Here is a 57,671-nt window from a genome sequence, read left to right as displayed (position 1 = left end):
GGCAGAGGCGCAAAAACGTCCTGCTGCGGGAAGTGCTGGCACAACGAACTTTGATCTGTTAAAGCGTATCTCCAATTTGGAGAAGCATGTGTTTGGCAGCAAGCTTTTTGATCAGGAATAAAATATGTTGTAAATATAACAAAAGTATTGTATACTAAACTTATCATAGTGTGATTTAGGTAATCGCTGCAACGCCTAAGTTGTAGAGGAAAGTCCATGCTCACACGGTTCTGAGATGACCGTAGTGTTCGTGCTCGGCGAAAAAATAAGCCGGGGCTTCACGCATTGCGTGTTGACGGCGGGAATAAATCCTAAGTCTTCGGATATGGATGAGGTTCCCTGAACAGTGCCACAGTGACGTAGCTGATTCGGAAACGGATCAGATGGAACGCGGTAAACCCCACGAGTGAGAAACCCAAATTATGGTAGGGGCACTCTTCTGAAGGAAATGAACGGATGAAGGGACAGACAGCTGTCTGTAGATAGATGATTACCACCCTAAGTACGAGGCGTAAGCCGCTTGAGTACGCGGGAACAAAACATGGCTTATCGAATTTCCTATGGTATTATTGTTACATCGAATGCTCTCCTTTATAATATGGAGAGCTTTTCTTTTTGATTTTAGATGACAGAAGTGAATAGAATATTTTTATTGTGTATGATATTGAAATAGTTGATGGAATAGGATTGGAGTTGGGTATACATGAGTGAATTTAAATTAGTGGCTACGTCTGCTATGGGGTTAGAATCGATTGTTGCAGATGAAGTGAAAGCACTTGGTTTTGAAACGACTTCAGAAAATGGCAAGATTTATTTCCAAGGGGATGCGTTAGCCATTGCGAAAACGAATATGTGGCTGCGTGTAGCAGACCGTGTGCGCATTGTAGCAGGCGAGTTCCATGCAACGACGTTTGATGACTTATTCGAACAGACAAAAGCGATTCCATGGGAGCGTTTTTTACCCGTAGATGCGGCGTTTCCGGTTGCGGGGAAATCAGTAAAATCGACGTTATACAGCGTACCTGATTGCCAGGCAATCGTAAAAAAAGCGATTGTTGAACGTTTGAAAATTGCTTATAAACGAATCGGTTTCTTGGACGAATCAGGTCCTTTATTCAAATTGGAAGTGTCTATTTTGAAGGATAAAGTGACACTAACGATTGATTCGAGTGGAACAGGGCTACATAAGCGTGGTTACCGTGTGGGGCAAGGGGATGCGCCGTTGAAAGAAACGATGGCGGCAGCACTTGTTAAATTGACACGCTGGAATCCAGACCGTCCTTTCGTCGATCCATTTTGCGGGTCAGGCACCATTGCAATTGAAGCAGCTATGATTGCGCAAAATATTGCTCCAGGCTATAATCGTGATTTCTCAGCTGAACAATGGCCATGGGTCAACAAAAGCATTTGGCACCAGGTTCGTGAAGAGGCAGAAGATATCGCTAAGTACGATCAGCCGATTGATATTACAGGATCAGACTATGATCCACGCATGATCAAGGTGGCCCAGGAAAACGCGGCGGAAGCCGGTTTTATGGATATGATCAATTTCAGACACTGTGATGTAAGAGATTTAACTGTCGATGGTTTGAATGGTGTAATGGTTGGCAATCCTCCATATGGTGAGCGACTTGGTGAAGTAGAAGAAGCTGAAGATATTACGCGTGAACTCGGCCGAATAATGAACGACTATCCGTCATGGTCCGTTTATATGCTATCTTCATTGGAAAACTTTGAAACAATGTATGGTAAAAGGGCGACGAAGAAGAGAAAATTATTCAATGGCTTTATCCGTACTGATTTGTATCAGTTCTGGGGACAACGTCAATAAATTAACAACAGATAAAAGGAAGAGGACAATTCCTCTTCCTTTTGCATGTATATTAGGAAGGGGTTTCATGTTATGAAAAGTAAGATGCCATTCCTTTTATCCAAAGAAAAATCATTTTATGAGTCATTGAATGATTGGATAGGGGACACGTTATACGATGACTTGACGGAAAAGGGATTTGAATGCCGCGATGAACAGATTTATATGGCTTTTCAAATTGAACAAGCGTTAAAAGAAAAGAAAGTATTGTTTGCGGAAGCGGGTGTAGGAACGGGCAAGACGATTGCTTATTTACTACCTGCGATTGCCTATGCGCGCTATACAGGGAAACCAGCGATTATTTCATGTGCGGATGAAACGCTCATTGACCAGCTTGTCAAAGAAGATGGCGATATTCGCAAAGTCGGGGAAGCTCTTGGACTGAATATCGATGTACGCCTCGCTAAATCACGTGACCAATATTTGTGCTTGAAACGGTTGGAGGAGACAGGTAATACATCAACAGAAGAATATATTGAGTGGATTGAAGATAGTATTCCAGAGTTTGTCCATGGCACTGCTTCTTTGCAGTCCATTCATCCTTACGGGGAACGTTCTGACTACCCAGCATTAAGCGATGAACAGTGGAAAACAGTGAATTTCCATCCCATTCAACAATGTGCTGCGTGTGACATCCGTAACCGCTGTGGGCAAACGATTCATCGCAACCATTACCGTGAAGCGGTTGAACTGGTCATTTGTTCGCATGATTTCTACATGGAGCATATTTGGACGAAAGAATCCCGTAAACGTCAAGGACAATTGCCGTTACTTCCTGAACCTTCTATGATTGTTTTTGATGAAGGACATCTTCTCGAATATTCAGCGCAGCGTGCATTAACCTATGAAGTGCAAAATAGCACATTGTTGAACCTGCTTGAACGGATTATGGTTGATGGTATTCGAGAGAAAACGCTGCAGCTCATGGAACGCCTCATTGATACACATGAAGCATTTTTCAAGTTGCTTGATGAGTCGGCAGATGACACAGACAATGAGCGTAAAGCGATTGATAAAACAGCTGAACTTATGGCGATAGGCAAAGAGTCTGTTCAGATTTCAACGGCACTTCTTGAGGAATTTGTTTTTGATGGCGAATTGTTCATTATTCCAGAATACGATTTAAAAATGGTTGAGGAATATTTGGATCAATACATTTATTCTATGGAACTGTTTACGTCTCAAAATGATGCGGTCGATTGGTTGGAAGAACGTGAGGGTGAATCGACGCTTGTCATCATGCCACGCCTTGTGACAGATATTTTAAGAGAAAAACTGTTTTCATCTAAAACACCGATTGTCTTTTCATCTGCTACATTGTCAGTTGGAGAACAGTTTACCTATTTGGCAGACGGCCTAGGTATCCAAGACTTCTTATCATTTTCAGTGGAATCACCATTTGATTATGATGAAGTGATGGAAGTTTTTGCGACGGATGTTGAGGCGGGCGGAAAAGCAGGGCACGCGCTTGAGCTATTAGAAGATGGCGAGCAGACGCTTATCCTATTCAAATCAGAACGGGCGATGAACCGATTCAAAGAGCAAGTACCTGCGGAGTGGCAAGAGCGCATTGCTTTTGAAGGGGAACGAGAATTATCTTCCATCGTTCGTGAATTCCAGCAGAAGCAAGTACCAGTTCTCTGCTCATACCATTTATGGGAAGGCTTAGACATTCCGCAAGATGCATTGACACGCGTCATTATTTATGATTTGCCGTTACCGCCTTCGGACCCATTGTTCGATGCAAGACGTCAGCATGCCAAGGATCCTTTCCGTGAAGTGGACTTACCGTTCATGCTACTCAGATTGCGACAAGGCGCAGGTCGACTTATCCGGACATCTGCAGATTCTGGAACCGTTCATTTGCTACTTGAAGGCGAAGAGCAGAACATGAAGGCTGAAATTGAAGGGATATTCCCGGTTCAAATGAAGATGACGAACTAACTTGCTAAAGCAAGTTATCCTCCGGAGGATGTCACAAATTTTGAATTGCGCTTGCGCAATTCAAAATTTGGACGCAATTACGCCAAGGCGTAATTGATTAATAGATGTAAGGCTCTCCTAATGATGGAGAGTTTTTTTAATACCCCAAACTATAAGACAGTACAGAATTATGCTAAAATAAAAACCTATATATGGTATAAGGGGGAATTATTTTGACGACTGAAGATAACTTTTTAGCAATGCTGAAAAAAATGAGTGCTTATTCTGAGGCGCTGAATATTATGTACTGGGATATGCGAACCGGGGCACCGAAAAAGGGGATTTCAACGCGTTCTGAGGCGGTTGGTACATTATCAGCGGAGCTGTTTAAAATGAGTGTGTCCAAAGAAATGGGCGGTTATCTCGATGAGCTTGGGAAAAATATCGATTTACTCGATCCGATTGTAGCCAAAACCGTTGAAGTAGTGAAAGAAGAGTATGATCGAAGTGAAAAAATTCCGGCAGATGAATACCGGGAATATGTTGTGTTAGCTTCACAAGCAGAATCTATATGGGAAGAAGCAAAGGAACAAGCTGATTTCGAAAAGTTTTTGCCTTATCTCGAAAGAATTGTTGAAACAAAGAAAAAATTCATTGGCTATTGGGGTGTGAAGGACGGCAATCCTTACAACACATTACTCGACCAATATGAGCCGGGTATGACAACCGATATAATTGATGCGGTGTTCGGTCAATTGAAAGAAACGATTGTGCCGCTAGTTAAGAAAATTGCGGAATCTGATAATCAGCCGGACACATCCTTCTTATTCAAGCAGTTCCCAAAAGATAGTCAAAAAACTTTCAGTCTTGAAATTTTACAACAGCTTGGCTATGACTTTGAAGCAGGTCGTTTGGACGAAACTGTGCATCCCTTTGAAATGGGCATCAATCTTGGTGACGTACGTATTACAACAAAATATGATGAGCATGATTTCCGCTCTGCCATATTTGGCACAATTCATGAGTGTGGTCACGCGCTTTACGATCAGCATATCGACAAAGCACTTGAAGGACTACCGATTGCACAAGGAACGTCTATGGGCATTCACGAATCACAATCCTTGTTTTATGAACAATTTATCGGCCACAATGAAAAATTTTGGACGTACAATTTTGATTTATTGACAAGTCGATCGCCTGAACAATTCGAAGGTGTATCTCTGGAGGACTTTTTACGTGCCATCAACTATTCTAAGCCATCCTTAATTCGAATTGAAGCAGATGAACTGACGTACCCCCTTCACATCATGATTCGCTATGAAATTGAAAAAGGTATATTTAACGGCGATTATGAAATAAAAGACTTGCCGCAAATTTGGAATGATAAGTACGAGGAGTATCTCGGAGTTCGTCCGGAAAATGACGGTGAGGGTGTATTGCAAGACGTTCACTGGGCGGGCGGAGATTTTGGCTATTTCCCGTCCTATGCGCTAGGTTATATGTATGCAGCTCAATTAAAGGCTGTGATGTTGAAAGACATTCCGAACTTCGATGAGCTATGTGGACAAGGGGAGTTTAGTTCGATTTTGGCGTGGCTGACAGAACATGTTCATCAATACGGAAAAATGAAGAAGCCACTTGAAATTATTCAAGATACGACAGGTGAAGGATTAAACGCCAACTACTTAGCTGACTATCTGTCCGAGAAATATACGAAATTATATAGTTTATAAATAAAAAGCGCTGTTTCATCTATCAGAAAAAGTCTGATGAATGGAATAGCGCTTGTTGTTTGAACAGATGACAGGTGTTAAATTTACTCTGGAGCTTCATCGATTGTCAGTAGTACGTTTAGCATAGAGCCGTTTTCAAGTCGAACGGGCAACTTGAATGCTTGTTTGAAGCCGAAAAACTTGATTGTTCCTGTCATAACTGTTGGAGGAGAAATATCTAGGATAAGCCCCTCTTTTTCAAGCAATGTACATAAGTTTCCGGCTACCATATTGCCGAGCTCTCCCGTAAATGACTCAATCATCTCACCTTCAATAGCCATGCCAAACATGGATTGTCCAATCTGTCCAATAACATCGGCGGAAGTTTCAAGAATTAAACGACCTTTTATACCACCGACCAGTCCAATTAATACACTTAATTCTTTTTGTTCATAGGGCTGTACGGTCATTGTTGGAGATAAAACGTCTAATTTAGCAGGAATCACAGATGTTAGGGAGGCAATAGTACCATTCAATATCAATTGTACGTGTTTAGAGGTGCTCATTTAGATTACCACCTTTTATTTTTGTTAATAGTGCGATTATACCATACCATTTCAGCAGAAAAGCATTATTCGACAGATTTCTTCAATTTATTTTTTTCCATTAGTTCGGTAAAGAAAAATGGTATGATAGGAACAGCAATTGATAAAGGGGTAGTGTGAATCATGCAAGAAATAGATCAGTTAATTAAACAAGCCGCTACATATGGTCAGATTTTCAAAAGCAATGATGATGAAGAACGCTTTAAGAAAACGGAACTTTTTGCAGCAAAACTAATCGACAAAGAGTATACAATCGGATTTGCGGGCCATTTTTCCGCAGGAAAATCTTCAATGATTAACGCTTTGACGGGAGATGACTTGTTGCCATCTAGTCCAATCCCGACAAGTGCCAACATCGTCAAAGTACGAAAAACAGACACAGATTATGCAGTCATTTATCGAACGGATGGAACAGCAGTGAAATATGGCGGCCATGGCTTCCCCGCAGCCGTCAAATCATTTAGTAAAGATGGTGCGGCCGTTTCACTTGTTGAAATTGGTCACACAGGATCTCATTTACCAGAAGGAATAACGGTTATGGATACGCCAGGTGTCGATTCAACAGACGATGCCCACCGCATGTCAACAGAATCTGCACTCCATCTTGCAGATCTCGTTTTCTATACAATGGATTATAACCATGTACAATCAGAATTAAATTTCCGCTTTACGAAAGAATTGATGCGTTATAACGACAACGTTTATTTAATTATTAATCAGATAGACAAGCACCGTGACAGTGAATTGTCATTTGCAGATTTCAAACAATCCGTTGAAGATTCATTTAAAATGTGGGGAGTTGTGCCAAAAGGCATCTTCTATACGTCATTGAAAGATGTAGCACATCCACAGAATGATTTTAGCGCTGTCAAAGCGATTGTCGATGGCTCCATGGAAAACTGGCAGCAGCGATTCATTGATAATGCCAAGCAAACACTTGTCAAACTGAAAGATGAGCATAGCCAATTTTTAGCCGATGAAATCATAGATCGAAAAAATACATTCTCGGCGGTCGTTTCGGAGGATGAATGGCATAGACAAGCAGAACTGCAAAAAGAGGCTAGTGAATCCAAAAAAATGTTATCTCTTCTATCTGGAGACGAGTTTTCTGCTACATTTGAAAACGAACGTAACAGTCTCATGCAAAGTGCGGCCATCACACCTTATGAAACACGAGAGTTGTTAAAGGTGTATTTGGAGTCACTGTCATCTCGTTTCAAAGTCGGTATACTATTTGGTGCAAAAAAGACGGCTGAAGAGAGAGAACGTCGCAAACAGGCATTAGCTGATAATATGGGTGCACTCGTCCATGCGCAAATCGAAGTGCATTTGAAAACGCTTATGAAAAATTCCTTGAAAGAGGCGGGCATTTTGACGGACGACAGATCACTTGCGATAGACGCCATCGATTTGTCCGTGCCGTTTGCTGATATCGAAAAAGAATTCACCGTGTCAGATGTCATCACAGGTGATACAGTGTTGAACTATTCTGAACGAATGAAAACAGCTATCCATGCAGCATTCCGCCGAATGACGGATGAATGGAAGCATGATATGGCATTGATTGCATCTACAGCGGGTGATGATAATACCGGGATGCTTGAGCAAAAAGTTCGCCGTTTGGATGAGAAATTGCAAGCGATTAGGCAAGTAGAAGAAGTGGAAGTCCAATTGGCGAATCTTGAGCAAAGTATAGAAAGTCCTTCGACTTCGATGCTAGCAGGTCGCGACATTCTCCTTCAAAAGTGGGAAACGCGTGAAGAACTTCAAACGATCGAATTTAGTGAAGAACAAGCGACAATTATGCCAGAAGTGAACGAGCAACCGAACGAAGAAAGCGAACAGCCAGAGACGGTAACATTTACTGCTGATTCGGATACGGTCATTGCGCAAGCGGTTCATGTTGCCCAGTCGGTAGAAAGCATTCCAGGTTTTCTGGAAACTGCTGATTATTTACGCAAAAAGGCGGACCGATTAGATGGACAAGAATTTACAATTGCCTTATTTGGAGCGTTTAGCGCAGGCAAATCTTCATTTTCCAATGCGTTAATCGGTGAGAAAGTATTGCCAGTTTCGCCAAATCCGACAACGGCGGCCATCAACCGAATTCGTCCTGTTGGGGCGGGCAAAGATAACGGCACAGCAGATGTTTTGTTGAAAACGGCAGAACGTATGATAGAGGATGTCAGCCGCTCATTTGAAGCGCTTGGTGTAGCAGTCACCTCATTGAATGAAGCCTATCAAAAGGCAGATGAGGCACTCCATACAGAATTGACAGATGAAAATCTTCACATCCATAAAGCATTTATTACAGCATTCAAAAAAGGATATTCGGTTTATCAAAATGAACTGGGTTCCGTTATCAAGGTAGAACGTGATGAATTCGTTAAATTTGTAGCGGAAGAAGACCGTAGCTGTTTTGTTGAATCCATCGATTTCTATTATGACTGTGAATTGACTCGAAAAGGGATTACACTTGTCGATACCCCTGGAGCCGATTCTATAAACGCGCGACATACAGATGTCGCCTTCGAATATATCCGAAATGCCGATGCGATTCTTTTCGTGACGTATTATAATCATGCATTTGCCAGAGCAGACAGGGAGTTTCTTGTCCAATTAGGAAGGGTAAAAGATGCATTTGAACTTGATAAAATGTTTTTCATCGTCAATGCGATTGACCTTGCAGCGAATGAAGAAGAAGCAGAAGCGGTTAAAACATTTGTTGGAGATGAACTGCAAAAGTTTGGCATCCGTAATCCTAGAGTGCATGGTATTTCTAGCTTGCAGGCACTGGAAGCTAAAGTGAATCATCGACTGGATCCGTTTATGTCACCGTTTGAAGAGCAATTTCATTATTTCCTTGAACATGACCTTAAAGGACTTGCAGTGCAGGCATTGGAAGAAGAGACGGTCAAAACCATTGAACGATTGTCATCACTCATTACGCGTACGGAAACGAATAGGTCACGCAAGGCGGAAAGGCTAGAAGAGCTGAATAAAATTGAAGGACAAGTACGTCAACATTTCACTTATAATTTTGCCGATGTATTAAGAAAATCCGCAAACAATGAGTTGAGCGAACTAGTCTATTATATTTTGCAACGCGTATTTTTACGTTATGGCGATTTTTTCAAAGAAGCCTACAATCCATCGATTTTCGTCAATCATTCAGCAGACCACGCGTTGAAAGCCGCACTTGCTGAAACAGTGCAGATGATTGGCTTTGATTTGACTCAAGAGTTGAAGGTGACCAATTTACGTATGCTCAACTTCATGAAAAAGCAGTTGAATGAACGCCAACGTATCGAAGTAGCTCATTTGCATGAAACGGATAGCTCGATGGCTCCTTCCCCGTATGAAGCGCAAGATGCGGATATGCTGTCATTCGGGGCCCCTTTTACTGACCCGAACGTCTATGGTCGTGTCAATAAACTGTTCAAAAATCAGAAGGCGTTCTTTGAAAAAGGAGAACGGGACCTCTTGAAAGACCAGTTGGAGGAATTGCTCAAGCAGGATGCGTCTATTTATTTGGGACGTGAAAAAGAACTGCTTGAAAAGTGGACGGATGGTTGGATTGACATTGAAGCAGAAGGATTGAGACAGCACTTACTGAAAGAGAGTCTAACGCAGATTGCATCAGAACGAACATTGCTTCAAGGAACAGAACAGCTTAGCGAATGGCGCGCAGTGTATGAAAAACTACAAGCGGAGGAGCGGGTTTAAATGACAAACGTATTTATTTCGGTAAGAGATGTGGATTACGCTACAACGAAATGGATTGATACACGTTTTTCTTTGCAAGATGTGCAGGAAGGTCAGCGGAAATATGCGGACAGTCATGTAAAGGGAGCGGTCTACTGGGATCTTGAACGCGACATGTCTGATATGACGAAAACAGCGGGACGTCATCCGATGCCAGAGAAGGACGCATTAACGATACTTTTCCGTGCAAGTGGTCTGTCAATCGGCGACCACATTGTGATATACGATGATGGTGGCAGTCCATTTGCAGCTCGTGCATGGTGGTTGTTGCAATATGCAGGATTCAAAAATGCTGTGATCGCACTTGAAGGCTTTGAAGCGATTACGCAGGCTGGCATTCCGATAGATAGAATAACATCAGTGCCTGTTGCAACTTCGGTTTCCCCCGTGTGGGATGAAGATATTTATGCCTCCCGCCAATTTGTGGAGCTAACAGTTGCCGGCGAAACGTCGACTATCTTAGTCGATGCTCGGTCGGCAGAACGCTATCGAGGCGAAAAAGAACCTATCGACCCGATTGCGGGACGAATTCCAGGTGCATTGAACTTTGATTGGGAACAGTTGAAGAAAGACGGTGTCTATAACTTGGATGAGGTTGTCAAAGCACAGTTATCTCAGATTGTGGACCCTGCACAACAACTAACCGTTTATTGCGGTAGCGGCGTGACGGCGGCTCCATTATACGCCATGCTCAAGCATAATGGCTTTGCCAATGTTCGCCTGTATGTCGGCAGTTATAGTGACTGGATTTCACAGGAAAATGCCAAAGTCGAGAAAGGTTGAGGGGGATTAAGTAAAATGCGCTATGCATTACTTGGGGACATTCATTCATCCAAAAATGATTTGGAAAAAGTGCTCGCTGACATTTTGGATAAAGCCCCAGAAGCGGAGCTAGTTGGAACGGGCGATTTGTTTGAATGTGTCATTAGCAAAAAGAATATTACGGATAAAAAATTTAACAAGCTCGAAGAGGTTATGCTTATTCCAGAGGGATTTCCCGAGTTATTGACGTTTCCTTCGGTAAGTGGTAATCAAGAAGACCGTATTTTATTGATTACAGAAACAGATGATTCACTACGAGCACAATTAGCGGCATTGCCGGAAACGATTGAAATCGGTCATGCTCAAGTGATACACGGTCATCAGTGGCAGTGGGGCGGACAACCGTGGTCATTAGATTATAAAAGTGTTGAGCAATCATTTGTTTTCTATGGTCATAGTCACCAATCGTCCTTGTCTCGCAATGACGTTCGTCAAGAAATCGAATTTGGCATTCCCTATAGCATTGAGGGAGAGAAAGTGCTCATCAATGTTGGGGCGGTTGTTGGTGATCTGGAATGGGTTTTGTATGATACGGAGAATAAAACGGTGACGTTTATGCAAGTGAATTATAAATAGAATATACGAAGAAACGGGTCTGATCTAAAAATCAGCCCCGTTTTTTGTTGAAATTTGATTTTATGAAAGCGCTCATGATAACTATTTTTCCGGAGACAATAACTACAATTAAGAAAGGAAAATGGAGGTGAATTTTTTGAAGAAAAGTTTTTGCGTGATTCTAAGTGTTATCTTCCTTGTTAATTGCTCTACTGCCTTTGCAATTCCAACTAAACCTGACAGGGAATTCATTAATAAGTATTACTTTGATTTGCCTTTAGGGATGGAAACAGCAAATATGTATACATTCGGGGACTTTCCTTTTCATAATGATAAGGGCGTTATGTCGCCATTAGGGGAAGCTGTTTTATCTGTCCTTACATCAGATGTACACCAATGGGTAATCGAACCAAGAATTTATGTGAAGGATGATTTTGCATACATTCATGCAGTGAAGTTAGATGGATTAAATATCTTTTATACATTAAAAAGGGATAAGAATAAATGGAAAGTAGTCAACAAAGAAGAAAAAAAGCTTCCTTCAATTGGAAGTGAAGCGATTCTGGAAAAAGCCTTTTTAAGGGCGATTGGTCAACACATTCTTGATGCGACAGCCTCTCACTATGGTGAAAGTCGTCTCTTTTTTAATGAGAGGATTACGGACATCGCTTGGAATGAAAATGAGGACCAGTACGATGTAACCGTACAAATCGTTACGTACAAGGGGCCGATTAATCCACCATATGGTTTTGATACAATTACATTTCGAATTCCTAACTTTAAAGTCATTAAATATGACCATGTAGATGTATCGGATATTGATGGTATTATGCTGGATAAAAACTAATTGTTGATTAAATATGTGAAAATCCTACTGTCAATCAGTCCTTTTTATGAATTGCCTCTCGCGCTAGGGCATCCGCTGCACGATTTTCTGCATCGGGAATCCATTTGATGAAAAAGAAATCAAGTGTTTTAGCAATGGCAAGGATCTGGGCCAGTATGGGTTTATGCGCTTCCTTTTTGACGAACTCTTTCTCAACAGCCATGACAACAATTTGGGAATCTGAACGGACAGATACGATACCGGTCGTTAGTTTTGCCGCTTCTTCCATGCCGCGTAATAGGGCTTGGAATTCAGCTGTGTGGTTATCGGTCGGTTCGATCGGTTCGGAAATTTTTAGTTGATGGCCTTCGCCTTTGATGTAAATCCCGATGCCACTTTTCCCAGGGTTTCCAGCGCTGGCACCATCCACGTAAACTTCAAGCATATAGATCACCTCGATAAATGTATTCAGATGAATAGTTGCGCCTTCATGCTGTGCGTATTAAGATAGAAGAATCCTGTCTGATGGAGGGAATTATGAACAAAACGATGATCATGAGTGAAATCGATGAAATTCTTACTACTTATTGTGAGGGCTGTTTTCTAAAAACGCAACTGTCCAAAGAGAAAGGAAAGACAGGCGCGCACCGATTTTGTATTAAAACCTGTACAATCGGCGAGCAGCTTCAATTTTTGGGGCAGGAGATGAATAAAATCGATAAATAAATATCCCGCCGGGGCTTGCATCAGCGGGATTTTGTGTTCGATCATTCATCGCCAGATTTTAAGACATTCGCCGCCTGAGGACCTCGATTTCCTTCGATAATTTCGAAAGATACGGATTGCCCTTCATCAAGCGTTTTAAAGCCCTCTGATACAATACCGGTAAAGTGGACGAACACATCTTCCCCGTCATCCGCTTCGATGAAACCATAGCCTTTTTCATTGCTGAACCATTTCACTTTTCCCTGGTACATGTAGACTCCTCCTCGGCGTTTCAATGTCCCATCCATCCTATACATGGATGAATTAACTATACATTAATCGACAATTTGCGTCAACGATATGCCTGAACTTTCTGAATGAGTTGTTCAATATTTTATTAAGAATTGGAGTGATTTTATGGAAGCGATGTTACATAAATGTCGGCAAATTGTTGAAGAGATATACAATCAATTTGATGCGAGTCATGATTTTGCGCATATTGAACGCGTATTGAAAAATGCGGAAGAGATTTTACAACAAGAATCAGCTGCAGATAGCGGAGTCGTTCGTTTGGCAGTTTTGTTACACGATATTGATGATGCTAAATATCAAACGGTAGGTCAGCGAACGGCTTCTGATATTTTACAGATAATTGGTGCGTCTAATACATTGGCACAGCAAGTATTGGCATGCATTGAAAGTGTGTCATTTAGCGGTGGCAATGCTAAGGAATTAACTTCGATTGAAGGCGCTATCGTTCGTGACGCGGATCGCCTCGATGCGATTGGAGCGATTGGTATTGCCCGAACGTTTGCATTTGGCGGTGCAAGGGGAAGAAAGCTGTATGACATGAGTGAAACGGCGCGTGCAACTATGTCTGAGTCAGATTATCGAGGAAAAGAAACTGCATCGGTTACGCATTTTTATGAAAAACTGTTGCTGCTGAAAGAATTGATGGTGACAGCGGAAGGCAAGCGTCTAGCAGAGCAGCGTCATGATTATATGGTTGGCTTTTTGAAGCAGTTGGAGCGGGAAATTGGAGTGGAATAGTGAGTGTAACCCCTTGTTTTGTAAAATGACAAGGGGTTTTGCATTCATCAAATGTGGTTGTTATTCAACCTCATAGGGTATCATAGAGTAAAAGACAGATTACTGTAAATGGGGGAGCTTATGTTCACAATGCGCAAAGCGCAGCTAGTCCAAATCATTAAGATTTTATTTCCGCTCCTGTTATTGGTAGTCGCCGTTTATGAAATTCAACAGGTTGCTAGCGGAGTGGATGTTAATTTGCTGCGCAATGAAGTAAGTCAGTTGCAACTATGGGAACTTGTACTTATTCTACTTGTATCGTTGTGCGCCATCACACCGATGTTTTGCTATGACATTTTGTTGATGAAGGTGCTTAACATTCAACTGAAGGCAAGGGAATTGATCCGCCATTCTTTTATAGCCAATTCATTTTCAAATTTGATAGGATTTGGTGGTCTCGTCGGTTTCTTTCTGCGTAATTATTTCTATTCAAAATATAAAGAAGAAAAGGAAGGCATGTTGAAAAACATTGCTTCCGTAACACTGTTCTATTTAACGGGAATTTCCTTGTTAGCGTGGATGATACCATTATTTTTCCGAGATTTCTCTTTGTTATCTGAAGAGAAATGGCTGTTTCTGGCGGTCATTGCCGTTAGTTTATATGCACCGATTTTTATTATCATTTATACCATTCAAAATAGAAAATCGGCTACGTCTTCATTCAGCCATACAGTAGCTGTTCAGCTTATCATTACATCGATTGTTGAATGGCTTGCCGTTTTCGCAGTCATTTGGTTTTTAACGTTTGTGTTAATGATTCCAATTGGACTTTCGTCTTTAATTCCCATCTTTTTAATCGCTTCATGTGCAGGAATTGCCAGTATGATTCCTGGCGGTCTTGGTTCATTTGACCTCGTCTTTTTATGGGGGACACAAAGTGTCGGGATTGCAGATGAGAAAGTACTCGTTTTACTTGTGTTATATCGACTGGGTTACTTTGTGCTCCCATTTTTATTTGCAGCCTTGCTATTCGTCAAAGAGTATTGGGAACGTTGGAATCAATCATGGGGCAATGTTCCAAATGTACTATTCCAAAAGGGCAGTCATACTTTGCTGACCATATTAGTGTTTATTTCTGGCGTTATTTTGCTTCTGTCAGCAGCTGTGCCGGGGATTTTGAGTCGTTTAAAGATTACTCAAGAATTTTTATCCTTACCAATTATGCACGTCTCTCATCAATTGACCGTAGCGGCTGGGTTTATTTTACTTGGGCTTTGCAGAGGAATTGAATATAAAGTAAAAGGGGCCTTTCGCCTTGCGCTTATCGTCTTAACGAGTGCGGCGCTTTTTTCAGTTTTTAAAGGATTTGATTATGAAGAAGCCATCTTTTTGCTCATTGTTATGGCGCTTCTAATTGCAGCTAAAAAACAGTTTTACCGTGAAAGCTATGTATTGACCTGGGGGAAAGTGGTAGTCGATGCAATCGTCGTTATCTTTATTACGACGATGTATGTGGCCATTGGCTATGCAAATTTACCGTCTGCCAAGTTCCGTGTTCCAGCAAGCTTGCAAAGCTACTTCATTACGGATTATCGGGATCTATTTTACAGTGCAGTTATTGGAATTGTTATTGCTATTGTTATTCTAGTCGTCGGTTATCTAATTCGTCGACCGAAGAAAATGGAAATGGTATCGTCTATTCATCAAGAAGAAAAAATAAGGGCGCATCTCGAGCGTTATAGGGGCACTGAATTTTCCCACCTCATTTTTTTGCATGATAAATATATGTATTGGAATAAAGATCAGACAGTGCTGTTTTCGTATCAAACGTATGCCGATAAAATCGTAGTACTAGGCAATCCGGTTGGAGAACAAGCAAATTTTTCCTCGGCAATTGAAGAGTTTTTGGGAACTGCGGACCTCTATGGGTTTACACCAGTCTTTTATGAAATTAATAATAAAATTCTCTCTTCTTTACATGAACATGGGTTTAATTTCTTTAAACTGGGTGAGGAAGCGCATGTCGACTTAGATGCATTCACATTGTCAGGCAAGAAAATGAAAGGTTATCGTGCGGTCAAAAATAAATTTGAGAAAGAGAACTTTTCGGTAGAACTCCTCAATCCTCCTTATGCGTCCGAAATCATAAGTGAATTAGAGGAAGTATCAACGAAATGGCTACAAGGCAGGGCGGAGAAAGGTTTTTCACTTGGCTTTTTTAATGAGGGGTATTTAAATACATCACCCATTGCGGTTTTGCGAGATAGTAAGGGGATTATTGGCTTCGCAAGTTTAATGCCTATGTATGATAATCATGAGTGTATTTCGGTAGATCTTATGCGTTTCAAGCCTGATGCGCCGTCTGGAACGATGGACTTCATCTTTCTTTCCTTGTTTGAGTGGGCAAAAGGGGAAGGCTATCGCGTATTTAATATCGGTATGTCTCCGCTATCGAATGTTGGTAAATCTAAATACTCTTTTGTCAGTGAAAAAATTGCAGCTCAAATTTTTTTGCATGGACATTACTTCTATCATTTTCAGGGGTTAAAAAATTTTAAAGATAAATATGCGGATTTTTGGGAATCAAAATATGTTGCCTATCGCAAGAAAACAAATTTATCGTTCACGATGGCACAAATTACGTTGATGATTGCTAAGAAAAGACCTGAGTAGTAGGAAAGATTTTAACAAGACACGCACTACAACGATTGGATTCGTTGTGGCGCTTGTTGTCAAGTACACAATATGAAATTATTACCTTGTACATGTCGTTTAAATGCTGACGGTAAACTTGTAATTCGATATTTTTGTAGACGGGGGTAGAGGAAGTGAAAAAGAAGAGGCTGTTTATCGAAACGGAACGTCTTATAATACGTCCATTTGAAAATGAAGATTATGAACAGTGGAATGACGGATTTAATAACCGATTGCCTTCGCAATACAAGTATGATGAAGGTTACAGCAGTAACTCATCTACTTATACAAAAGAATGGTTTGTTGAGTGGATTCAAGGGTTTAGCACTGCAGCAGAAAACGATGATATGTACATCCTCGGGGTTTTCAGAAAAGAAGACGGTGCCAATGTTGGAAAGGTAGAGCTGATTACGATTCTTCGAAGGGATTATGATTGGGCGATGATGGGCTATTCCATACATAATCAATATTTTCGGCAAGGCTATGGAAAAGAGAGCGTAACGGCGGCAAGTGAGGCGTTTTTCAATGAGCTGAATTTTCATAGAATTGAATTGCATATTAATGTAGATAATGAGCCGTCTAAAAAGTTTGCGGAGAGTGTAGGCTTTCGTTACGAATGTACGCGGGAAGAATTTTCGTATGAAGATGATCAATGGACGGATTTCCTGATATATTATAAAAACCGTAAATAAAGTAACAACAGCCCCATTCCTAATGCGCTACATAGGAAGTGGGGCTGTTGTTTTCATTGCAGTTTAGTCATTCAGCACGCGTTTATATTCAAGATAGCGTGTGCCTTGGAATGTCAGCATGCCCAAATCGCCTTCAGCAAGCATCCCGTATTGAGAGCCCGTTACTGGGAATTCGATTCGGTCGCCACTTTCAACTTGAAAGGTTGTGTAGTACCGTGTACTGGCTGATGAATCACCTGATCCGCCAGACGTCTCTGAACGTTTGGTAATCACTTCAGCAGGCACGGTTAGTTTGGGTGAGTTATTATTTTTATTCCACTCGCCAATACTGCTAATGATTGCAACTAAAATAATACCGATAAAAATAATAAAAAAGATGACCATGAAAATTGGGCCGAATGAAAACATGAAATCACCAACTGGGTCAAATCCCATTTACAACACTCCCTTTAAAGTAAGCATACATCTTATACGTTTCCTTCATTAAATAGTTTCATAAGCACCTTTGATATATTTACTATACTTCTCTATAATAATACAAATAGTCTTCTAACGTGAAGATGGGGGAGGGGATTTTGATGAAATACGTGAAAATTAGTTCGCAAGTTCTATTATTATATGGCTTTGTGTTAGCAGGTGGCTGGCTTAAAAGCTTTTTCCTTATCCCTCTTCCAGGTAGTATTATAGGGTTATTATTGTTATGGGCAGCTTTATCATTGAAAGTTTTTCGACTGCAATGGATTGAATCTGGCTCTTATTTTTTATTATCTTTTATTCCATTGTTCCTCTTACCTGCGACAGTCGGGGGCATGGATTACGGGCATATTTTCACTGGAAAAGGCTTTTTATTAATTCCAATTACGATGATTAGTACTTTTTTGACGATGTGGATTTCGGGTTATACGAGTCAATTCATTGCACAGAAATCGGCTAAAAAGGAGCAGGAAGTGCCATGCGAATAATGATGCTTACCGTCTTTTTTTTCGTCATGACCATCGCGGTTTATGTTGTGATGAACTTTTTCTATGTAAAATATCGCAGGTCTTTTTTAATTCCGATCTTAACATCAACAGTTACTATGATTGTCATCCTTCTGTTATTCAAAGTCCCTTATGCAACGTATATGATTGGCGGCAAGTGGTTGGATATATTGTTGGGGCCAGCCATTGTTGCGTTGGCCATTCCGTTATTTAAACAGCAGGATATGCTCAAAAAAAATGTACTGTCGATTATTGGTGGCGTGTTGATGGGTGTAGTTGTGGGAATGACGAGTGGCGTGCTGTTTGCTAAGTTATTTGGTTTCTCGCAAGATATTATTTTGTCTCTATTACCAAAATCCATTACAACGCCTATTGCGATTCAAATTACAGCGGCAGTAGGAGGTATTTCTTCATTAGCTACTGTATTTGTCATGATTGCAGGCTTTACAGGTGTCATTTTTGGTCCGATGTTTTTTAAATGGACACGAATGGACAAGGCAATGGGGCGCGGAATTGGATTAGGCGCTGCGGCGCATGCGCTCGGTACGTCGAAAGCGCTAGAACTTGGAGAGCAGGAAGCCTCGATGAGCTCAGTTGCCATGACGTTATGTGCCATCATAGGATCGATTGTAGGTCCAGTGATAGTATGGATTTTTTATTAATAAAATATTGAAGCGGGTATCTAGTCATTCGACCAAGATACCCGCTTTTCTCAATGCGTCTTGTGCATTGCTTATCTGTCCTTCATTGTCTGCCTGTATCGTATGAAGATGAATGCCTTCTTCCGCTAACTTCGATAAGTAAACTGCTTTTGCCTCATTAATTTTTTTCATAAATTCCTGTACCTCGTTCCGATTCGAAACCATGATGGAAGCACTTAAATCACCATAGACAGGATGTTCAATTTTTACATCTTTGACAGTTACCCCGTTATCGACAAGAATATTGAGTTCTTCTTCGGTTTGTTCAGGTCGATGTTGGCAGACGATTACTCTTTCAATTTTTCCGGGTGTTAGTTGTGCGTGCATATAGATGTAACCTTGGCTTGTTGCGATGATGGGTTCATTTTTTGCTTTAAGCAATGTAATATCGCCAACAATCACCTGTCGACTAACATTCGTTAGTTCCCCTAGCTCTTTCCCCGTCATCGGTTGGGTAGCTGTTTGTAAAGTGTCAACAAGGAGTTGACGGCGTTCGCTACCAGGTATTTTTTCATTTTCACTCATGCTTATCCCTCCAGCATTATTAGTTTACCACAATTGGCGACTTTACTTTCAAGGCGATTTGAATAAGCTTGTCCGCCAATGCCTGTACGTTAGCCATTGTTGTGCTAGCACCGAATGAAATTCGAATAAATTCCTTTGCATGCTGTTCGTCTATTTGCAATGCCATCATCGCTTTGGAGGCATGTTGCTGACCTACTTGGCACGCGCTACCGGTTGATATGGCAAAGCCGAGTCGATTCAATTCTAGCATGATAAGTTGACCTTCGACATTTTTTACACTAAGCCCAATAATCTGGGGAAGTTGTTGTGCACGATTGCTCGTTTGATAAATCGTGAATAGTTCTGGATAGGTCATCACTTTATCGAGAAATGCCTGCCGAAATGTTTGATAATCATGCTCATAGTTGTTTACATGACTTGCCGCTGTGATAAATGCGGCAATACCAGGAACGTTGACAGTGCCACCTCTGAATCCTGATTCGTGGACGAGTCCTGGGAAGACTGGGACAAGTCGATGCCGAGGATGGATGTAGGCGACACCAACACCTTTTGGACCGTACACTTTATGACTTGAAATGGTTAAACTGTCGACAATACGTGCAATTGGTTTTACATCGATTTTGCCAAATGATTGCACACAATCACTATGAAGAAGAATAGAACGTTCTTTGACGATTGCCGCAATCTTTTCAAGCGGTTGTATTGTGCCGATTTCAGGATTGATATGTTGGATACTGACTAGAATCGTTTCGCTTGTGAGTGCTTTTTCAAATAAATGAAGATCCACAAAACCCTCTTCAGTAAATGGAATTGTCGTTATGGTAAAACCCTCTTCCTGCAAATAGGCCAAGGCAGAGTCGATGGAAGGATGCTCCCCCACTGTAGTGACAATATGTTTTCCTTTATGCCGATTTGCCTTTGCTAATGAAATAATGGACAGCAGATTGCTTTCTGTACCCCCACCAGTGAAGTACAAACCAGCTGCAGGCACGCCAAGCATTGCCGCAAGCTCCTCTCGACAAAATGCTAGCATGTTTTGTGCTTCAGTTCCGACCTCATGTAAACTACTCGTATTTCCATAGCAAGCTTGCGCGAGCTTGCCGTAAACATGTGCCGCCTCCGGATGCAATGGCGTCGTTGCAGCATAATCAAAATAATGCACAGGTCATTCCTCCAACTTCATAATAACTTCATCTTGTCATAGTTCGACTTTTATGTAAAGATAGATGTCAAGACACTAGTTGAATCGGAGAGGACAACATGAAAACATACACTTGTATCATTGTCGGTAGCGGAATTGCCGCCATGCAATTAGCTCATCATCTAAATAGTCAATGTAGCGTGCTTGTCATCACAAAATCTCTAAAACAAGCAAGCAATTCTTATCGGGCACAAGGGGGGATTGCCGCAGCAGTTGGTAACGGTGACAAACCAGCTTTTCATTATGAAGATACGATTCGGGCAGGTTGTGATTTTCATAACCATCAAGAAGTGCGTCTTCTTGTTGAAAAAGGTCCCGAACTCATTCAACAATTGACAGTAAGTGGCCTTGATTTTGATCAAGATGACACCGGACAAATTGCTTTAGGTATGGAAGGTGCACATGGTCGAAAACGGATTGTCCACTGCGGTGGTGATGCAACGGGTAAGCACATCATGGACCATTTGCTGTCTTCACTGACTAGCAATATTGAAGTTGTAGAAAATCGTTTTGTCTATGAATTAATTGTGCATCCTGTTTCGAAAAAATGTATAGGCATTAAGGCGAAGGACGCGGACGGTAACAATGAAATATATTTTGCTGATCATGTTGTTTTGGCAATGGGGGGAGTGGGTGGATTATTTTCTTTTTCATCAAACGATCCTTCAGTCACAGGGGACGGCGTTGCGCTAGCCTATCGAGCGGGCGCTGAGCTGATGGATATGGAGTTCATTCAATTTCATCCGACGTTACTCTATTTAAATGGGAAAACGGCTGGGCTGGTTTCGGAGGCTGTCAGAGGGGAAGGTGGTCGATTAGTTGACGAAACAGGTCGGTCTGTAATGGCTGGAAAACACCTTTTGGAAGATTTGGCCCCCCGACATATTGTAGCCAAGGAACTTTTCCAACAGCGCATGGCTGGTAAGGATGTCTATTTAGACATTTCTATGATTGACCATTTTGAAGATAAATTCCCGACCATTACTGCATTATGCCAAGCAAATGGCTTGTCATTGGAAAAACAGAGGATTCCAGTGGCCCCCGGTTGCCATTTCTTAATGGGGGGCATTGTTGTGGATGCAGTCGGTCAAACCTCAATAGAAGGCTTATATGCCATCGGTGAAACGGCATCGACAGGCGTCCATGGTGCCAATCGACTTGCGAGTAACTCGTTGTTGGAGGGACTCTATTATGGGCAGCAATTAGCCAGTCATTTGAATGAACGGTTGGTTGCGAATGAAATAAAGTGTGATATGGACTTTGCACCAACAACGCCATGGGTGACAGTACCTTCATTACCCGATAAGCAAGAGCTGCGGGAAAAAATGATGACCTATGCGGGCATTATTAGAACAAGTTCGGACCTTGAACAGCTGGCGAATTGGTTACATCAATACAACCAATGGGAAATGCCATTGGATGAATGGGACACAGATACGATTCAGCGATTGTTTATGCTACAAACGGCAAAGCTTATTACAACTGCTGCACAGCTCAGAACGGAAAGTCGGGGAGCACATAATCGAGAAGACTTTCCCGAGGAGAACCAACGATGGGGACACATCCATATCGTCCAATCGAAAAAAGGAATCGAAATGAGGGAGCGACAACATGAATACCATCAAATTGAGATCTATGCTTGAGCAATTTTATCTAGAAGATATTGGCGATGGTGATCTCTCCAGTGAATTATTATTTCCGGAAACGGTCGTTGGTGAACTGACGATACTTGCCAAAGTGGGTGGCATTTTTTGTGGGTCAAAAGTTATTGAGGAAGGCATGCATGTGGTTGATCGACAGACCGTTGTGAATTGTTTCGTAGAAGATGGTAGTCCAATTGAAAAAGGCGATGTCATTGCGACGGCAAAAGGCTCGGTGCAAAGTTTGTTGAAAAGCGAACGTGTCATTTTAAATTTGATTCAACGAATGAGTGCCATTGCCACGGAAACACGTCGTGTTGTGGAAATGATTGAGGGAACGGGAACAAAAGTATGTGATACGCGTAAAACAATGCCTGGCTTGCGTATGTTGGATAAATACGCGGTTCGTATGGGTGGCGGATTCAATCATCGTAACGGCTTATTTGACGCAGTCATGCTGAAAGATAATCACCTGGCATTTGCGGGCTCCCTGACGCAAGCTGTTGAAACGGTAAAAGTGAAACTTGGGCATACCGTCAAAATTGAAGTCGAAATCGAATCGGTTGAGCAATTACAAGAAGCCGTTGCGGCAAAAGTGGATATCATTATGTTCGATAATTGTACGCCTGACATGATTGCAAGTTGGAAGGGCATTGTACCAGACACTATCATAACCGAAGCATCTGGCATGATTACCCAAGACACCATTCGTGCCTACGCGGAATCAGGTGTGGATTACATTTCACTCGGGTATTTAACGCACTCTGTCAAAGCGTTGGATATGAGTGCAATCGTTGCGATAAATAAATAATTGGAGGAATCGCTATGTCTATTTTGCAATACTTCGAAGAACAAAAAAGTGGAACACTACCAGAAAGCTACCGGGAACTTACGCGTGAGCAAATGGAACAACGTATTGTGGCGATTAAACAACAGCTTGGGAATAAGCTGTTCATCCCTGGGCATCATTACCAAAAAGATGAAGTCATTCAATTTGCGGATGCATCAGGGGACTCTCTGCAACTCGCACAGCTTTGTGCGGCGAATGAACAGGCGGAGCATATCGTATTTTGCGGTGTACATTTCATGGCGGAAACGGCTGATATTTTGACGAATGATCATCAGAAAGTCTATTTACCTGATATGCGTGCAGGTTGTTCGATGGCGGATATGGCTAATATTTTTCAAACGGACCGTGCGTGGCAAGCACTGACGGAGCTATTTGGTGAATCGATTGTACCGCTGACCTATGTCAATTCGACTGCTGCTATTAAAGCGTTTGTCGGTAAAAATGGCGGTGCAAGTGTCACTTCTTCAAACGCAGAGTCGATGGTGAAATGGGCGTTCACACAAAAAGAGCGAATTTTATTTTTGCCAGACCAGCATTTGGGGAGAAATACAGCGTATAAGATTGGTGTCCCTCTTGAGCAAATGGCGATATGGAATCCGATTGACGACAAGCTAGAATATGAGGGTAACGTTGAAGATATCAAAGTGATTTTGTGGAAAGGGCATTGCTCTGTTCATGAAAACTTTACCGTCAAAAATATCAATGATTTCCGACAAAATGAGCCAGATAGACGAATTATCGTTCATCCAGAGTGTGCGCATGAGGTCGTTGCACTTGCGGATGATAACGGTTCGACGAAATATATCATTGATGCAATAGAGGGAGCGGAGCCTGGTAGTAAGTGGGCGATAGGGACAGAGATGAACCTTGTCAACCGACTCATTCAAAACCATCCCGACAAACAGATCATGTCACTGAATCCAAGTATGTGTCCTTGTTTAACGATGAATCGAATTGACTTAGCGCACCTACTTTGGAGTTTGGACAGTATTGTCAATGGAGAAACAGTCAATATCGTTCAGGTCGATAAAGAGACGGCTAAAGATGCTGTTGCGGCATTGGAACGGATGTTGGCAAGAGCATAGAGGAAAGAACAGGCACCTTGTCGCAATGGACGGGGTGTCTTTTATTATGTCTGATTCTAAACGGTTGAAACTTAACAATAGAAGAGAGAAGATGGAATGACTAGCCAAAAAGGAGAATTCCGATGATTATTAAAGAAATATCAATCCGTAAAATGAAAATGATGATGAAAACACCATTCTCGACAAGTTTTGGAACACTTCAGGAAAAGGATTTCCTTGTGCTTGAGGTGACAGATGAGTTTGGTAATACAGGTTGGGGAGAGTCTGTCGCATTTCGCGCGCCATGGTACACAGAAGAAACGCTTGAAACTAATCTACATATGATCAAGGATTTTTTAATCCCCTTAGTGATAGGCATAGAAATCGAGCATCCCGATGAAGTAAGCACGTTATTCGCTCCCATTCGTAGAAATAATATGGCGAAGGCAGCTGTGGAAGGCGCGATTTGGGATCTCTACGCCAAGCGCAACAAGCTGACATTGGCACAAGCACTAGGTGGCGAGCAAGAGCGAATTGAAGTGGGCATCAGTATTGGTATCCATGACAATCATGCGGACTTGGTAACGACGGTTCGTGGATTTATTGACAAAGGCTATAAACGCATCAAGGTGAAAATCAAACCAGGCCATGATATCGAAGTCATCCGTGAGCTACGCAAACACTTCCCAGACGTGCCGCTCATGGCAGATGCCAACTCGGCGTATACGCTCGAGGACGTGGAACTGCTCAAACAGCTAGACGCATTCGATTTGATGATGATTGAGCAGCCACTTGCTTATGACGATATTATTGACCATGCGGTGTTACAAAGGCAGTTAACAACGCCCATTTGTTTAGATGAAAGCATTTTGTCCTTAGAAGATGCACGAAAAGCGATTGAACTGGGGAGTACCAAAATTATTAATGTGAAAATTGGGCGTGTTGGTGGTTTGACAGAAGCGAAGAAAATTCATGATTACTGCATGGAACAAGGTATTCCCGTTTGGTGTGGAGGCATGCTGGAGGCGGGGATTGGACGTGCGCATAATATCGCACTGACAACACTACCAAACTTCATTCTACCAGGTGATACAGCGGGATCATCTCATTACTGGAAACAAGATATTATAACACCGGAAGTAGTGGTGGAGGATGGCTATATTACAGTACCAACTGCGTATGGCATTGGCTACGAACCAGATTTTGGGGCTATGGATCAGTTTACGGTGGATAAAATGTATTTTAAGGGCTCATGCAAATAAAATAGGACTATTCTTATTTGGATAAACATAGGATAGATAGGATTGTCTACCAATACATTTGTTTGAAAATGGTAGAAAATGCTGTATAATTAAAATGATGTTAATTTAGGGAGGTTTTTGGGGTGAGTTTAAAGAAAATGGGTGTTCTAGTAAGCTCTTCAGTGTTATCTTTGGGCATGTTTTCTTCTGTTGCCAATGCTTCAAGCACAGTGGGTGAACAACCAGAAAAAGTACGAATCGAAGTTGCTTCCACAGAGCTAGTCGTCACAAAAAATGATTTAATCAAGAAGTTTAAGGAATTGTTTCCTAATCAGTTTGACTTCTTAACAGCCAGTGATTTTCATATGAGTAATGGTCACTTTTATCCCGAAGACGGAGATGACACAGTGCGTCATGAATTATCGGCCTTTAAAACAGTGAACGGCAAGCAATTGTATGCGAGTGTAGGATTTGTTGGAGAAAATTTAGACATTGACAATTTTCATTACCAACCGCTCAATGAGAAAGATGCTCTATTTCCTGCAAAGGTTTCTAAAGACGGGGCCCAGAAAATAGCGGCTGATTTTGTGAAGCAATTTTCTGATGGCAAAGACTATCAATTACAGTCCAATCCTTTCGACTTTTACTTTCCACAACTTCTATCAGAACCCATTCGTTACTCATTTTCTTTCGCACGAATGGAAAAACAAGTACCAATTGCCGATCAAACAATAGAAGTATCTGTTCTTGGCAATGGAGAAATCGTTAGTTTTTACCGCAATTCTACGAAAACGAGTAAATCCACTTTTGAGGATAAACAACGACTCAAAGAAAAAAATGACTTAGTAGCAAAATTTGAAGACAATCTTACTGCTAATTTGCACTACCAAATTGGGTTTGATTATCAAACGAGCGAGCGTACTGTTCAACTTGTCTATCAACCAACTCTTGGTTTACAAGGTATTCACGCAACTTCTGGTAAGTGGTTAACTGCAAACGGCTACTCGGCAGACTTTCCGAAGGCTACAAAAACAGAACTGATTGCAGCTAGTCCGTTACCGGCAAAACGTAAAGGTGTTACTTTGGAAGAAGCTAAGAAAATAGCTCAAAATCTTCTTGCAAGCAAATCGGATAAAGTGAAGCTCAGTATTGAGTCAATTGAAGAAACGGAAAGAGAAGACGGACAGGCTATTATTCGTATTCACTATATGTATCATTATGCAAATGGTGGAACGGGAACAGGTTTGGAAATCAATAAAGCAACAGGTGAGATTACACAATACAGTGATATATCAAGCGAAATGCTTGGTCAACTTGATGAAAAAACTAAAAAGGAAGATGCTATTTCACAGCAGGCAGCAGTCACTAAAGCACTTTCTTATTTAAAGGAATGGGTTCCTTCTTACTTGCACAACTATGCAATGCCGATAACAGAGCCTTATTTTGATAAGAATCGTGGTATGTATAGTATTTCGTTCCCGAGAGTTGTCAATGGTATTGCTGTGATGGGGGATGACATTACGGTTGGTATAACTGCCGATGGTTCATTGAACAGCCTATATGTCAATTATCAAGAGGTAGAAGAATGGCCAGCGCCTGATAAAGTGATTTCGAAAGAGGCTGCCAAAGTGATCTTGAAAGATGCACTTAATCTAAAACTGACGTATACGAAGCCAGTGCAAGACGCAGACAAACATCATTATGATCTTGTCTATATACCTGAATTTAATGAACAGGCATTTAGTTTCTTAGACGCTAGTACGGGTGAATGGCACAGCATGTGGAATAGAAAAAATTCAACCGTCATCTCACATCCATGGGCACAAGAAGAACTAAATTATCTGATTCAAACTAACATTTTAGACGTTAAAGATAGTGAAAAATTTAACGGCGATGCCCCTGTTTCAAAAGGCGAAGCACTAAAAGTAATCATGAATTCACTTAGTTATTTCTATGCAGGCAGGTATTACTATGCTGAAGAAAACACGAAACAAACTTTTACAAATATCGACACTAAGCACCCGTATTATCAAGTAGTTGAACGTGCAGTGGAATCGGGCATTATATACCCAGTCAATCAAAGCTTGGATGTGGATAGTCCAATCACAAGAGAAGAACTAGCTGCTTTGTATATACGCGTCCTAGGACTTGAGCAAGCCGCTAAAGACGGAAGTATTTATAAACTGAACTTTGCAGATGCTGATAAGGTAAGCAAGGAGTATAGCGGTTACGTCGCTTTGGCAAATTCACTAGGAGTGCTAAAGGCGGATGACAATAAGTTTAATCCGGTTCAACAAGTGTCCTATGCGGAATTGGCTGTCACAACGATTCGTCTAGCTCATAAAATGGCTGAGAGTGGCAAGAGATTGGGTTACTAAAATAGTCACTTTCTAGTAGTGGAAATAAAGAAGACATCTTATTTGAAGTGATAAGGTGTCTTTTTTCACTTGACAATTACTTTTTATATTGTATGATTACTTAAAATATTGAAAAACGAACGGCGATGAAGGAATAGTATGTGTGAACTTGTTGTGCCAGAGAGCGAAGTTTAGTAGCTGGGAGACTTCGTCACAAACAAACCACAGAACCTGCCTTTGGAGTCCTATGTAAAATATAGGCGCGAACCTCAGCGTTATGAGGAAAGCGGGATGCGTCCAAACGCATCCAATTTTGGTGGTACCGCGGAAGCAAAGTTCTTTCGTCCTTAATATGAGGATGATTGGGCTTTTTTTATTTGATTTTGTGGAGAGTTATTCATATTAAAGCCTACAGCGTATTTGATTGTTTAGACATAGGGGGATATTGACATGAAAAAACAACGAATTGTAGTTAAAATCGGGAGCAGTTCTTTGACGAATGATAAGGGAGAAATTGATCAGGAGAAGTTCGACGATCATGTTGAGGCACTTGCAGCTCTTCGCACAGCGGGTCATGAAGTCATCGTTGTCTCATCTGGTGCAGTGGCGGCGGGGTTTACAGGATTAGGCTACCCTTCAAGACCGCTTACCATTAAAGGCAAACAAGCGGCGGCGGCAGTCGGGCAAGGTTTATTAATACAATCTTATCTTGAAAAATTTAGTAAGCATCGCATCGTTCCTGCGCAAATTTTATTGACACGAAGTGATTTTTCCAACCGTGAACGATACAGAAATGCATTTGCGACGCTGACGGAGCTGCTGGAACGGGGTGTTTTACCGATTATCAACGAAAATGATACCGTCTCTGTTGATGAATTGACCTTTGGGGATAATGATATGCTGTCTGCGCTTGTAAGCGGCTTTCTTCATGCGGATCGGCTTATTATTTTGACAGATATTAATGGGCTATATGATGCCAATCCGCATAGTAATCCTGCGGCGAATCGTTTTGATTATTTGGAAGAAATCACCGATAGCCTTTTGGCTGGTGCGGAAGATACGGGGTCAAAAGTCGGAACAGGTGGTATGAAGTCAAAGTTATTGGCGGCCAAAACAGCTCACTCGCTTGGGGTCTCGGTCTTTATTGGCACCGGAAAAGGTTCGGATAAGTTGCTTGAAATTTTAGAGGGGGCGGGGGACGGCACGTATATTGCCAATCCTGATTGTACAAAAATCAACACAAGTAGGCAATGGATTGTCTTGCATTCCGAATCGACGGGTAAATTATATGTCGATCAAGGTGCGGAAGAAGCGATTTTATATAATGGGAAAAGTTTATTGCCAGCTGGCGTGGTAAAAATGTCGGGGACTTTTGATAAAGGGGACGTCGTGGAAGTGTTTGGGGCAAATGGTTTGTTGGGCAGGGGCGAAGTCAGTTATTCATCAGATGAACTGGACGGCACGCTTGAAAAAAGACATAAGGAAAAGCTGTCATCGACATCGGAAGTGATTCATCGGGATCGTTGGGTGCAACTATAACTTGAATCAGCGAAAGTTCCTTCTGATTCAAGTTATAGTTGGGCCTCCGACGTACAGGATGTACTAGTGCCGACGTCGCCACAGGACGTGGCGCCTTTAGTCGGCCGGCGGATGTCACAAATTTTGTAGGGAGCGGGAAGGCAACCTAAGTTCGCCGCGTCCTGCGGCAATGGTTGCATAGCCACTTCCTGTGGGCACGGGAGCGCAATTCAAAATTCGGACGCAATTACGCCAAGGCGTAATTGATTATATGAGGGGGAAATTAAATGAGTGAGGTAACCACAAAAGGGCAATTGGCAAAGCAAGCGAGTTATTCATTGGTCAATGTGACCACGGAGCAAAAAAATGAGGCATTGGCCCTGATTGCTGAACAATTACTGCTTGATCAATCGATGATTCTTGCAGAAAATCACAAGGATTTGGAGGAAGGGCGAGCAAATGGGCTGACGGATGCTGTGCTTGACCGCATTATGTTGACGGACAAACGCATGCAGGATATGGCGCACGCGATTAGGTTGCTAATTGACTTAGCGGATCCAATCGGGGAAACGTTGGAAACGATTGGCAAGGAAAATGGTTTGCATATTGAAGTGAGGCGTGTGCCACTTGGCGTGATTGGCATGATTTATGAAGCGCGGCCAAATGTGACAATTGACGCGGCAACGTTAGCTATCAAAACGGGCAATGCTGTTATTTTGCGGGGAAGTTCTTCTGCAAAATATTCGAATAGCGTGTTGGTAAAATCGATTCATACGGCGCTTGACAAGAGTGCTATCCCGAAAGATTCGATTCAGTTCATTGAAGATACGAGCAGGGAAACTGCAAAGGAGCTATTTCGATTAAATGATTATTTAGATGTTCTCATCCCACGGGGCGGTAAAACGCTGATTGATACAGTGATTCGCGAGGCGACGGTTCCTGTCATTCAAACAGGAGCGGGGAATTGTCATCTATTTATCGATGAAACGGCGGACCGGGAAATGGCTGAAGAGATCGCCTTAAACGCGAAAATTCAACGGCCGTCTGTTTGCAATGCCATTGAAACGATTTTGATCCATGAAAAGTGGTTTGGGCAATATGGTAAAGGGCTGATTGAAAATCTTCAGCGCAGTGATGTGGAGATTTTTGGAGATGAAATCGTCGTTCGCATGTGTCCTGGCGTGCAGGAGGCATCCGAATCGGATTGGTCCACGGAATACCTTGGGTTAACCGTTAGCGTCAAGCTTGTAGGGGATCTTGATGAAGCCATTGCGCATATCAATCGATACGGAACGCAGCATTCGGAAGCCATTATTACTCAAGAAGAGCAGCACGCGGCTCTCTTTTTGACTCGTGTCGATGCAGCCGCGGTCTACCATAATGCCTCTACTCGATTTACAGACGGCTTTGAATTCGGCTATGGCGCAGAGATTGGCATCAGCACACAGAAATTGCATGCCAGAGGGCCGATGGGATTAAAAGCATTGACGACGAGTAAGTTTATGATTCGCGGGAATGGGCAAGTGCGTGTGTAAAGTCGCCAGTAACTACACGAACTTGCTGGTAACTCCCAAAATCTCATCCATAATAATAAAAAAACGCGGGAATGACACTCCCGCGGTTCAATCCATTTCATTACAACTCCAAATGCTGTTTCAGCGTACCTGCTACTTCCTGTAATTCCACTTCATCCATCAGGTAATACCAAACACCGCCATTCATACGCTTGCCTGTCCCTTTTTCAAAATGCAGTTGTTCAACTTGATCGGCCGCATCTCGGTATTTTTTTTGAACGTCTACCATTTCATCGAATGTCATATTGGTTTTGATGTTGTCGCCGATTGCGTTGAAGACACTGCGGTAATTGAGTAAATTCGTAATTGATTTGCCTTCCTGTAAAACGCCTTGAATGACTTGGCGTTGTCGATCTTGGCGACCCCAGTCACCGCTTGGATCCCCTTTGCGCATTCGCACATAGGATAATGCTTCTTTGCCAGTCAATTTAATTTCACCAGCTGGGAAATGAAAAGAGTCCTGTGTGAAATCCATTGTATTCGTAACGGTTATCCCGCCGACTGCATCCACTACATCTTGAAAACCTTCCATATTCACTTCCGCAACATAATCGATGGGCATATCTAGTAAATTTTCAACCGAATCTAGTGACATCTGAATCCCGCCAAAAGCGAATGCGTGATTAAGTTTATCCTGCGTGCCGTGCCCGATAATTTCAGTATACGTATCTCGCGGAATGCTGACCATTTTCGTTGATTTTAAAGTTGGATTGACTGTCATAACAATCATAGTATCCGATCGTCCTTTATCACCTTCGCGCTCATCAACGCCTAATACAAGGACGGAAAATGGGTCCTTTTTACCGAACATGATGCTTTCCTCTCGTTTATCGGATAGTTCACGATCGATTGGTTTATACATGCCCTTTAATGTTGACGTTACATCTAAATAGACAGTTAATGCTAAACCGCCTATCACAAGACCCAAAATCGCAATAATCCAGGGCCATTTTTTACGTTTCTTTTTATGTGCTCGTTTCATTATAATCCTCCATTACATGTAATCTAAAAAAGTATACCTTAATATAGACGAATGTTTGAGTCTAAAGTTTCTTTATTAAATAAAGTGCCAATATTACCCGGCGGCTATTATATTCTCTTTAGGTACAATGAACTTGAAGATTAAGGCTTTAGACTACCCGATGAATGAAAAAAATGGTATAGTTATAAATTGGAATTATTTAATGAAAGGGGTGTTGATATGTTTTTTAAACCACCATCAGAGGATTTGATAGAGTTGCAAGGCGAGTACTTTTTTCCGATTATTGGACTTTCTATTTTGATAGCCTGCGTTGCATCTTATACAGCATTAGCAATGAATGAGCGTGCACAAAAAAATAGCTTTTTTCATCAAAAATTTTGGCTTGTTCTTGCGTCTATTGCGATGGGCTTTGGTATATGGTCAATGCATTTTGTAGGCATGAGTGCCTTTTCTTTACCCATTGGAATGCATTATGATCGTTTTTTAACAATAGCTTCAATTTTACCGGCAATGATAGCATCATTTCTTGCCTTTTACATAGCCAATCGACCACATAAAGTATTTTGGCTCTATCTAGTTGCTGGAGTTGTGATGGGGCTCGGTATTTCGGTGATGCATTATGTTGGAATGGCCGCTATGAAAATGGATGCGATTTTTGTTTATGATAGCTGGCTGTTCATAGCGTCCGTCATTATCGCCATCATCGTTTCTTTTGTCGCATTATTCATATTTTCAGCATTACAGCGTTACATGGAAAATCGTTTTATTAAACTGATGACTGCGATTATTATGGGGCTAGCTGTGTCGAGTATGCATTACACAGGTATGATGGCGATTTCTTTTTATGTTTCTCCCGATCATGCTTATACTTCAACGACTGCTCATGAGGTGAAACTATCATTTCTCATTATTAGTGTGACAGTTGGGATGGCAATATTGCTTAGCGTCTTGCTATTATCCACTTTAGTGGATCGTTATGTGAAATTTCGCACCAATTATTACGATACGTTGACGGGATTACCAAATCGGCGTCAGTTTGAAAAACAACTAACAAATGTAGCGGGTCGGCAAACGTTGGCGATTTGGCATCTCCATGACATGGAAAAAGTCAATCGAGAGAATGGCTACCATTTCGGGGATGAAGTGCTACAACATATCGCGGAATTAATGAATGGTTCAAAACCAGTACAAGCTGACCTATTTAGGATCGAAGGGAATCGTTTTGCTTTTTTAGCAAAAGGAGCGGAGCATGAAGTTTCTTTTCATACAGCAATGGAAAAGATTGCACAAACACTGCGTCAGCCGTTTGTGAGTCAGGATAAGGAAATTATTCTCCCGGCTGTCTGCGCTTGGTTGCCGGCTAGCCAACAAAACGAAACATCAAATATCTATTCAAATGTGCTTGCTGTCTTAAACTCACCATCGCTACAATACAAATTTGATATTATTCTTTATGATCCTGCCATCCATACATATACATTTGAACGGGAAATTGCCAGTGATATAGAACGCGCAATGATGGAGGATGAGCTGTATCTTGTTTACCAGCCAAAAGTAAATGGAAAAACCTATGAAGTGATGGGTGTTGAAACCTTACTGCGCTGGCAACATCCCGTCTATGGCATGCTGTCACCTGCTGTATTTATCCCTATTTTAGAACAAAATAATCGCATGTTGGATGTGACGGATTGGATCATTGAGCGAACTTGCCGCCAGCTTGCGGAATGGGGCAATGAAGGGCAAACTGTTGGACAAGTAGCCATTAATATTCCAGGACAGTATATTACTTCATCCCGGCTATTGAAAGTGTTAAAGCGAGCAGTCGCAGATTATAAACTTGAGCCACAGCAATTAGAGCTTGAAATAACGGAAACGAGTTTTGTGAAAACGATTGAAGAGGCGATACGTGCCGTTGGTGTATTCCGTCAAGAAGGCTTCTCTGTCGCATTGGATGACTTTGGAACAGGTGTATCATCGCTATCTTATTTAAAACGAATCCCGATTTCAACGTTAAAAATTGACAAGTCTTTTGTCGATGAAGTACCGGCATCTGCAAAGGATTCATCGATTATACAAGCCATCATTGCACTCGGTAGTTCATTGGATTTGTCGATAGTCTTTGAAGGAGTCGAAACAGAGGAGCAATCACAGTTTTTGGCATCAACATGCAAGCAACCGATTATTCAAGGCTATTACTTTGCAAAACCGATGATAGCATCGGAACTGATAGAATGGGGTCAACGTTTTAAACAGCGATAGACCCACTATGTTTTAGTTCTACTTTCCTCTTTCTATTCTTACAGTGTAACAACACCAAGAAAAGGGAGAGGTTTAACTATGTTAATAGATGGGGTGTTTTCAGGGGGAGGTTTGAAAGGATTTGCGTTAGTCGGGGCCTATCAGGTATTGGAAGAACAAGGATACCGTTTTCGGCGTGTAGCGGGAACGAGTGCGGGTGCGATCATTGCCTGCTTTATAGCTGCCGGCTACACGGCTAAGGAAATTGAAGAAATGTTAGAAGAATTGGATATGACTTCCTTGCTGGATCCGCGTCGAACAATTCTACCATTTCCGTTTATGAAGTGGCTCGGCTTGTATTGGCGACTGGGTTTATATCAAGGGAAAGCGTTGGAAAATTGGTTTTTAGAAAAACTGGCTGCGAAGGATGTCTATACATTTGCAGACGTTGTACCTGGATCTTTGAAACTTATTGCCTCGGATTTAACAAATGGAAAAATGCTCGTTCTTCCTGATGATTTAGCCGATTATGGTATCGTAGCTAATAATTTTCCAATCGCGCGCGCATTACGCATGAGTTGTGGAATTCCCTTTTTCTTTGAACCTGTCAAATTGAGAGTAGGATCAGGGGATACGATTGTCGTTGATGGCGGCGTGTTAAGCAATTTTCCGTTGTGGCTATTCGACAAAAAAGAGCGCCCAGTTCTAGGCTTGCAGCTTACCCGTAGTCAGGAAAAACAGTCAGGCTATCCAATCAACAATGCCTTGCAATTATTCGAAGCCTTATTTTCAACGATGAAAAATGCCCATGATGAAAGATATATTTCTCGCAAACATGAAAAGGATATTATTTTCATCCCAGTAGATGGCTTCAGTGCAACTGAATTTGATCTTGATGAACAGGGAAAAGAAACGCTGATGGAAATAGGGCGTAATCGCACAACGCAATTTTTGAAAACATGGTGAATCGTGGCCCTGAATCTTATTCAGGGCCTTTTGATATGGAGAGGAATAGGTAGTCGAGTTTCGCCCCAGGGTAGTCCAGTTTACAAAATAGGTAGCCGAGTTCCGGTACGGTATAGGGATCTTCTGAAATTTAATTAGCCTTCACTGGGTATTTATGGCGTGGATTCCTTTAATTCGCCTACCAAAATAGTTGGTTTGTCATTTATACTAGACGTATCCCCTAGAAGGAGTTGAGAAGGCTTGAAGTTAGCAACAAAGATTGTCACTCTAGTCCTCTTAGTCGTAGGAATAACAGCATGTATTGGTTGGTACGCCTTTAATTCGAATAAAGGGACGGCCATTTCATTTGCTGAACTGGAAAAAACAATTCAGGCTGCACAAGGTCAAATCTCTTTGAAAGAAACATCTAGTGGTTCACTATACTTACAAACAACAGACGCGCTGTACGTCACACAAGTTCGTCCGCAAAGTCAGTTAGTGGAACAATTAGTTGAAAAATATAATCTAAACTACCAATATGCCAATCAAAATCAATTCGACGGTTTACTGATTGGTGGATTACTCATAGTATCACTTGTCACATTGTTCGTCCTGCACAAAAAAGGAAAAATTGGCATTGGCGCTTCTGCGATGAAAAACAGTGCATCCAAAGCAACACCTTTACCAGACATTACGCTACAAGATATCGGTGGACTTCCCGTTGAAATGAAAGAGGAAATTCACCAAACTTTATCGATCATAAAAAATCCGAAACAATCGGCGCAGTTAGGCATCACACCACCGAAAGGTCTTCTATTATACGGGCCGCCTGGTACAGGGAAAACCTTGCTGGCACAAGCGATTGCCCGTGAAATTGGTGCGACTTTTTATTCATCAAGCGGTGCAGCTTTTACTGAGTTATTTGTGGGTGTGGGTGCTTCCCGTGTACGCACGCTGTTTGAAAACGCACGAAAGCACAAACCGGCTGTTATTTTTATTGATGAAGTCGATGCACTTGCAGGAAAACGAAAAACACATGGTGGGGAAGAAACGGAAAAAACGCTAACGGAATTACTTGTCCAGTTAGATGGAGGCAATAATAACGACGGTGTGTTATTTATTGCGGCGACGAACCGTAAGGATATGCTTGACGAGGCTTTCCTGCGCCCAGGACGAATCGATTACTCTTTCCAAGTTCCATTGCCAGATACGACGGGCAGAAGAGAGATTATTGATATTCATACGAAAGGCAAGCTGCTAGCGGATAACGTTGCCGCTTCCTTGGATGGCTTGGCTGACAGTACTGCAGGTTTTTCGGGTGCTGAGTTGAGTTCGCTGTTTGAAACGGCGAGTAGAAGGGCGATGCGTGATGGACGCCAACAAATTGATAAGAATGATTTAGACTTTGCCATTGACCGTACGATTTTGGGTAGCACTTCACGCACGTTGAATGATCAAGAGACAAAGCGCAGGGTAGCGATTCATGAAACGGGTCATGCGCTTATTGCGGCGATTACGAAGCCAGGTTCAGTGCGAAAAGCGACGATTATTCCGCGTGGACAAGCGCTTGGTTATGTTGCCCCATTTCAAAAAGAGCTTCATTTATCGACGTATAGCGAATTGCTCAACCAAGTGAGTATGATTTTGGCCGGTGGAGTTGCAGAGCGTATGTACCTTGGCGAGCATAGTATCGGCGTTGGTGGCGATGTCCAGCAAGCCAAGGAAATCATTGGAAGAATGGTTGATACAGGCTTGTTGCAAGACGGCTTTACCCTAACGTTTAATGAAGGTCAAAAAGAACTGAAGATGCAAGCGATTTTTGACAAGGCACTTCATCAGACAGAAAGCTTGATTCAACAATACGCTGCTGAATTTGATCAGTTAGTGGATCTGTTAATGAAAAAAGAGACGCTAGATGGTACGGAGATTCAGGAGATAGTAGGTTTATAACGGTAAGTCGCCACGGCCATTAAGGTTGTGGTGTTTTTGTGGTTCAGATACCTATTTACTAGAGATTAGTGCTAAAATGAAAGTTAATAATAGATACAGGGGATAGATGGATGGAAAATTACTTAATTCACAAAGCATTGAATAATAATGTGCTCATTGCGACGAATAGCAGTGAGCATGAAGTGATTTTAATTGGGCGGGGTATCGGCTTTGGTGCCAAGGCTGGGGAGTCGATTCAGCAAGAAAAAATCGAGAAATTATTTGTTTTAAATGATCCAGACGAGCAAGAGCAATATAAGCAACTTCTTTCGAGCATAGATGAAGACACGCTAAAAGTGCTTATTGCTGCAGTGGAAATGATTCAACAACGAGCCAATCAGCCGTTGAATGAGCATATCCATGTGGCGCTGACAGACCATTTAGTGTTTGCGGTTAGTCGAATGAGGCGGGGCTTGGCGATTCGCAATCCTTTTTTACTGGAAACGAAAGCACTTTATCCGGAGGAATATGACATTGCGACTGAGGTCACAGCCATGGTCAATAAACAGCTGACAGTCGCGCTACCAGAAGGAGAAATTGGTTTCATCACCCTACATATTCACAGTGCCCTTGTGAATAAAAATGTGCGTGATGTGACAAGGCATTCGGAACTCATTGTGCAATTGGTGAACATGATTGAACAGCAATTTAGTATAGAAATCGATAAAGGTAGTATCGATTATATGCGTTTGATTCGCCATCTTCGTTTTGCGATTGAACGAGTTGTACGTGGTGAACGCGTTGCGGAACCGAAAAAGATTACACTGTTATTAAAAGCAGAGTATCCTGTTTGTTACAACTTAGCTTGGAAGCTCATAAAGGTGATGCAACAGGCATTACAAAAGGAAGTGTACGAAGCGGAAGCTGTTTACCTAAGCCTTCATTTGCAAAGAATTCAAGCAAAAGTCGAACAATAATCAGATTGTGTTTGTCAAATGAGAAGTTCTATGCTACGATTCTTTTATAAAGTCATTGAATTTGAAAGAAGCACTAAATTGAATAACTTATTATCTGCATACGTGTTACTGATACGATCAGGCATGAGTAAGAAGATGATTGATGACGGCTACAAGAGGAGATTCTTGTAGGCTCGTTTCAATTGTTTTTTTCTCATGCCTTTTTTGTGCATTAAAATCTAGTGACTTTATAAATAAAACAAGGAGGTACGATTATGTTAAAAAAAGTATTTGGAGTATTACAGAAGATTGGTAAGGCGCTGATGCTGCCAGTTGCTATTTTGCCTGCGGCAGGTCTATTACTTGCGTTTGGTAATGCGCTACAAAATCCAGTACTCACGAATATTGCGCCATTTCTTGAGGCAGGCTGGGTGGAAAGAATTGCCTCTATCATGGAAGAGTCCGGGTCAATTATTTTTGGCAACTTGCCCATTTTGTTTGCGGTAGGGGTTGCTCTTGGCTTAGCGGGTGGTGAAGGGGTTGCTGCCCTTGCCGCGCTTGTGGGGTATTTAATTATGAATGCTACTATGGGAACGGCGTTAGGTCTTTCTGCTAAGGGAGTGCTGGAAGCTGGCGATCCAGCTTATGCTTTGTTGTTGGGTGTTCCATCCCTTCAATCAGGTGTATTCGGAGGTATTATTGTAGGGGTGCTCGCGGCGGCGATGTACAATCGTTTTTTCAATATTGAACTTCCGTCTTATCTCGGATTCTTTGCTGGAAAACGCTTTGTACCAATCGCAACAGCTGCGTCGGCAGTCGTGCTTGGATTGCTTATGGTGTTTATATGGCCGCCAATCCAAGAGGGCATGAATGCCTTCTCTAATTTTGTCCTAAATTGGAATACAGCATTGTCAGCATTTGTTTTTGGTGTCATTGAACGTTCGCTCATTCCATTCGGACTACATCATATTTTCTATACACCGTTTTGGTTCGAATTTGGCTCTTATGTCAATCTAGCAGGTGAAGTGATTCGAGGAGATAATCCAATCTTCCAGGCACAAATCAAGGATGGTTTGCAAGAGCTAACGGCTGGGACGTTTATGACGGGGAAATATCCGTTTATGATGTTTGGTCTACCGGCAGCAGCACTTGCGATTTATCATGAAGCAGATCCTAGACGGAAGAAGATTGTGGCAGGTATTATGGGTTCTGCAGCGTTAACGTCATTTTTAACTGGTATTACAGAGCCGATTGAATTTTCGTTCTTGTTTGTCGCACCTGTATTATTTGGAATTCATGCACTGTTTGCAGGTCTGTCATTTATGACGATGCACTTATTAGACGTTAAAATCGGTATGACTTTTTCGGGCGGATTGATTGACTACCTTCTGTTCGGAGCTATTAATCCGCAAACGAATGCGTGGTTAGTCATTCCAGTAGGACTCGTCTTCGCGGTCATTTATTACTTCGGGTTCCGTTTTGCGATTCGCAAGTTTAACCTCATGACGCCGGGACGAGAAAAAGATGAAGATATTGAAGAGCTAGAGATGGATTCGAAAGATGCTAGTGCTTTGGCATCGAATATTTTAGAAGCAATGGGTGGTCAACAAAACATTGTTGATTTGGACGCTTGTATTACAAGACTTCGCGTATCTGTCAAAGACAGCGGCCAGGTCGATAAAAAAGAATTGAAAAAATTGGGTGCAGCTGGTGTACTTGAAGTAGGAAATAATATTCAAGCGATTTTCGGTCCACGTTCTGAAATTATTAAAGGGCAAATGCAAGATGTTATGAGTGGTAAACGACCGCGTGCTGAGGAAGTTCAGCAGCCAGTTGAAGTAGTAACCGCGACTGGACAAGCAGACGATTTTGTATCACCAATAGCAGGTGACATGAAGCCACTGTCAGAAGTTCCAGACCCAGTGTTTGCAGGAAAAATGATGGGAGACGGTTTTGCAATCGTTCCTTCAGAAGGACTTGTTGTGTCGCCAGTTGACGGAACAATCGTCACGTTATTCCCAACAAAACATGCATTAGGCATTCAATCTGATTCAGGAAGAGAAATTTTGATTCATGTCGGGATTGACACTGTTAAATTAGCAGGTGAAGGCTTTGAAGCATTGGTTGCACAAGGCGATCGTGTAGAAAAAGGACAACCGTTATTGAAAGTCGATATCGATTATATTCAAGAGCATGCGACTTCCATTATCACGCCAATCATCTTTACTAATCTATTTGAAGGTGAAACCGTTGTGTTGAATAAATCAGGTCATATTGAATTACAAGAAGAAAAAATAATTACGATTGAAAAATAAAAAATCAGGGGCCAAATAAAACTGGCTCCTGATTTTTTTTATATCATTAATTTTTTGCCCATTCAGTATGGAAATGGCCTTCTTTATCTAGACGTTCATAAGTATGTGCACCGAAATAATCCCGCTGCGCTTGGACAAGATTGGCTGGCAACGTTGCTGTTCGATAACTATCATAGTAAGCTAACGCGCTTGACAATGCAGGAACCGGAATACCTTGTTGCATGGCCACTGCTAATACTTCGCGAAGTGCGTTCTGATAGTCACCTACAATCTCTTGGAAGTATGGATCAACTAAGAGGTTCGGTAAGTCGCTATTACGGTCAAACGCTTCTTTGATATTTTGTAAGAATTGGGCACGAATGATACAACCACCGCGGAAAATCATCGCGACATCTCCGTAAGGGATGTTCCAACCATACTCCTCAGATGCTGCACGCATTTGCGCAAATCCTTGTGCATAAGAACAAATTTTACTCATATACAACGCTTGACGAATCGCTTCAATCAATTCGTTAGGATCGCCTGTATACTTTTTCAATTCAGGTCCTTTCAGAAGGGTACTTGCTGCAACTCGCTCTTCTTTAACAGAAGAAATAAATCGAGCAAATACGGATTCTGTAACAATCGGAAGCGAAACACCTAAGTCGAGTGCGTTTTGGCTTGTCCATTTTCCTGTTCCTTTTTGCCCGGCAACGTCTAAAATCTGGTCAATCAGTGGTTTCCCAGTTTCCTCATCAATCTTTGTAAAAATGTCGGCCGTGACTTCAATGAGATAGCTATCAAGCTCACCTTTGTTCCATTCAGAGAAAACTTCATGTAAATCCTGTGCCTCAAGACCAAGGGCATGTTTCATGATGAAATAAGCTTCGGAAATGAGTTGCATATCGCCATATTCAATGCCGTTATGAACCATTTTTACATAATGACCTGCGCCATCAGGACCCATGTGGGCGCTACAAGGAGTACCATCGACTTTTGCCGAAATCGCATCAAGGATAGGCTTCACCTGTTCGTAAGCTTCTTTTGCCCCACCAGGCATGAGTGACGGGCCGTTACGCGCGCCTTCTTCTCCACCAGAAACACCTGCACCTATGAAATGTAGACCAGTTTCTTTTAAGGCGGCTGCACGTCTATTCGTATCTTCAAAGAATGTATTTCCGCCATCAATGAGAATGTCGCCTTGTTGAAGATGTGGGACTAGCGATTGAATGACCGCATCTGTTGTTTCCCCAGCCTTCACCATTAATAAAATCTTGCGTGGAACTTCTAACGAAGCGACAAATTCTTCAATGCTTTTGGCACCAACAATATTTTTATCTTTCGCTTCATTGCTGGAAAACGCATTTGTGCGATCTGTCCAGTAATCATAGACAGCTACAGAGTAGCCCTTACTTTCAATGTTTAGCGCTAGGTTCATCCCCATCACGCCTAAACCGATAACGCCCATCTGCTGTGTACTCATGGTGATTCCTCATTCCTTCATGTTAGTAAGTTTCTCTATCTGGTTGGTCAAATGCTACTTACCACCAATTGAATTGATCTTCTTGCAGTAGCTGATTGGCAGCATCCGGGCCTGTTGAGCCGGCCGGATAAGTGTGTAAAGGTAATGCGTTTTCCTCAAATGCTTCTACTATCGGTTGGATCCACTTCCACGATAATTCTACTTCTTGCCAGTGGGCAAAAAATGTTGCATTCCCAGTCATTGCATCGAACAGTAATAGTTCATAGGCTTCTGGCTGTTCTTCTTGTGTAGTTGAGAAGTTAATGGCAGTTGGGATAAAACGATTCGTAGAAGGATCTTTCATATTGACCCTTAACGATATATTTTCGTTTGGACTAATTTCCACGATTAATAAATTCGGGGCAATTCCTTCAGGTGACAGCTTATTGTTATCGTTGACCTTACTTTTAAATTCAATGACAATACGTGTAGATTTTTTATCGGTCCTTTTCCCAGTGCGAATGTAAAAAGGAATGCCACTCCAATCCTGATTATCAATGTGTAAACGTGCCGCAAAATACGTATCAGTCATGGAAGCCGCATTCACGCCTGGCTCTTCTTTATAGCCAGCAACAGGTGTATTGAGAACCTCGCCAGCTGTGTACTGACCGCGAACGATATCCCGATAGGCGGTTTCTTTTTCAATAGGGCGAAGAGACGTTATCACTTCTTTTTTCTTAATCTCAATTTCTTTGGCCGTTAATTCCTCAGGAAGATTTAATGCAGTCATCATCACTAACTGAAGAAGATGATTCTGAACCATATCACGAATCGCACCTGCATGCTCATAATAACTAGCTCGAGATTCTACTCCAACGGTTTCACTTGCAGTGATTTGAACATTAGCGATTTTTGAGTGATCTAATAATAACCCCAGTGCAGGGTTGGCAAAGACTAACGATTCAAGATTTTGGACCATTGGCTTTCCAAGATAATGGTCAATTCGGTAGATTTCTTCCTCACTGAAAGCTGTGCTCAAACGTTCATTTAATTGCTGAGCGGATTTCAGGTCACTGCCAAACGGTTTTTCAACAATGAGTCGCTTCCAACCTTTTGTTTGGCTTATACCACTAGAGTGTAGATTAGACGCAATCACATCCACCAGTTGAGGTGCAACAGATAGATAGAACAGTCGGTTTTCAGGTATATCTAACGCACTCTCTCTGTACTGAATGAGTTCGTGTAAGTTTTGATAAGATTCATCGCTTGTCGCATCAAATGTACAGTACTGAAAGTGGTTTAGAAAGTCTTGCAAACCTGCTGTTTGAACAGGTCTTCTACTATAATCTCGAAGTGCTTGTTCCACTTTAGATTGAAACTCATCGTTTGGATAAGGGGTTCTGCCTAAGCCAATAATCGAGACAGCGGTCGGCATTTTTCCATCGAGAAATAAATTATATAAAGCAGGAAATAATTTCCGTTTCGCTAAATCTCCCGTTGCCCCAAATAAAACAAAGGTCATATTGGGCATGATGGATGTCTCTTGGGACCCAAGTAGACTGTCTTTCATTTCTAATCCTTGTAAAGGATTTTCATAATTCATAATCAATTCTCTCCTACTTGTTTTATGCGTATATTTTTATGCACTGAATGATAATTACAACAGTAACCAGTATACCAACTGCATTGAATTAATGTAAGTGTGAACTTTTATTAATAATGTATGTCATTTTCTATGTATGAATTATGCATTCAAAGTAAATTCACTAGACAGCAATCCAAATAACATGCGATGATGGTTTTATAGCTAGATACTAAATAAAAAGGCGGTTGTTAACATGAAGATGTATGATGTGACGGGAACAATTTATGAAGGTATGACTGTTTACAAAGATAAAGCAGAAAAGCAACCTAAGTTTAATCGAGTGACAAATGGATATGTGACAGAAACGCGTATGGAGTTGGATGTACATACGGGAACGCATATTGATGCGCCGCTACATATGGTTGTAGATGGCGATACATTTGAAACAATCCCGATGGAAAGTCTTGTGGGCCAGTGTAAAGTACTCGATTTAACAGATGTAGAAGACGGTATTTCGAAAGCTGACTTGGAGAAGTTCGAGATTGAGAAAAATGATTTCGTATTCTTTAAAACGAAAAATTCTTTCGAGGAAGCATTTAATTTCGACTTTATTTATCTTGCACAAGATGGAGCAGAGTATCTTTCCGAGATTGGTGTTAGAGGAACTGGAATCGATACGCTTGGCATCGAAAGAAGTCAAGAAGGACATCCAACTCATAAAACATTGTTTGCAAATAATATTATTATTATAGAAGGACTTCGTTTGAAAGAAGTTGAACAAGGTGACTACTTCATGGTTGCGGCACCGCTCAAGTTAACAGGTACGGATGCTGCACCTGCAAGAGTACTGTTATTTGAAGGATTACAATAAGCATCGTTTGGACATGCATGAACAACGCATGAAGAAAAGGTCTACACTTGTATTATAGTAGTGGATTTGGAAGTGAGAAAAATAGTTGTTGCATTCATCTTATTTGTAGTTGCTGGATTAGCTGAAATAGGCGGTGGTTACCTAATTTGGCTATGGTTGCGAGAAGGAAAGCCTCTCTATTGGGGGTTAATGGGTGGAGTAACACTAGCGTTATATGGAGTGATCGCTACTTTTCAAGCATTTCCTTCATTTGGCAGGGTATATGCAGCCTACGGCGGAGTTTTCATTGTCCTAGCAGTGTTGTGGGGATGGGGAATCGATAAAAAAGCACCTGATGTATATGATTGGCTAGGTGCCGCCATTTGTCTAGTAGGCGTGTCTGTTATTCTTTTTGCACCACGGCACTAATAAGTTATTTGTAATGAAAAAGGCATCCCGTCAATCAGGATGCCTTTCATTATGATTATTTCGCTTCTACTCTCCAAGTGGTTAGCAGGTTCATTGACTTCAATCGATTTCGAACAGCAATGCCAGCCCACGACGCCATCAAGGCTTTCAGGATGCCGCCGATTAAAAACGGTGTAAATCCACCTGCAAATGCCGCAAGCCATGAAATATCGGCAACTACTTTTAGCCAAACTGTACCCAAAATTAACGCAACAAACATTCCTATGATATTTGCGATAATGGCATTTTTAAGTGTAAAGCTTGTCTTCTCAAGAAAATAGCCAATGATAAAGGCAGTTGGGATGAACCCGATTAAATAGCCGCCTGTAGGCCCCATTAGAATTCCCAATCCAGCCTTCATCTGTGCGAATACCGGTACACCAATGGCCCCCAAACATAAATAAACGAGGACAGATAAAGTCCCGTATCGTGCACCTAATATCGTCGCGGCAAGTCCAATCGCCAATGTTTGTCCAGTAATCGGCACAAGAGGTAATGGAATGGTAACTTGTGCCAATACCCCAATTATGGCTGCGAAAAGTGCGGATGTAATCATCATTCGTAATTTGAAACGTGATTCTAGCATTGTGTGAAATCCCCTTTCATTTGGTTAACTATTAAATTCTTATAGTTTACTCATTTATTGTAGTACAACTGAATAATATACGTCAACCTATTATTTAATTGTGTTGACGTAAAACTTTTGTATATTCAATATTCGACCGATTTGTCGGCAATCACATTTGTTTATTGCTATATTGCATGTTAAAAATATATTCAATTGAATAGAGCTATTATCCTGTCTATAATGAAGATAATAGGTATTTTTTCATTCGGGAAGGATGAATGTATATGACCCAGGAAGCTATTCGACGTAGAAATAATGTTCGGATTTTTGGAAAAGGGACGAAAACAATTATATTTGCACACGGATTTGGCTGTGATCAGCAAGTTTGGCATAAGATCACGCCGGCATTTGAAGAGGAGTTTCAAATAGTCGTATTTGACTATGTAGGATCAGGCCATTCCGATAAAAGTGCCTATAATAGTGAGCGGTATGGTACTCCAGAGGGGTACGCAGCAGATATAGTAGACATTTGTATAGCATTTAATTTGAAAGATATTATTTTTGTAGGCCATTCCATCAGTGGAGTTATCGGATTATTGGCGTCTATTACCAATGCAGCGTTATTTGACAAACTCTGTCTGATAGGACCTTCTCCTTGTTATATTAATCAACCAGGCTATGCAGGGGGATTTGACAAGGCGGATATTGATGAACTCTTGGAGATGATGGAAAGAAACTATAAAGAATGGGTGAAGTATTTAGCGCCGATTGCTTCAAAAAATAGTGGTCGTCCAGCGTTAACTGAGGAATTTGAAGAAATTTTAATGGCAAACGACCAGCACATTGTGAGACAGTTTTGTGAGATGACGTTTAATATCGATGTCCGGGATGACTTGGAGAAGGTGAAGATACCTTCTGTCATTTTACAAGCAAAAGAGGATTCCATTGTACCACTTGAAATTGCGCATTATTTGCATACTCATTTACATAATAGCAAACTTATTTTAATGGAAGCCACTGGCCATAATCCGCATTTAAGTTATCCTGAAGAAACGATTTATCATATAAAGAACTTTATCGGAGGCCAGTGATAGTTGGAGGTTGAGAAATGTTTGATCAATTAAACTTTGCGCCATGTGGCTACCTAGTCATTGACCAGCATGGGAAGATTCTTCAATTGACCAGCATGGGAAGATTCTTCAAATGAATGATACCCTTAAAAAAATGCTAGGAAAATCGCAAGAAGACCTAAACCAACACCATATTCATAAGATATTGACAACCGCTTCACATATTTATTATCAAACGTATTTTCTACCCTTACTTGATATTAATGGGCAAGTGAATGAAATCTATCTGACCTTGCAAAGTGCAACAGACAAGATTCCGGTGTTGATGAATGCGGTTGAGCGCGAAGTAGACGGTACAAAACGCATTGAATGTGTGCTGATGGAAACGAGAGTTCGAGATGAGTATGAAAATGAGTTGATCCAGGACAAGCGAAATGCTGAACGCATTCTGCAAGAGACAGATGAGGCAAACTTGGAATTGCAGCAGTTGCTCAAGGAAGTAGAAGGGAAGAAAAGCGAACTAGAACAACTTAACTTACAGCTTCAGCAGTTCGCTTTGACGGATTTCCTTACAGGTCTCTCCAACAGGAGATACTTTGAAGAACAGATGACAATCTTTTTAGTTGAAAATAGGGATTACTACAAACCATTTGTCCTATTACTCATAGATATAGACTATTTTAAGCTCATCAATGACAAGTTTGGGCATCTGGTAGGTGATATTGTCCTACAGGAACTGTCCTCGAAGCTACAAAATGCCGCTAGAACGGATGATGTAGTAGCGCGGATAGGCGGCGAAGAATTTGCGATCCTGTTGCCTAACACCGATGAGGCAACAAGCTATAAGTTAGCAGAAGAGCTAAGAAGGTCGATTGAACAAAGTTATTGGTCTTGTGAGCCTGTAACCATCAGTATTGGTATTGCCGTTGTTAAACAAGGGGATACCAGTATGACGATCTTGGAGAGGGCCGATCAAGCGCTGTATACTTCTAAAAATTTAGGTAGAAATCGTGTGTCGATTGGGTAAGGTTGTGAAATATTCCGCTTACCTTGTGTGGAAAGAAGGCTAAATTGTCCCGTCGATTGTTTGAAATAGAATATAGAACAAAATCCCTTACTCATTCAAGTAAGGGATTTTGTTTACAGTCGCTTAAAACTATGAAATTTTGACTTCCAATAGCTGTTGTTTAGGCTTGTTACTTGTGATTTCTTGCCTCCAGCATGGACGAACTTATTGTTGCCAATGTAAATACCGACGTGCGAAATGCCTTTACGGTATGTATTTTCGAAAAAGACCAAATCACCTGGCTTAGGAGAAGTTACTTTCTTCGATTGTGCAAATTGGCTAAGCGTGGTTCGTGAGACATTTTTTCCTGATTTTTTGAATGCATATTGAATAAATCCACTACAGTCAAATCCATTTATTGTAGTCCCGCCAAATACGTAAGGGATACCCGTTAGCTTCATTGCTTGTTCAACAACTTTTACGGAAGCAACGGATGATTTTGAAGCCGTTTTGCTGTCACTTGCCGACTCGTTTTTCTTACCTGATATTTGTAAGACTTGATCTGGAAAGAGCTCGTCTGATGTCAAGTCATTCCATTTCATGAGATCGGATATGGACACATTGTTTGAATTTGAAATGATCCATAATGATTCTCCGGTTTTGACCGTATGTGTACTTGCTTCTGCATTAGTTGTTGTGATCCCGAAAGCTAAAGAGCCTGCCAAGATTAGTGAACATGTTAGTTTTTTCATTATGTATGTCAGCCACCTTTTCTATGAATCATTGAATGGTCAATGACTATATATCAATAGTAGGCGACAATGCATTCGGGTTCAACAGCAGTTCGGTTACAGATTCATTACACATTCGTAAAATTAACGGGATATTTTGGAGTCATATCCAATGTTAAGGGGAAAAGGGGTGGAATTTGATGAATAGGCGATAAGCAGATTCGATTATGTAACAATAAACAAGGAAATTTAATAGTATACAACTAGCGAAGTAGGCAGAGTTCACCTCTAAACCAACTGTTAGGAGTGTCTAATATGGCAGCAATTACAGGTAATGACTATATCAATCGCATTGATGAGCTACACACAAATGTCTGGGTAGATGGGCAACCTGTGACAGGTAAAATTTCTGAGCATCCCGCTTTCAAAGGGATTATGAAAAGCCAAGCGGCCTTATATGATCTACAGCATAATGGCGTTAGCATGACGTATCCTTCTCCAGCAACCGGGCAACCCGTGGGTATGTCCTATTTACAACCGACGACTGTAGAAGATTTAGTGAAAAGGCGGGCGATGGTCCAGCAGTGGGCGCTGTCCAACAATGGCATGATGGGTAGAAGTCCCGATTATATGAATACCGTAGTGATGGCGCTGGCATCTTCTGTGGATTTATTGAAGGGAAAAGAGAACTGCTTTCCTGAAAACGTTCTGTCATTTTATGAGTATGCGCGTGACAACGATCTATCGATGACCCATTCGTTCATTGACCCGCAAGTCAATCGGGCACAATTCCATTTCGAGGAGGAAGGCGAGCCGATTGCCGCCAAAGTGGTGGAACGTAATGAGGAGGGCATCGTCGTCAAGGGGGCACGATTACTGGCAACTCAGGGCGGCATTACGGATGAAATTGTTGTCATTGCAACAGGTGGTGTGAAGGACGCGGCCAATGGATTCGCCTTCGTAATTCCTAGTAACAGTGAAGGTCTCAAGTTCGTCTGCAGAGAATCATTTGCTGGAGGCGATTCGACATTTAACTCTCCATTGAGCGCGCGCTATGAGGAAATGGATTCGATTGTTGTGTTTGACAATGTACTAGTCCCGTGGGAGCGTGTTTTTTACTATGATAACATCGCAGTCGCCAACAGTTTCATAGCTTGTAGCTCATTCCAGCCGTTCACCTTACATCAAGTAGTTTCCCGACAAATTGTAAAAATTGAATTTGTGTTGGGCGTTGTCCAATCCATCATAGACACCATCAATATCGGCGATTACCAGCATGTGCAAGAGAAAGTGACTGAAATCATCGTTGCACTGGAAACGATGAAGGCGCTGGTCATCAAATCGGAAGTGGAGGCCGAGCTAGACGAATGGGGATGGATGCGGCCAAATCGAACAACTCTCCAAATTGCCATCAACTACTTTCCAAGGGTCTACCCACGCTTCACAGAAATCATTCAGCAGCTAGGTGCCAGCGGACTGATGTCCATTCCGACAGAAAATGCCTTTCAGTCTAGTATTCGCAAAGATTTAAATCAGTATTTGCAATCGAAAGCAAATAACGCAGAGGAACGGGTCAAAATTTTCCGTTTAGCATGGGATTTGACGATGAGTGCGTTTGGTACGCGCGAGACGTTGTATGAACGGTTTTTCTTTGGGGACCCTGTGAGGTTGGCAGGGCAGTTGTATCATGATTATGATCGGGAGCTGTTTGTTGGGCGGGTGATGGGGGTTTTGGGGATTGATTCGACTGAATAATAAAACCTCCTTTCTTGGCAGATAGTTGCTAGGGAAGGAGGTTATTTGAGTCGTACGGAAGTGGTGTTCTGAATTTTTGCCAGTGGTAACTGATGGAATTAATTTAAATTGTCATTGGCACTTTTTTTTGAAACGAGAAAGAATATAATCTTCCTAATAACTCTTATCAAAAACCAAGCAACAAACTTGAAGGTCAAAATAGATCAGTGTATACTACAATCAAAGGTTAAATATAGTCAAAGTCAGAACGCGAGATAAGAAGGAGGAAACAAACATGAAATGTAAACATTGTGGTAAAAACGAAGCAACGATGAATTTGAGATTTCAAGTGAATCATCAAGGAATGCAAATCAACCTGTGTCACAGGTGTTTTCAAGAGATCCAAGGTCAATTGGCGTTAGGAAAAATGCCGTCATTTAACAAAGATGCACAGCATTTTTCCAAAGCAAATGGCGGCCATCAGGCACGCACACAAACAAGACAAACACAAGAAAGTCAAGGCACTGGTTTGTTAGACCAACTAGGTAGAAACCTTTCAAACGATGCCAAGGATGGACAGATTGATCCCGTTATCGGACGTGACCAAGAAGTAAAGCGCGTCATTGAGACGTTAAATCGGAGAAATAAAAATAACCCGGTGTTAATCGGAGAGCCGGGTGTCGGTAAAACAGCCATTGCCGAGGGGCTTGCCGTGAAAATCCACGAAGGCGATGTCCCTGCGAAATTGATGAACAAACAAGTGTATTTGTTAGATGTCGCTTCACTCGTAACGAATACAGGCATTCGAGGGCAATTTGAAGAGCGGATGAAACAATTGATTGAAGAACTTCAGACGCGAAAAGATGTCATTTTATTCATTGATGAAATCCACTTGCTCGTTGGGGCAGGCACGGCGGAAGGTTCACAAATGGACGCCGGGAATATTTTGAAGCCGGCTTTAGCACGTGGGGGCTTACAACTAATCGGCGCAACGACGTTGAAAGAATACCGTCAAATCGAAAAAGATGCTGCACTTGAACGCCGGTTTCAACCGATAATCGTGAAGGAACCTTCTGCAGAAGACACGATTCATATCCTAAAAGGTATTAAAGACCGTTACGAAGATTTCCATGGTGTGCGTTATTCGGATGAAGCGGTGCGTGCCTTTGTCACTTTATCACAACGATATATTCAAGACCGCTTTTTACCAGACAAGGCGATTGACTTGATGGATGAAGTCGGAGCACGTTTAAACCTTGTACAGACAGCAGCCGATTCTAAGTCAATTGGAACACTTCTCAATGAAGTGATTCAGCAAAAAGAGCTGGCAGCGGAACGGGAAGACTATGAAAAAGCGGCGAATTTACGTTATGAGGAAATTCAATTACGTAAAAAACTAGAAAAGGCAAATCAAAGTGGAGAAGTAGAACATAGGGAAGTGTCTGTTGAAGATATCGAGTTGATTGTAGAAGAAAAAACAGGGATTCCTGTGACAAAACTACAGGCGGCAGAACAAGCGAAAATGAAAGGCATCGCGGATAACCTTAACAAAAAGGTCATTGGTCAAGCAGAAGCGGTTGATAAAATTGCCAAAGCAATCCGCCGCAGCCGTGCGGGACTCAAAGCGAAAGATCGCCCAATCGGCTCCTTCCTATTTGTGGGTCCAACAGGTGTTGGTAAAACTGAAATCACGAAAGTGCTGGCGGAAGAGTTATTCGGTTCGCGCGATGCGTTAATTCGTCTTGATATGAGTGAGTATATGGAGAAACATGCGGTGTCTAAAATTATCGGTTCCCCTCCAGGGTATGTAGGGCATGAGGAAGCCGGTCAATTGACAGAACAAGTTCGCCGCAATCCGTATTCTATTTTACTGCTCGATGAAATTGAAAAAGCACATCCAGACGTTCAAAATATGTTCCTGCAAATTATGGAAGATGGCCGTTTAACCGATTCACATGGTCGCACCGTCAGCTTCAAAGATACAGTCATCATTATGACAAGCAACGCCGGAACAGGTGACAAAAAAGTGAGTGTCGGGTTCAATCAAACCGTACATGAATCCGTCAATATGCTGGAAACACTAGGGGCTTATTTTAAACCGGAATTCCTTAACCGTTTTGATGCGATTGTCGCATTCAATGAACTAACAGAAGAGAATCTACTTGAAATCGTTGACTTAATGCTGGTAGATTTACAGGCAACGATTGAAGAAAATGCTATAGACATTACGATCTCTCCGGAAGCCAAGCGTGCTTTGGTCAAACTAGGCTACGACAAACGCTTCGGCGCTCGACCACTTCGCAGAGTCATTCAAGACAAAATTGAGGATCCATTGACAGACCTTATGTTGGAAGTAGAACTTATTGAAAAAGTCCATGTAGATGTTGTGGATGAAGAAATTATTGTGAGCAAAGTGTAATGGCATCAGCCCCCTGAGAATTTACTCAGGGGGTATTTTTGTGCTTGAATCGATTAAAATAATAAGCATTTCTTTATTATGAGGAATGCGTTGTTCTTTTTTTAAATGAAAGATAAAGATGTTTATCGATAAAGTATTAGTGGTAAGGAACAATAATTTATTGCTAAACGATAAATTTGTGCTAGAATTAAAATTACAATAAACCAGTGAGGTGCTTTTTATGAAACGAGGAACAACATTATTTTTAAAGCTAGCGGTAATTCTTATTGGAACTCCGATTCTTGCTATGTGCATATTTTTGGTACCAGAGATAGCGGATTTTGCAGCACAATTGTATCCAGAGATGGTTTCTATAAAATATCTCGTTTTTACCAATTTCTATCTAGCGGCAATCCCTTTTTACTTTGCTTTGTATCAAGCCTTTAAACTGTTAAGCTATATTGACAAGAGCAAAGCATTCTCGGAACTATCTGTAAGAGCTTTAAAGACTATTAAATACTGTGCAATCATAATCAGTATCTTGTTTGTTGCAGGCATGCCACTCTTTTATCTCGTGGCAGAGATAGACGACGCTCCGGGTATTATAGTAATTGGATTGGTCATAATTTTTGCTTCCATGGTGATTGCCGTCTTTGCTGCTGTTCTCCAAAGACTGTTACAAGAAGCTATTCAAATAAAATCAGAAAATGATTTAACGGTCTGAGGTGAAAACAATGGCGATTATTATCAATATCGATGTAATGTTGGCTAAAAGGAAAATGAGTGTAACGGAACTTTCGGAGAGGGTTGGCATCACAATGGCGAATCTTTCTATATTGAAAAATGGCAAGGCAAAAGCGGTTAGATTATCAACTTTAGAGGCAATTTGTAAGGCTTTGGACTGTCAGCCCGGAGATGTTTTGGAATACAAGAGTGATGAAGACAATTCGTTGGAGATAGGTGAGTAATCGTATCGAGGTAATGCTTGAAAAGTTCAAGTTCTAGGGCAACATCAAATTGCTTTGGGACTTGATTTTTTGTTGTAGGAACGAGGCCCTGGAATGAGTGGTTCATTCCAGGGCCTCGCTTACGTTCTATAAATGAATGCCCTTGGCAAGTTTCTTTTCTTCTGTACGATCTACTACAGCAGCACCGACAATGTCTCCTACGACATTGGAGGCAGTTCCCCCCATGCCGATAATGGCATCCACTCCTGCAATTAATGCAACAATTTCAAGAGGTAATCCAAACATCGTTAGTACGGCTGACAAGGTGACCAAGCCAGCAGCTGGAACACCGGATGTACCAATCGATAGCAGTGTACCTATCACGATGATCATGAAAAAATCTGAAACGGATAGGTTTAGATTTGTAATGTTGGCAGCAAAGACAATGGATACACCCATTCGTAGGGCTCCTCCGTCAGAGTTGAACACGGCGCCCAAAGGAAGCGCGAAATTTGCCGTTTTGTCTGAAATACCGGCTTTCTTTGCTGCTTCAATTGCAATGGGAAGCGAAGCGATACTACTGGAAGTAAAGAATGCAGTTGTATACGCATCTTTTGTTTGCTTGAAGAAATTGATAACGGGCGTACCCGACAATTTCAAGAATCCTGTATAGACGAATACCCACAGAATGAGCAGACCTAAGTAGAACACCACTGTAAATGTCAGTAGTGCTTTGAAGGTCTCGAGGCCTTGACTGCCGAATGCAGTAGCGCTGATGGCGAAAATACCGATGGGTGCATAGACCAAAACGCCGCTCAAGATTTTGTAGAACATACTATTGAGTGCAGTAACCATCTTATCCAGTAACGTTCCGTATTCTACCATTTGCTTATCCGAGGAGAATTTCATCATCGAAATAGCCATGCCGATAAGTACAGCTACAAACAAGATGGCCATTAAATCACCAGCAGTGAAAGCGGCAAAAATATTTTTAGGCACAATTTGTAGCAAAACATCGGAAAATTGAGGCGTAACCGGTTTGTCGACCGTTACATTGGGCAAGGTCATGTTGTTGCCGGGAGCCAACCAAAGTGCGAGTGATAGGCCAATTAGGACGGCAGCAGCTGTAGTTAGCGCGTAATAGAGAATCAGTTTGCCACCTATCCGACCCAATTGTGTGACATTCATTTGATTCACGGCTAAGACGACCGTAAGGAAAATGACGGGAATGGCAACTAAGCTTAATAAATTCAACAGCAAGGTACCTAGTGGACTAAGAAATCCAGCGCTTGCCCCGAAGACGATGCCAATAATTGCACCAAGGATAAACCCGGTAGTTATTTTCACAACAAACGGAATTTTTATATATAGATTCCACAATGATTTCAACGGTTTATCACCTTTTCTATTAAGATTTTTGTACTCTCTATGGTAACACAAAAAAAGGTGATGGGTACTTACGAGATTTCGAAGTGTGCCACAAAGTCTCCATATGTAAGCGCTTTGAATTTGAACACTTCGTGAAGTGATTCACATATCACTGTCCTACGACTAAAAATAGAGTAAACTAAAGATAATAACAAATATAGAAAGCGAAAAGGAGAATGCAACATGTGGGTAGTCACAGTATTTGAACAAAAGATTGTCAGAATATTCGAATTTACTGATCAAGCTGAAGCAAAACAAGCCCTCGCACGTTTCCAAAAAAATGCTCGACTTTCTTTTGTAGAATAAAACCAATAGTAAATTTCATGAGAAATCCCTTTCCGAAGTGTCATTGGAAAGGGATTTTTTTTATATATGGCAGTAGCAGGCAGTAACTATCAGATTTGTTTCCAATCAGCGCCATACGGGTATACTCCTAACGACATCATTCACAAAGGAGGGGCCGAATGGATCAATCTAAGCAATCCAAGTCGGTTCGATTACTGAATTTCATAGAGGAAAAAGGAAATCGACTGCCGCATCCTATTACGATTTTCATGATCTTCACGTTAATTGTGATTGCTTTATCGCATGTTTTTTATGTAATGGGGACTGTTGTAAGCTTTGAAGGGGTAAATAAAGAAACGGGACAAATTGAGACGCTGACAGTCAAAGCGGTCAGTTTGCTTGTTCCAGAAGGCATTGCATATATGTTTTCAAATGTTGTCGTAAACTTTACATCTTTTGTGGCGCTTGGCCCGGTGCTTGTGGCCATGCTCGGGGTTGGGGTTGCTGAGAAAAGCGGATATATTAGCGCTTTAATGACGAATACTGTGACAAAAGCACCGAAAAAATTCGTAACGCCGATTGTCGTGCTGATGGGTGTATTGTCCAATGTTGCCGCTTCTGTTGGTTATGTTGTGCTTGTACCGCTTGGCGCCATTATTTTCTTAGGATTCAACCGGCACCCGTTAGCAGGTTTGTCTGCTGCTTTTGCCGGTGTTGCGGGAGGATATTCGGCCAATCTGTTTTTGGGGACGAACGATCCGTTGTTAAGCGGGATTACAACTGAAGCGTCGCACATATTGGATGTCGGGTATGTTGTTAATCCGACAGATAACTGGTTTTTTATGTTCGCCTCGACCTTTCTCATCGTGATTATCGGGACACTTGTGACGGATAAGCTAATCGAACCGAAATTAGGGGAATATGTCCCGAGTAAAGCAGTGGAACATCAAAACAAGATTTCTCATCTGGAAAAGAAAGGACTTTTCTGGGCGAATATTTCAATCCTAATCACAATCATCGCAATCGCTCTTCTTATTCTTCCGGAAAATGCAATACTGAGAGGCGAGGGTGGTAGCATAATCAAGTCGCCATTCATGAGCAGTATTATTTTTATCATGATGTTGATTTTTTTAGTGCCAGGTGTTGTCTACGGATTCGCTACAAAAACGGTCAAGAATGATAAGGATATCGCCAATTTAATGACATCCTCATTGGAAACAATGTCCGGATTCATCGTATTAATCTTTTTTGCCGCACAATTTGTGGCGTTATTCAATTATACGAATTTGGGGACAATCATTGCGGTGAAAGGCGCTGATTTTTTACAGGCGATTCATCTAGATGGCGCACCGTTGCTTGTAGCGCTGATTTTTATTACGACTATTATTAACTTATTTATCGCCGCGGATTCGGCGAAATGGGCGATTATGGCGCCTGTTTTTGTGCCGATGTTCATGCAGATGGGCATTGCGCCGGAAGTGACCCAAGTGGCCTATCGGGTTGGTGACTCTGCGACAAATATCATTTCACCACTGATGCCGTTCTTTCCACTTGTTGTCGCCTTCGCGCAGCGCTATGGCAAGGAAAATGGCGTGGGTACAGTGATATCGCTCATGTTGCCCTATTCCATCATCATACTTATTAGCTGGACAATCTTCTTTGTCATTTGGTATGTACTCGGTATTCCGGTCGGTCCAGGAACCAATTTGAACTACTAAGAAAGGGTGGCTAGACATGAAAGTAACGACAACATGGACAGGCGGACGTGCTTTTACAGCGGTCGGCGATTCAGGGTATGACATCAATATGGACGCGACGGAACTGTATGGCGGTTTAGGAAAAGGGGCTACACCTACCGAAATGCTGCTCGGTGCTGTGGCAGGCTGCATTGGCATTGACGTCACAATGATCTTAAGACCTCATCTAGAAAAAATCAGTAAAATAGAAATTGTAACGGAAGGAACGCGGAAGGAAGAACCCCCCAAAGGCTTTATAGCCATCGAGGTGACATTTATAATCGAGGGAGATATCGATAGTAAGAAAGTTTGGAGAGCCATTCGTCTTGGAAAAGAGAAATATTGTTCGGTTTCCGATTCGTTAAAAGCGGATGTTCAGTTTAAATTGGTGTTGAATGGGGAAGAGCAGGAAGAGTCTTAAAATAAAAAACTGCCTTTGTGTAGCGCAATTTACCAGACGAATTATCATTACTTGAAAGTAAAGAAGCATCCAAGTAAATATAAGAGTGCCTAACAAACGTTCCACATTTTATCTGGGCGATTGTTAGGCACTTTTTTCAATTGTCTCCTTTTTTGAATGTTTTGTCTATGTATTAAGTGAAAGCATCGTTCGTCTAGGCAAAAGACGTCGTGCTTTCTTCGATAAGACGCATTTAAAATAGAGGAGGAGTTTTTATGAATTTATTAATAAATGAGTCACCACTTCAGGTGCTTCCATCACTCGCAATGCAAATTGGATTGAACGAGGCTATGGTGCTCCAGCAGTTGCATTTTAGATCACTAATTTCGAATCATGTACGGGATGGACATAAGTGGGTTTACAAAACGTATGAAGAGTGGAAAAACGATGAATTCCCATTTTGGTCTGTCGATACGATTAAACGAGCGATTCGTAGACTAGAAGTTAAAGGGTTTATTATTGCAACGTCTTCGTATAACCGGATGAAAATGGACAAGACGAAATGGTATCGCATTGATTATCAAAAGCTTCAACTTCACACGGATCAACATGCAACAGTGCCGGAAGCAAAATCAGCTCAAGAGGAAGCGCAATTTGCCCTCGCTACGGAAGGCGAAATGCCCCTAGCAATAACCAAAGAGAATAAGAGTATTAAGAAAGAGATTGTCGAGCATGAACTCGACGTTGTATCTGTTATTGATTATTTGAATGACAAAACAACTAAGCAATTTAATGCGTCTTCAAAGGCGA

At 41.7% G+C, this 57,671-nt stretch carries 49 protein-coding genes, 1 other RNA gene and 1 pseudogene (1 of these 51 running past the window's edge); 39 read left to right on the top strand and 12 right to left on the bottom strand.

The genetic code is table 11. The features are described from left to right. The 5 genes from gpsB to R2B72_RS14780 all read left to right on the top strand — a co-directional run. On the top strand, positions 1-121 hold the end of the coding sequence (gene gpsB / locus R2B72_RS14800; RefSeq protein ID WP_318617443.1) for a cell division regulator GpsB. The gene continues 176 nt to the left of window position 1, outside the view; 121 of the gene's 297 nt are visible here — the last part of the coding sequence; its start codon lies off the left edge, out of view; its stop codon occupies positions 119-121. Positions 122-171: 50 nt separating this feature from the next. Beyond that, positions 172-554, top strand: an RNA gene (gene rnpB, locus R2B72_RS14795) — RNase P RNA component class B. A 149-nt stretch (positions 555-703) separates the two neighbouring features. Continuing rightward, on the top strand, positions 704-1,831 hold the full coding sequence (locus R2B72_RS14790) for a class I SAM-dependent RNA methyltransferase (protein WP_318617442.1): 1,128 nt from the start codon (positions 704-706) through the stop codon (positions 1,829-1,831). A 72-nt stretch (positions 1,832-1,903) separates the two neighbouring features. Further along, positions 1,904-3,814 carry an ATP-dependent DNA helicase gene (locus R2B72_RS14785; protein WP_318617441.1) on the top strand — a complete coding sequence of 637 codons (1,911 nt, stop codon included), beginning with the start codon at positions 1,904-1,906 and terminating at the stop codon, positions 3,812-3,814. 239 nt (positions 3,815-4,053) lie between these two features. Beyond that, complete coding sequence (locus tag R2B72_RS14780) at positions 4,054-5,526, top strand: carboxypeptidase M32 (RefSeq protein ID WP_318617448.1); 1,473 nt, start codon at positions 4,054-4,056, stop codon at positions 5,524-5,526. 83 nt (positions 5,527-5,609) lie between these two features. Here the strand turns inward: R2B72_RS14780 and R2B72_RS14775 are convergent, their stop codons facing one another. Then, positions 5,610-6,071, bottom strand: a complete 462-nt coding sequence (locus R2B72_RS14775; RefSeq protein WP_318617440.1) for a chemotaxis protein CheX — start codon at positions 6,069-6,071, stop codon at positions 5,610-5,612. A gap of 162 nt (positions 6,072-6,233) precedes the next feature. Here R2B72_RS14775 and R2B72_RS14770 point away from each other — a divergent pair, with 162 nt between their 5' ends. The 4 genes from R2B72_RS14770 to R2B72_RS14755 all read left to right on the top strand — a co-directional run bounded on the left by R2B72_RS14770 (position 6,234) and on the right by R2B72_RS14755 (position 12,099). Further along, the gene (locus R2B72_RS14770) at positions 6,234-9,836 is read left to right on the top strand and encodes a dynamin family protein (RefSeq protein WP_318617439.1); all 3,603 of its coding nucleotides are present in this window, start codon (positions 6,234-6,236) and stop codon (positions 9,834-9,836) included. Then, the gene (locus R2B72_RS14765) at positions 9,837-10,658 is read left to right on the top strand and encodes a sulfurtransferase (RefSeq protein ID WP_318617438.1); all 822 of its coding nucleotides are present in this window, start codon (positions 9,837-9,839) and stop codon (positions 10,656-10,658) included. A gap of 15 nt (positions 10,659-10,673) precedes the next feature. Further along, the gene (locus R2B72_RS14760) at positions 10,674-11,273 is read left to right on the top strand and encodes a metallophosphoesterase family protein (RefSeq protein WP_318617437.1); all 600 of its coding nucleotides are present in this window, start codon (positions 10,674-10,676) and stop codon (positions 11,271-11,273) included. Positions 11,274-11,400: 127 nt separating this feature from the next. Continuing rightward, complete coding sequence (locus tag R2B72_RS14755; RefSeq protein WP_318617436.1) at positions 11,401-12,099, top strand: DUF3888 domain-containing protein; 699 nt, start codon at positions 11,401-11,403, stop codon at positions 12,097-12,099. 34 nt (positions 12,100-12,133) lie between these two features. Here R2B72_RS14755 and R2B72_RS14750 read toward each other — a convergent pair whose 3' ends face one another. Then, positions 12,134-12,523, bottom strand: a complete 390-nt coding sequence (locus R2B72_RS14750) for a ribonuclease HI family protein (protein WP_318617434.1) — start codon at positions 12,521-12,523, stop codon at positions 12,134-12,136. A 92-nt stretch (positions 12,524-12,615) separates the two neighbouring features. On the opposite strand from R2B72_RS14750, the gene R2B72_RS14745 reads away from it, so the two are divergent. Further along, the gene (locus R2B72_RS14745; RefSeq protein WP_318617433.1) at positions 12,616-12,804 is read left to right on the top strand and encodes a zinc-finger domain-containing protein; all 189 of its coding nucleotides are present in this window, start codon (positions 12,616-12,618) and stop codon (positions 12,802-12,804) included. 41 nt (positions 12,805-12,845) lie between these two features. Here the strand turns inward: R2B72_RS14745 and R2B72_RS14740 are convergent, their stop codons facing one another. After that, positions 12,846-13,055 (bottom strand): cold shock domain-containing protein, encoded by a 210-nt coding sequence (locus tag R2B72_RS14740; RefSeq protein WP_318617431.1) that lies wholly within the window; start codon positions 13,053-13,055, stop codon positions 12,846-12,848. 145 nt (positions 13,056-13,200) lie between these two features. On the opposite strand from R2B72_RS14740, the gene R2B72_RS14735 reads away from it, so the two are divergent. The 3 genes from R2B72_RS14735 to R2B72_RS14725 all read left to right on the top strand — a co-directional run bounded on the left by R2B72_RS14735 (position 13,201) and on the right by R2B72_RS14725 (position 17,198). Next, positions 13,201-13,833 (top strand): HD domain-containing protein, encoded by a 633-nt coding sequence (locus tag R2B72_RS14735; RefSeq protein WP_318617430.1) that lies wholly within the window; start codon positions 13,201-13,203, stop codon positions 13,831-13,833. Between the two features lie 120 nt (positions 13,834-13,953). Then, on the top strand, positions 13,954-16,485 hold the full coding sequence (mprF, locus tag R2B72_RS14730; RefSeq protein ID WP_318617429.1) for a bifunctional lysylphosphatidylglycerol flippase/synthetase MprF: 2,532 nt from the start codon (positions 13,954-13,956) through the stop codon (positions 16,483-16,485). A gap of 155 nt (positions 16,486-16,640) precedes the next feature. Continuing rightward, positions 16,641-17,198: a GNAT family N-acetyltransferase gene (locus R2B72_RS14725; RefSeq protein WP_318617428.1), complete on the top strand. Its 558-nt coding sequence runs from the start codon at positions 16,641-16,643 to the stop codon at positions 17,196-17,198. A 63-nt stretch (positions 17,199-17,261) separates the two neighbouring features. Here R2B72_RS14725 and R2B72_RS14720 read toward each other — a convergent pair whose 3' ends face one another. Continuing rightward, positions 17,262-17,633 (bottom strand): DUF2500 domain-containing protein, encoded by a 372-nt coding sequence (locus R2B72_RS14720; protein WP_318617427.1) that lies wholly within the window; start codon positions 17,631-17,633, stop codon positions 17,262-17,264. A gap of 143 nt (positions 17,634-17,776) precedes the next feature. Here R2B72_RS14720 and R2B72_RS14715 point away from each other — a divergent pair, with 143 nt between their 5' ends. Next, positions 17,777-18,160, top strand: coding sequence for a CidA/LrgA family holin-like protein (locus R2B72_RS14715; protein ID WP_318617426.1), 384 nt, complete (start codon positions 17,777-17,779; stop codon positions 18,158-18,160). Then, a complete protein-coding gene (locus R2B72_RS14710; protein WP_318617425.1) occupies positions 18,151-18,840 on the top strand; it encodes an LrgB family protein in 690 nt (229 codons plus the stop codon). The genes R2B72_RS14715 and R2B72_RS14710 overlap by 10 nt, the downstream gene beginning before the upstream one ends. Before the next feature lie 24 nt (positions 18,841-18,864). Here the strand turns inward: R2B72_RS14710 and R2B72_RS14705 are convergent, their stop codons facing one another. Beyond that, on the bottom strand, positions 18,865-19,410 hold the full coding sequence (locus R2B72_RS14705; protein WP_318617447.1) for a transcription repressor NadR: 546 nt from the start codon (positions 19,408-19,410) through the stop codon (positions 18,865-18,867). Positions 19,411-19,423: 13 nt separating this feature from the next. After that, entirely contained in the window at positions 19,424-20,566 is a 1,143-nt protein-coding gene (locus R2B72_RS14700) for an IscS subfamily cysteine desulfurase (RefSeq protein WP_318617424.1), read from the bottom strand. A gap of 98 nt (positions 20,567-20,664) precedes the next feature. Here R2B72_RS14700 and nadB point away from each other — a divergent pair, with 98 nt between their 5' ends. From nadB to R2B72_RS14665, 7 genes are all read left to right on the top strand, one after another. Then, positions 20,665-22,248 carry an L-aspartate oxidase gene (gene nadB, locus R2B72_RS14695; protein WP_318617423.1) on the top strand — a complete coding sequence of 528 codons (1,584 nt, stop codon included), beginning with the start codon at positions 20,665-20,667 and terminating at the stop codon, positions 22,246-22,248. Further along, positions 22,217-23,056 carry a carboxylating nicotinate-nucleotide diphosphorylase gene (gene nadC / locus R2B72_RS14690; protein WP_318617421.1) on the top strand — a complete coding sequence of 280 codons (840 nt, stop codon included), beginning with the start codon at positions 22,217-22,219 and terminating at the stop codon, positions 23,054-23,056. Before nadB ends, nadC begins: the two co-directional genes overlap by 32 nt. 14 nt (positions 23,057-23,070) lie before the next feature. Next, positions 23,071-24,180, top strand: a complete 1,110-nt coding sequence (gene nadA / locus R2B72_RS14685) for a quinolinate synthase NadA (RefSeq protein WP_318617419.1) — start codon at positions 23,071-23,073, stop codon at positions 24,178-24,180. A gap of 122 nt (positions 24,181-24,302) precedes the next feature. After that, the gene (menC, locus tag R2B72_RS14680) at positions 24,303-25,421 is read left to right on the top strand and encodes an o-succinylbenzoate synthase (protein ID WP_318617418.1); all 1,119 of its coding nucleotides are present in this window, start codon (positions 24,303-24,305) and stop codon (positions 25,419-25,421) included. A 122-nt stretch (positions 25,422-25,543) separates the two neighbouring features. Continuing rightward, positions 25,544-27,778 carry an S-layer homology domain-containing protein gene (locus tag R2B72_RS14675; protein ID WP_318617417.1) on the top strand — a complete coding sequence of 745 codons (2,235 nt, stop codon included), beginning with the start codon at positions 25,544-25,546 and terminating at the stop codon, positions 27,776-27,778. 429 nt (positions 27,779-28,207) lie between these two features. Then, on the top strand, positions 28,208-29,296 hold the full coding sequence (gene proB, locus R2B72_RS14670; RefSeq protein ID WP_318617416.1) for a glutamate 5-kinase: 1,089 nt from the start codon (positions 28,208-28,210) through the stop codon (positions 29,294-29,296). Positions 29,297-29,562: 266 nt separating this feature from the next. Next, positions 29,563-30,810, top strand: coding sequence for a glutamate-5-semialdehyde dehydrogenase (locus R2B72_RS14665; protein WP_318617414.1), 1,248 nt, complete (start codon positions 29,563-29,565; stop codon positions 30,808-30,810). Positions 30,811-30,910: 100 nt separating this feature from the next. Here the strand turns inward: R2B72_RS14665 and R2B72_RS14660 are convergent, their stop codons facing one another. Beyond that, a complete protein-coding gene (locus R2B72_RS14660) occupies positions 30,911-31,831 on the bottom strand; it encodes an LCP family protein (RefSeq protein WP_318617413.1) in 921 nt (306 codons plus the stop codon). A 219-nt stretch (positions 31,832-32,050) separates the two neighbouring features. Between R2B72_RS14660 and R2B72_RS14655 the strand changes: the two genes are divergently transcribed. The 5 genes from R2B72_RS14655 to ptsG all read left to right on the top strand — a co-directional run bounded on the left by R2B72_RS14655 (position 32,051) and on the right by ptsG (position 40,214). Continuing rightward, on the top strand, positions 32,051-34,090 hold the full coding sequence (locus R2B72_RS14655) for an EAL domain-containing protein (protein WP_318617412.1): 2,040 nt from the start codon (positions 32,051-32,053) through the stop codon (positions 34,088-34,090). A 78-nt stretch (positions 34,091-34,168) separates the two neighbouring features. Further along, positions 34,169-35,035: a patatin-like phospholipase family protein gene (locus R2B72_RS14650; protein WP_318617411.1), complete on the top strand. Its 867-nt coding sequence runs from the start codon at positions 34,169-34,171 to the stop codon at positions 35,033-35,035. 240 nt (positions 35,036-35,275) lie between these two features. Then, positions 35,276-36,964, top strand: coding sequence for an AAA family ATPase (locus R2B72_RS14645; protein WP_318617410.1), 1,689 nt, complete (start codon positions 35,276-35,278; stop codon positions 36,962-36,964). 110 nt (positions 36,965-37,074) lie between these two features. Then, a complete protein-coding gene (glcT, locus tag R2B72_RS14640) occupies positions 37,075-37,920 on the top strand; it encodes a glucose PTS transporter transcription antiterminator GlcT (protein WP_318617409.1) in 846 nt (281 codons plus the stop codon). A 254-nt stretch (positions 37,921-38,174) separates the two neighbouring features. Next, the gene (gene ptsG, locus R2B72_RS14635) at positions 38,175-40,214 is read left to right on the top strand and encodes a glucose-specific PTS transporter subunit IIBC (RefSeq protein ID WP_318617408.1); all 2,040 of its coding nucleotides are present in this window, start codon (positions 38,175-38,177) and stop codon (positions 40,212-40,214) included. 46 nt (positions 40,215-40,260) lie between these two features. Here the strand turns inward: ptsG and gndA are convergent, their stop codons facing one another. Further along, positions 40,261-41,676 (bottom strand): NADP-dependent phosphogluconate dehydrogenase, encoded by a 1,416-nt coding sequence (gene gndA / locus R2B72_RS14630; protein WP_318617407.1) that lies wholly within the window; start codon positions 41,674-41,676, stop codon positions 40,261-40,263. A 58-nt stretch (positions 41,677-41,734) separates the two neighbouring features. After that, a complete protein-coding gene (zwf, locus tag R2B72_RS14625) occupies positions 41,735-43,186 on the bottom strand; it encodes a glucose-6-phosphate dehydrogenase (RefSeq protein ID WP_412177863.1) in 1,452 nt (483 codons plus the stop codon). Positions 43,187-43,493: 307 nt separating this feature from the next. Between zwf and R2B72_RS14620 the strand changes: the two genes are divergently transcribed. Next, on the top strand, positions 43,494-44,111 hold the full coding sequence (locus R2B72_RS14620; RefSeq protein ID WP_318617404.1) for a cyclase family protein: 618 nt from the start codon (positions 43,494-43,496) through the stop codon (positions 44,109-44,111). Positions 44,112-44,192: 81 nt separating this feature from the next. Further along, a complete protein-coding gene (locus R2B72_RS14615; RefSeq protein ID WP_318617446.1) occupies positions 44,193-44,519 on the top strand; it encodes a YnfA family protein in 327 nt (108 codons plus the stop codon). 55 nt (positions 44,520-44,574) lie between these two features. Here R2B72_RS14615 and R2B72_RS14610 read toward each other — a convergent pair whose 3' ends face one another. Then, complete coding sequence (locus R2B72_RS14610) at positions 44,575-45,144, bottom strand: biotin transporter BioY (protein ID WP_318617403.1); 570 nt, start codon at positions 45,142-45,144, stop codon at positions 44,575-44,577. Positions 45,145-45,410: 266 nt separating this feature from the next. Between R2B72_RS14610 and R2B72_RS14605 the strand changes: the two genes are divergently transcribed. Together R2B72_RS14605 and R2B72_RS14600 are read left to right on the top strand one after the other, a co-directional pair. Then, the gene (locus R2B72_RS14605; RefSeq protein ID WP_318617401.1) at positions 45,411-46,217 is read left to right on the top strand and encodes an alpha/beta hydrolase; all 807 of its coding nucleotides are present in this window, start codon (positions 45,411-45,413) and stop codon (positions 46,215-46,217) included. A 112-nt stretch (positions 46,218-46,329) separates the two neighbouring features. After that, the gene (locus R2B72_RS14600; protein ID WP_318617399.1) at positions 46,330-47,223 is read left to right on the top strand and encodes a GGDEF domain-containing protein; all 894 of its coding nucleotides are present in this window, start codon (positions 46,330-46,332) and stop codon (positions 47,221-47,223) included. 113 nt (positions 47,224-47,336) lie between these two features. On the opposite strand, the gene R2B72_RS14595 is transcribed toward R2B72_RS14600, so the two are convergent. Continuing rightward, entirely contained in the window at positions 47,337-47,954 is a 618-nt protein-coding gene (locus R2B72_RS14595) for an NlpC/P60 family protein (RefSeq protein WP_318617397.1), read from the bottom strand. Positions 47,955-48,248: 294 nt separating this feature from the next. Here R2B72_RS14595 and hpaB point away from each other — a divergent pair, with 294 nt between their 5' ends. The 4 genes from hpaB to R2B72_RS14575 all read left to right on the top strand — a co-directional run bounded on the left by hpaB (position 48,249) and on the right by R2B72_RS14575 (position 53,033). Then, entirely contained in the window at positions 48,249-49,688 is a 1,440-nt protein-coding gene (gene hpaB, locus R2B72_RS14590; RefSeq protein WP_318617395.1) for a 4-hydroxyphenylacetate 3-monooxygenase, oxygenase component, read from the top strand. A 274-nt stretch (positions 49,689-49,962) separates the two neighbouring features. Next, positions 49,963-52,086 carry an ATP-dependent Clp protease ATP-binding subunit gene (locus R2B72_RS14585; protein ID WP_318617394.1) on the top strand — a complete coding sequence of 708 codons (2,124 nt, stop codon included), beginning with the start codon at positions 49,963-49,965 and terminating at the stop codon, positions 52,084-52,086. 220 nt (positions 52,087-52,306) lie between these two features. Further along, the gene (locus R2B72_RS14580) at positions 52,307-52,789 is read left to right on the top strand and encodes a DUF2975 domain-containing protein (protein WP_318617393.1); all 483 of its coding nucleotides are present in this window, start codon (positions 52,307-52,309) and stop codon (positions 52,787-52,789) included. 10 nt (positions 52,790-52,799) lie between these two features. Then, a complete protein-coding gene (locus R2B72_RS14575) occupies positions 52,800-53,033 on the top strand; it encodes a helix-turn-helix transcriptional regulator (RefSeq protein ID WP_318617392.1) in 234 nt (77 codons plus the stop codon). Positions 53,034-53,159: 126 nt separating this feature from the next. Here the strand turns inward: R2B72_RS14575 and R2B72_RS14570 are convergent, their stop codons facing one another. After that, entirely contained in the window at positions 53,160-54,401 is a 1,242-nt protein-coding gene (locus R2B72_RS14570; protein WP_318617390.1) for a dicarboxylate/amino acid:cation symporter, read from the bottom strand. Between the two features lie 222 nt (positions 54,402-54,623). On the opposite strand from R2B72_RS14570, the gene R2B72_RS14565 reads away from it, so the two are divergent. From R2B72_RS14565 to R2B72_RS14550, 4 genes and pseudogenes are all read left to right on the top strand, one after another. Further along, positions 54,624-54,746 carry a hypothetical protein gene (locus R2B72_RS14565; protein WP_318617389.1) on the top strand — a complete coding sequence of 41 codons (123 nt, stop codon included), beginning with the start codon at positions 54,624-54,626 and terminating at the stop codon, positions 54,744-54,746. A gap of 158 nt (positions 54,747-54,904) precedes the next feature. After that, on the top strand, positions 54,905-56,443 hold the full coding sequence (locus tag R2B72_RS14560; protein WP_318617388.1) for an AbgT family transporter: 1,539 nt from the start codon (positions 54,905-54,907) through the stop codon (positions 56,441-56,443). A gap of 16 nt (positions 56,444-56,459) precedes the next feature. Beyond that, on the top strand, positions 56,460-56,882 hold the full coding sequence (locus tag R2B72_RS14555) for an OsmC family protein (RefSeq protein ID WP_318617387.1): 423 nt from the start codon (positions 56,460-56,462) through the stop codon (positions 56,880-56,882). Between the two features lie 254 nt (positions 56,883-57,136). Beyond that, positions 57,137-57,671: pseudogene (locus tag R2B72_RS14550) on the top strand (DNA replication protein DnaD); the annotation flags it as partial.

This window comes from Sporosarcina sp. YIM B06819 (assembly GCF_033485175.1).
Lineage (GTDB): Bacteria > Bacillota > Bacilli > Bacillales_A > Planococcaceae > Sporosarcina.
The sequence above is the reverse complement of the archived record's forward strand: the minus strand, read 5'-3'. Positions and strand labels throughout refer to the sequence as shown.

Coding starts and splice junctions, on each gene's coding strand:
- ptsG (WP_318617408.1), top strand. CDS start 38,175: ATGTTAAAAAAAGTATTTGGAGTATTACAGAAGATTGGTAAGGCGCTG.
- R2B72_RS14660 (WP_318617413.1), bottom strand. CDS start 31,831: ATGAAACGAGCACATAAAAAGAAACGTAAAAAATGGCCCTGGATTATT.
- mprF (WP_318617429.1), top strand. CDS start 13,954: ATGTTCACAATGCGCAAAGCGCAGCTAGTCCAAATCATTAAGATTTTA.
- R2B72_RS14585 (WP_318617394.1), top strand. CDS start 49,963: ATGAAATGTAAACATTGTGGTAAAAACGAAGCAACGATGAATTTGAGA.
- R2B72_RS14780 (WP_318617448.1), top strand. CDS start 4,054: ATGCTGAAAAAAATGAGTGCTTATTCTGAGGCGCTGAATATTATGTAC.
- R2B72_RS14560 (WP_318617388.1), top strand. CDS start 54,905: ATGGATCAATCTAAGCAATCCAAGTCGGTTCGATTACTGAATTTCATA.
- R2B72_RS14785 (WP_318617441.1), top strand. CDS start 1,904: ATGAAAAGTAAGATGCCATTCCTTTTATCCAAAGAAAAATCATTTTAT.
- R2B72_RS14655 (WP_318617412.1), top strand. CDS start 32,051: ATGTTTTTTAAACCACCATCAGAGGATTTGATAGAGTTGCAAGGCGAG.
- R2B72_RS14555 (WP_318617387.1), top strand. CDS start 56,460: ATGAAAGTAACGACAACATGGACAGGCGGACGTGCTTTTACAGCGGTC.
- R2B72_RS14735 (WP_318617430.1), top strand. CDS start 13,201: ATGGAAGCGATGTTACATAAATGTCGGCAAATTGTTGAAGAGATATAC.
- R2B72_RS14595 (WP_318617397.1), bottom strand. CDS start 47,954: ATGAAAAAACTAACATGTTCACTAATCTTGGCAGGCTCTTTAGCTTTC.
- R2B72_RS14715 (WP_318617426.1), top strand. CDS start 17,777: ATGAAATACGTGAAAATTAGTTCGCAAGTTCTATTATTATATGGCTTT.
- nadC (WP_318617421.1), top strand. CDS start 22,217: ATGAATACCATCAAATTGAGATCTATGCTTGAGCAATTTTATCTAGAA.
- R2B72_RS14610 (WP_318617403.1), bottom strand. CDS start 45,144: ATGCTAGAATCACGTTTCAAATTACGAATGATGATTACATCCGCACTT.
- hpaB (WP_318617395.1), top strand. CDS start 48,249: ATGGCAGCAATTACAGGTAATGACTATATCAATCGCATTGATGAGCTA.
- glcT (WP_318617409.1), top strand. CDS start 37,075: ATGGAAAATTACTTAATTCACAAAGCATTGAATAATAATGTGCTCATT.
- R2B72_RS14765 (WP_318617438.1), top strand. CDS start 9,837: ATGACAAACGTATTTATTTCGGTAAGAGATGTGGATTACGCTACAACG.
- R2B72_RS14790 (WP_318617442.1), top strand. CDS start 704: ATGAGTGAATTTAAATTAGTGGCTACGTCTGCTATGGGGTTAGAATCG.
- nadA (WP_318617419.1), top strand. CDS start 23,071: ATGTCTATTTTGCAATACTTCGAAGAACAAAAAAGTGGAACACTACCA.
- menC (WP_318617418.1), top strand. CDS start 24,303: ATGATTATTAAAGAAATATCAATCCGTAAAATGAAAATGATGATGAAA.
- R2B72_RS14710 (WP_318617425.1), top strand. CDS start 18,151: ATGCGAATAATGATGCTTACCGTCTTTTTTTTCGTCATGACCATCGCG.
- proB (WP_318617416.1), top strand. CDS start 28,208: ATGAAAAAACAACGAATTGTAGTTAAAATCGGGAGCAGTTCTTTGACG.
- R2B72_RS14775 (WP_318617440.1), bottom strand. CDS start 6,071: ATGAGCACCTCTAAACACGTACAATTGATATTGAATGGTACTATTGCC.
- R2B72_RS14565 (WP_318617389.1), top strand. CDS start 54,624: ATGTGGGTAGTCACAGTATTTGAACAAAAGATTGTCAGAATATTCGAA.
- R2B72_RS14580 (WP_318617393.1), top strand. CDS start 52,307: ATGAAACGAGGAACAACATTATTTTTAAAGCTAGCGGTAATTCTTATT.
- R2B72_RS14760 (WP_318617437.1), top strand. CDS start 10,674: ATGCGCTATGCATTACTTGGGGACATTCATTCATCCAAAAATGATTTG.
- R2B72_RS14650 (WP_318617411.1), top strand. CDS start 34,169: ATGTTAATAGATGGGGTGTTTTCAGGGGGAGGTTTGAAAGGATTTGCG.
- zwf (WP_412177863.1), bottom strand. CDS start 43,186: ATGCCCAATATGACCTTTGTTTTATTTGGGGCAACGGGAGATTTAGCG.
- gndA (WP_318617407.1), bottom strand. CDS start 41,676: ATGAGTACACAGCAGATGGGCGTTATCGGTTTAGGCGTGATGGGGATG.
- R2B72_RS14605 (WP_318617401.1), top strand. CDS start 45,411: ATGACCCAGGAAGCTATTCGACGTAGAAATAATGTTCGGATTTTTGGA.
- R2B72_RS14665 (WP_318617414.1), top strand. CDS start 29,563: ATGAGTGAGGTAACCACAAAAGGGCAATTGGCAAAGCAAGCGAGTTAT.
- R2B72_RS14770 (WP_318617439.1), top strand. CDS start 6,234: ATGCAAGAAATAGATCAGTTAATTAAACAAGCCGCTACATATGGTCAG.
- nadB (WP_318617423.1), top strand. CDS start 20,665: ATGAAAACATACACTTGTATCATTGTCGGTAGCGGAATTGCCGCCATG.
- R2B72_RS14720 (WP_318617427.1), bottom strand. CDS start 17,633: ATGGGATTTGACCCAGTTGGTGATTTCATGTTTTCATTCGGCCCAATT.
- R2B72_RS14575 (WP_318617392.1), top strand. CDS start 52,800: ATGGCGATTATTATCAATATCGATGTAATGTTGGCTAAAAGGAAAATG.
- R2B72_RS14745 (WP_318617433.1), top strand. CDS start 12,616: ATGAACAAAACGATGATCATGAGTGAAATCGATGAAATTCTTACTACT.
- R2B72_RS14740 (WP_318617431.1), bottom strand. CDS start 13,055: ATGTACCAGGGAAAAGTGAAATGGTTCAGCAATGAAAAAGGCTATGGT.
- R2B72_RS14750 (WP_318617434.1), bottom strand. CDS start 12,523: ATGCTTGAAGTTTACGTGGATGGTGCCAGCGCTGGAAACCCTGGGAAA.
- R2B72_RS14600 (WP_318617399.1), top strand. CDS start 46,330: ATGAATGATACCCTTAAAAAAATGCTAGGAAAATCGCAAGAAGACCTA.
- R2B72_RS14620 (WP_318617404.1), top strand. CDS start 43,494: ATGAAGATGTATGATGTGACGGGAACAATTTATGAAGGTATGACTGTT.